The organism is Exiguobacterium sp. s21 (genome assembly GCF_018617975.1).
Taxonomy (GTDB): Bacteria; Bacillota; Bacilli; order Exiguobacteriales; family Exiguobacteriaceae; genus Exiguobacterium; species Exiguobacterium mexicanum_A.
The window spans coordinates 57672-113122 of the sequence record NZ_JACSLF010000009.1 but is presented as its reverse complement, the minus strand read 5'-3'; the positions used below and the strand labels follow the sequence as shown (position 1 = coordinate 113122).

Annotated in this window: 64 protein-coding genes and 2 pseudogenes (1 of these 66 only partly in view); 18 read left to right on the top strand and 48 right to left on the bottom strand. The window is 49.2% G+C overall.

The annotated features are described in order from the left end of the window. Nucleotides 1-33: 33 nt before the first annotated feature. From KNP06_RS11245 to KNP06_RS11230, 4 genes are all read right to left on the bottom strand, one after another. Nucleotides 34-2130, bottom strand: coding sequence for a transglutaminase domain-containing protein (locus KNP06_RS11245; protein ID WP_214712917.1), 2097 nt, complete (start codon nucleotides 2128-2130; stop codon nucleotides 34-36). Next, nucleotides 2127-3194 carry a DUF58 domain-containing protein gene (locus KNP06_RS11240; RefSeq protein ID WP_214789074.1) on the bottom strand — a complete coding sequence of 356 codons (1068 nt, stop codon included), beginning with the start codon at nucleotides 3192-3194 and terminating at the stop codon, nucleotides 2127-2129. The genes KNP06_RS11245 and KNP06_RS11240 overlap by 4 nt, the downstream gene beginning before the upstream one ends. Continuing rightward, the gene (locus KNP06_RS11235) at nucleotides 3191-4144 is read right to left on the bottom strand and encodes an AAA family ATPase (protein ID WP_214764512.1); all 954 of its coding nucleotides are present in this window, start codon (nucleotides 4142-4144) and stop codon (nucleotides 3191-3193) included. The genes KNP06_RS11240 and KNP06_RS11235 overlap by 4 nt, the downstream gene beginning before the upstream one ends. A 172-nt stretch (nucleotides 4145-4316) precedes the next feature. Then, complete coding sequence (locus KNP06_RS11230) at nucleotides 4317-4922, bottom strand: flavin reductase family protein (protein ID WP_214789071.1); 606 nt, start codon at nucleotides 4920-4922, stop codon at nucleotides 4317-4319. A 258-nt stretch (nucleotides 4923-5180) separates the two neighbouring features. On the opposite strand from KNP06_RS11230, the gene KNP06_RS11225 reads away from it, so the two are divergent. Continuing rightward, nucleotides 5181-7019, top strand: coding sequence for an ATP-binding protein (locus KNP06_RS11225; protein WP_251131585.1), 1839 nt, complete (start codon nucleotides 5181-5183; stop codon nucleotides 7017-7019). Between the two features lie 202 nt (nucleotides 7020-7221). After that, complete coding sequence (locus tag KNP06_RS11220) at nucleotides 7222-7539, top strand: hypothetical protein (protein ID WP_131490827.1); 318 nt, start codon at nucleotides 7222-7224, stop codon at nucleotides 7537-7539. Nucleotides 7540-7601: 62 nt separating this feature from the next. Here KNP06_RS11220 and KNP06_RS11215 read toward each other — a convergent pair whose 3' ends face one another. Then, nucleotides 7602-8864, bottom strand: coding sequence for a tetratricopeptide repeat protein (locus KNP06_RS11215; protein ID WP_214764514.1), 1263 nt, complete (start codon nucleotides 8862-8864; stop codon nucleotides 7602-7604). 273 nt (nucleotides 8865-9137) lie between these two features. Between KNP06_RS11215 and KNP06_RS11210 the strand changes: the two genes are divergently transcribed. From KNP06_RS11210 to KNP06_RS11200, 3 genes are all read left to right on the top strand, one after another. After that, nucleotides 9138-9812, top strand: coding sequence for a hypothetical protein (locus tag KNP06_RS11210; RefSeq protein WP_214709517.1), 675 nt, complete (start codon nucleotides 9138-9140; stop codon nucleotides 9810-9812). 57 nt (nucleotides 9813-9869) lie between these two features. Next, nucleotides 9870-10070: a hypothetical protein gene (locus tag KNP06_RS11205; RefSeq protein ID WP_214789068.1), complete on the top strand. Its 201-nt coding sequence runs from the start codon at nucleotides 9870-9872 to the stop codon at nucleotides 10068-10070. Nucleotides 10071-10265: 195 nt separating this feature from the next. Beyond that, nucleotides 10266-11597, top strand: a complete 1332-nt coding sequence (locus KNP06_RS11200; protein WP_214789065.1) for an N-acetylmuramoyl-L-alanine amidase family protein — start codon at nucleotides 10266-10268, stop codon at nucleotides 11595-11597. Nucleotides 11598-11621: 24 nt separating this feature from the next. On the opposite strand, the gene KNP06_RS11195 is transcribed toward KNP06_RS11200, so the two are convergent. Both KNP06_RS11195 and KNP06_RS11190 read right to left on the bottom strand, forming a co-directional pair. After that, complete coding sequence (locus KNP06_RS11195; protein WP_214789062.1) at nucleotides 11622-12146, bottom strand: GNAT family N-acetyltransferase; 525 nt, start codon at nucleotides 12144-12146, stop codon at nucleotides 11622-11624. A 35-nt stretch (nucleotides 12147-12181) separates the two neighbouring features. Next, a complete protein-coding gene (locus tag KNP06_RS11190) occupies nucleotides 12182-13024 on the bottom strand; it encodes a CPBP family intramembrane glutamic endopeptidase (protein WP_214789058.1) in 843 nt (280 codons plus the stop codon). A gap of 161 nt (nucleotides 13025-13185) precedes the next feature. Here KNP06_RS11190 and KNP06_RS11185 point away from each other — a divergent pair, with 161 nt between their 5' ends. After that, nucleotides 13186-15543 carry a bifunctional diguanylate cyclase/phosphodiesterase gene (locus tag KNP06_RS11185; RefSeq protein WP_251131584.1) on the top strand — a complete coding sequence of 786 codons (2358 nt, stop codon included), beginning with the start codon at nucleotides 13186-13188 and terminating at the stop codon, nucleotides 15541-15543. Nucleotides 15544-15620: 77 nt separating this feature from the next. Here KNP06_RS11185 and KNP06_RS11180 read toward each other — a convergent pair whose 3' ends face one another. The 8 genes from KNP06_RS11180 to KNP06_RS11145 form a co-directional block, all read right to left on the bottom strand. Further along, on the bottom strand, nucleotides 15621-16010 hold the full coding sequence (locus tag KNP06_RS11180) for a mannitol dehydrogenase family protein (RefSeq protein WP_251128760.1): 390 nt from the start codon (nucleotides 16008-16010) through the stop codon (nucleotides 15621-15623). Between the two features lie 266 nt (nucleotides 16011-16276). Next, complete coding sequence (locus KNP06_RS11175) at nucleotides 16277-17035, bottom strand: endonuclease/exonuclease/phosphatase family protein (protein ID WP_214789055.1); 759 nt, start codon at nucleotides 17033-17035, stop codon at nucleotides 16277-16279. After that, entirely contained in the window at nucleotides 17032-17577 is a 546-nt protein-coding gene (locus KNP06_RS11170) for an AAA family ATPase (RefSeq protein ID WP_214789053.1), read from the bottom strand. The genes KNP06_RS11175 and KNP06_RS11170 overlap by 4 nt, the downstream gene beginning before the upstream one ends. Nucleotides 17578-17612: 35 nt before the next feature. Beyond that, nucleotides 17613-18083: a hypothetical protein gene (locus KNP06_RS11165; protein ID WP_214789050.1), complete on the bottom strand. Its 471-nt coding sequence runs from the start codon at nucleotides 18081-18083 to the stop codon at nucleotides 17613-17615. Further along, nucleotides 18076-18585 (bottom strand): hypothetical protein, encoded by a 510-nt coding sequence (locus KNP06_RS11160; protein WP_214789046.1) that lies wholly within the window; start codon nucleotides 18583-18585, stop codon nucleotides 18076-18078. The genes KNP06_RS11165 and KNP06_RS11160 overlap by 8 nt, the downstream gene beginning before the upstream one ends. Then, nucleotides 18586-19029 (bottom strand): hypothetical protein, encoded by a 444-nt coding sequence (locus KNP06_RS11155; RefSeq protein ID WP_131472859.1) that lies wholly within the window; start codon nucleotides 19027-19029, stop codon nucleotides 18586-18588. A 4-nt stretch (nucleotides 19030-19033) separates the two neighbouring features. Then, a complete protein-coding gene (locus tag KNP06_RS11150) occupies nucleotides 19034-19465 on the bottom strand; it encodes a hypothetical protein (RefSeq protein WP_214712173.1) in 432 nt (143 codons plus the stop codon). Continuing rightward, nucleotides 19462-19905 (bottom strand): hypothetical protein, encoded by a 444-nt coding sequence (locus KNP06_RS11145; protein ID WP_214712172.1) that lies wholly within the window; start codon nucleotides 19903-19905, stop codon nucleotides 19462-19464. Before KNP06_RS11145 ends, KNP06_RS11150 begins: the two co-directional genes overlap by 4 nt. Nucleotides 19906-20104: 199 nt before the next feature. On the opposite strand from KNP06_RS11145, the gene KNP06_RS11140 reads away from it, so the two are divergent. The 4 genes from KNP06_RS11140 (at nucleotide 20105) to KNP06_RS11125 (ending at nucleotide 22618) form a co-directional block, all read left to right on the top strand. After that, nucleotides 20105-20815, top strand: a complete 711-nt coding sequence (locus KNP06_RS11140; protein WP_214789043.1) for a GntR family transcriptional regulator — start codon at nucleotides 20105-20107, stop codon at nucleotides 20813-20815. Between the two features lie 151 nt (nucleotides 20816-20966). Next, nucleotides 20967-21314, top strand: a complete 348-nt coding sequence (locus tag KNP06_RS11135; RefSeq protein WP_214709491.1) for a PTS lactose/cellobiose transporter subunit IIA — start codon at nucleotides 20967-20969, stop codon at nucleotides 21312-21314. Next, a complete protein-coding gene (locus tag KNP06_RS11130; protein ID WP_214789040.1) occupies nucleotides 21311-22099 on the top strand; it encodes a PTS transporter subunit EIIC in 789 nt (262 codons plus the stop codon). Before KNP06_RS11135 ends, KNP06_RS11130 begins: the two co-directional genes overlap by 4 nt. Before the next feature lie 336 nt (nucleotides 22100-22435). Then, the gene (locus tag KNP06_RS11125; protein ID WP_211779991.1) at nucleotides 22436-22618 is read left to right on the top strand and encodes a hypothetical protein; all 183 of its coding nucleotides are present in this window, start codon (nucleotides 22436-22438) and stop codon (nucleotides 22616-22618) included. Between the two features lie 48 nt (nucleotides 22619-22666). On the opposite strand, the gene KNP06_RS11120 is transcribed toward KNP06_RS11125, so the two are convergent. From KNP06_RS11120 to KNP06_RS11100, 5 genes and pseudogenes are all read right to left on the bottom strand, one after another. After that, nucleotides 22667-23128: a WapI family immunity protein gene (locus KNP06_RS11120; RefSeq protein ID WP_214789037.1), complete on the bottom strand. Its 462-nt coding sequence runs from the start codon at nucleotides 23126-23128 to the stop codon at nucleotides 22667-22669. Nucleotides 23129-23130: 2 nt separating this feature from the next. Then, entirely contained in the window at nucleotides 23131-23625 is a 495-nt protein-coding gene (locus tag KNP06_RS11115) for a hypothetical protein (protein WP_214789034.1), read from the bottom strand. 92 nt (nucleotides 23626-23717) lie between these two features. After that, the gene (locus KNP06_RS11110) at nucleotides 23718-24500 is read right to left on the bottom strand and encodes an ABC transporter substrate-binding protein (RefSeq protein WP_483299235.1); all 783 of its coding nucleotides are present in this window, start codon (nucleotides 24498-24500) and stop codon (nucleotides 23718-23720) included. Nucleotides 24501-24851: 351 nt separating this feature from the next. Further along, nucleotides 24852-25866 (bottom strand): annotated as a pseudogene (locus tag KNP06_RS11105) (LacI family DNA-binding transcriptional regulator). 146 nt (nucleotides 25867-26012) lie between these two features. Further along, complete coding sequence (locus KNP06_RS11100; RefSeq protein WP_131472853.1) at nucleotides 26013-26885, bottom strand: TetR/AcrR family transcriptional regulator; 873 nt, start codon at nucleotides 26883-26885, stop codon at nucleotides 26013-26015. 154 nt (nucleotides 26886-27039) lie between these two features. On the opposite strand from KNP06_RS11100, the gene KNP06_RS11095 reads away from it, so the two are divergent. Next, nucleotides 27040-28533, top strand: a complete 1494-nt coding sequence (locus KNP06_RS11095; protein WP_214789031.1) for a DHA2 family efflux MFS transporter permease subunit — start codon at nucleotides 27040-27042, stop codon at nucleotides 28531-28533. Between the two features lie 43 nt (nucleotides 28534-28576). Here the strand turns inward: KNP06_RS11095 and KNP06_RS11090 are convergent, their stop codons facing one another. Then, entirely contained in the window at nucleotides 28577-29221 is a 645-nt protein-coding gene (locus tag KNP06_RS11090; protein ID WP_214789028.1) for a plasmid pRiA4b ORF-3 family protein, read from the bottom strand. 293 nt (nucleotides 29222-29514) lie between these two features. On the opposite strand from KNP06_RS11090, the gene KNP06_RS11085 reads away from it, so the two are divergent. Next, a complete protein-coding gene (locus tag KNP06_RS11085) occupies nucleotides 29515-30036 on the top strand; it encodes a glucosaminidase domain-containing protein (RefSeq protein ID WP_251131583.1) in 522 nt (173 codons plus the stop codon). A gap of 138 nt (nucleotides 30037-30174) precedes the next feature. On the opposite strand, the gene KNP06_RS11080 is transcribed toward KNP06_RS11085, so the two are convergent. Both KNP06_RS11080 and KNP06_RS11075 read right to left on the bottom strand, forming a co-directional pair. After that, the gene (locus tag KNP06_RS11080) at nucleotides 30175-31245 is read right to left on the bottom strand and encodes a HAMP domain-containing sensor histidine kinase (RefSeq protein ID WP_214789022.1); all 1071 of its coding nucleotides are present in this window, start codon (nucleotides 31243-31245) and stop codon (nucleotides 30175-30177) included. Then, complete coding sequence (locus KNP06_RS11075) at nucleotides 31242-31934, bottom strand: response regulator transcription factor (protein WP_214789017.1); 693 nt, start codon at nucleotides 31932-31934, stop codon at nucleotides 31242-31244. Before KNP06_RS11075 ends, KNP06_RS11080 begins: the two co-directional genes overlap by 4 nt. A 369-nt stretch (nucleotides 31935-32303) precedes the next feature. On the opposite strand from KNP06_RS11075, the pseudogene KNP06_RS11070 reads away from it, so the two are divergent. Further along, a pseudogene (locus KNP06_RS11070) lies at nucleotides 32304-32642 on the top strand (DedA family protein); the annotation flags it as partial. Between the two features lies 1 nt (nucleotide 32643). On the opposite strand, the gene KNP06_RS11065 reads toward KNP06_RS11070, so the two are convergent. Both KNP06_RS11065 and KNP06_RS11060 read right to left on the bottom strand, forming a co-directional pair. Next, on the bottom strand, nucleotides 32644-33657 hold the full coding sequence (locus tag KNP06_RS11065) for an ABC transporter permease (protein WP_214789014.1): 1014 nt from the start codon (nucleotides 33655-33657) through the stop codon (nucleotides 32644-32646). Beyond that, a complete protein-coding gene (locus KNP06_RS11060; protein ID WP_214789011.1) occupies nucleotides 33650-34378 on the bottom strand; it encodes an ABC transporter ATP-binding protein in 729 nt (242 codons plus the stop codon). Before KNP06_RS11060 ends, KNP06_RS11065 begins: the two co-directional genes overlap by 8 nt. Before the next feature lie 172 nt (nucleotides 34379-34550). On the opposite strand from KNP06_RS11060, the gene KNP06_RS15335 reads away from it, so the two are divergent. Together KNP06_RS15335 and KNP06_RS11050 are read left to right on the top strand one after the other, a co-directional pair. Further along, a complete protein-coding gene (locus tag KNP06_RS15335) occupies nucleotides 34551-34784 on the top strand; it encodes a TetR-like C-terminal domain-containing protein (protein WP_251131582.1) in 234 nt (77 codons plus the stop codon). A gap of 123 nt (nucleotides 34785-34907) precedes the next feature. Beyond that, nucleotides 34908-36410 carry a phytoene desaturase family protein gene (locus KNP06_RS11050; RefSeq protein WP_214789008.1) on the top strand — a complete coding sequence of 501 codons (1503 nt, stop codon included), beginning with the start codon at nucleotides 34908-34910 and terminating at the stop codon, nucleotides 36408-36410. 243 nt (nucleotides 36411-36653) lie between these two features. Here KNP06_RS11050 and KNP06_RS11045 read toward each other — a convergent pair whose 3' ends face one another. From KNP06_RS11045 to KNP06_RS10980, 14 genes are all read right to left on the bottom strand, one after another. Beyond that, nucleotides 36654-37139 (bottom strand): hypothetical protein, encoded by a 486-nt coding sequence (locus KNP06_RS11045; protein WP_214789005.1) that lies wholly within the window; start codon nucleotides 37137-37139, stop codon nucleotides 36654-36656. A 15-nt stretch (nucleotides 37140-37154) separates the two neighbouring features. Then, the gene (locus KNP06_RS11040) at nucleotides 37155-37634 is read right to left on the bottom strand and encodes a hypothetical protein (RefSeq protein WP_034781511.1); all 480 of its coding nucleotides are present in this window, start codon (nucleotides 37632-37634) and stop codon (nucleotides 37155-37157) included. 58 nt (nucleotides 37635-37692) lie between these two features. Then, nucleotides 37693-38511: an SMI1/KNR4 family protein gene (locus tag KNP06_RS11035; RefSeq protein ID WP_214789002.1), complete on the bottom strand. Its 819-nt coding sequence runs from the start codon at nucleotides 38509-38511 to the stop codon at nucleotides 37693-37695. Beyond that, nucleotides 38511-38990 (bottom strand): hypothetical protein, encoded by a 480-nt coding sequence (locus KNP06_RS11030; RefSeq protein ID WP_214788999.1) that lies wholly within the window; start codon nucleotides 38988-38990, stop codon nucleotides 38511-38513. The genes KNP06_RS11035 and KNP06_RS11030 overlap by 1 nt, the downstream gene beginning before the upstream one ends. Further along, nucleotides 38990-39481, bottom strand: a complete 492-nt coding sequence (locus KNP06_RS11025) for a hypothetical protein (RefSeq protein ID WP_214788996.1) — start codon at nucleotides 39479-39481, stop codon at nucleotides 38990-38992. The genes KNP06_RS11030 and KNP06_RS11025 overlap by 1 nt, the downstream gene beginning before the upstream one ends. Before the next feature lie 278 nt (nucleotides 39482-39759). After that, nucleotides 39760-40233, bottom strand: coding sequence for a DMT family transporter (locus tag KNP06_RS11020; RefSeq protein WP_214788993.1), 474 nt, complete (start codon nucleotides 40231-40233; stop codon nucleotides 39760-39762). A 12-nt stretch (nucleotides 40234-40245) separates the two neighbouring features. Then, nucleotides 40246-40914, bottom strand: coding sequence for a Crp/Fnr family transcriptional regulator (locus KNP06_RS11015; RefSeq protein WP_214788990.1), 669 nt, complete (start codon nucleotides 40912-40914; stop codon nucleotides 40246-40248). 6 nt (nucleotides 40915-40920) lie between these two features. Then, a complete protein-coding gene (locus tag KNP06_RS11010) occupies nucleotides 40921-41346 on the bottom strand; it encodes a DMT family transporter (RefSeq protein WP_211780011.1) in 426 nt (141 codons plus the stop codon). A 15-nt stretch (nucleotides 41347-41361) separates the two neighbouring features. Continuing rightward, on the bottom strand, nucleotides 41362-42300 hold the full coding sequence (locus KNP06_RS11005; protein ID WP_214788987.1) for a DMT family transporter: 939 nt from the start codon (nucleotides 42298-42300) through the stop codon (nucleotides 41362-41364). A 111-nt stretch (nucleotides 42301-42411) separates the two neighbouring features. Continuing rightward, the gene (locus KNP06_RS11000; RefSeq protein ID WP_214788983.1) at nucleotides 42412-42894 is read right to left on the bottom strand and encodes a hypothetical protein; all 483 of its coding nucleotides are present in this window, start codon (nucleotides 42892-42894) and stop codon (nucleotides 42412-42414) included. A gap of 2 nt (nucleotides 42895-42896) precedes the next feature. Continuing rightward, entirely contained in the window at nucleotides 42897-43352 is a 456-nt protein-coding gene (locus KNP06_RS10995) for an urea transporter (protein WP_214788980.1), read from the bottom strand. Nucleotides 43353-43369: 17 nt separating this feature from the next. Next, the gene (locus KNP06_RS10990; protein WP_128123908.1) at nucleotides 43370-43852 is read right to left on the bottom strand and encodes a hypothetical protein; all 483 of its coding nucleotides are present in this window, start codon (nucleotides 43850-43852) and stop codon (nucleotides 43370-43372) included. Between the two features lie 11 nt (nucleotides 43853-43863). Next, nucleotides 43864-44325, bottom strand: a complete 462-nt coding sequence (locus KNP06_RS10985) for a hypothetical protein (RefSeq protein WP_214788977.1) — start codon at nucleotides 44323-44325, stop codon at nucleotides 43864-43866. Nucleotides 44326-44336: 11 nt separating this feature from the next. After that, nucleotides 44337-44792: a hypothetical protein gene (locus tag KNP06_RS10980; RefSeq protein ID WP_214788974.1), complete on the bottom strand. Its 456-nt coding sequence runs from the start codon at nucleotides 44790-44792 to the stop codon at nucleotides 44337-44339. Nucleotides 44793-44953: 161 nt separating this feature from the next. On the opposite strand from KNP06_RS10980, the gene KNP06_RS10975 reads away from it, so the two are divergent. Continuing rightward, entirely contained in the window at nucleotides 44954-46159 is a 1206-nt protein-coding gene (locus KNP06_RS10975) for an MFS transporter (protein WP_214788971.1), read from the top strand. 14 nt (nucleotides 46160-46173) lie between these two features. After that, the gene (locus KNP06_RS10970) at nucleotides 46174-46605 is read left to right on the top strand and encodes a MarR family winged helix-turn-helix transcriptional regulator (RefSeq protein WP_251131581.1); all 432 of its coding nucleotides are present in this window, start codon (nucleotides 46174-46176) and stop codon (nucleotides 46603-46605) included. A 43-nt stretch (nucleotides 46606-46648) separates the two neighbouring features. On the opposite strand, the gene KNP06_RS10965 is transcribed toward KNP06_RS10970, so the two are convergent. Next, nucleotides 46649-47683, bottom strand: a complete 1035-nt coding sequence (locus tag KNP06_RS10965; protein WP_214788965.1) for a flavin monoamine oxidase family protein — start codon at nucleotides 47681-47683, stop codon at nucleotides 46649-46651. Beyond that, a complete protein-coding gene (locus KNP06_RS10960) occupies nucleotides 47680-48219 on the bottom strand; it encodes a DUF3841 domain-containing protein (protein WP_214788962.1) in 540 nt (179 codons plus the stop codon). Before KNP06_RS10960 ends, KNP06_RS10965 begins: the two co-directional genes overlap by 4 nt. A 133-nt stretch (nucleotides 48220-48352) precedes the next feature. On the opposite strand from KNP06_RS10960, the gene KNP06_RS10955 reads away from it, so the two are divergent. After that, complete coding sequence (locus tag KNP06_RS10955) at nucleotides 48353-48580, top strand: hypothetical protein (protein ID WP_214788960.1); 228 nt, start codon at nucleotides 48353-48355, stop codon at nucleotides 48578-48580. 115 nt (nucleotides 48581-48695) lie between these two features. Here the strand turns inward: KNP06_RS10955 and KNP06_RS10950 are convergent, their stop codons facing one another. The 7 genes from KNP06_RS10950 to KNP06_RS10920 all read right to left on the bottom strand — a co-directional run. Then, nucleotides 48696-49166 (bottom strand): hypothetical protein, encoded by a 471-nt coding sequence (locus KNP06_RS10950; RefSeq protein ID WP_214788957.1) that lies wholly within the window; start codon nucleotides 49164-49166, stop codon nucleotides 48696-48698. Nucleotides 49167-49185: 19 nt separating this feature from the next. Continuing rightward, nucleotides 49186-49668 (bottom strand): hypothetical protein, encoded by a 483-nt coding sequence (locus KNP06_RS10945; protein ID WP_214788955.1) that lies wholly within the window; start codon nucleotides 49666-49668, stop codon nucleotides 49186-49188. Beyond that, a complete protein-coding gene (locus KNP06_RS10940) occupies nucleotides 49631-49864 on the bottom strand; it encodes a DUF3841 domain-containing protein (RefSeq protein WP_214788953.1) in 234 nt (77 codons plus the stop codon). Before KNP06_RS10940 ends, KNP06_RS10945 begins: the two co-directional genes overlap by 38 nt. A 79-nt stretch (nucleotides 49865-49943) precedes the next feature. After that, nucleotides 49944-50252 carry a nucleotide pyrophosphohydrolase gene (locus tag KNP06_RS10935; protein WP_131505195.1) on the bottom strand — a complete coding sequence of 103 codons (309 nt, stop codon included), beginning with the start codon at nucleotides 50250-50252 and terminating at the stop codon, nucleotides 49944-49946. A gap of 25 nt (nucleotides 50253-50277) precedes the next feature. Further along, nucleotides 50278-52386 (bottom strand): Piwi domain-containing protein, encoded by a 2109-nt coding sequence (locus tag KNP06_RS10930; protein WP_214788950.1) that lies wholly within the window; start codon nucleotides 52384-52386, stop codon nucleotides 50278-50280. A gap of 148 nt (nucleotides 52387-52534) precedes the next feature. Continuing rightward, the gene (locus KNP06_RS10925) at nucleotides 52535-53434 is read right to left on the bottom strand and encodes a DUF5655 domain-containing protein (protein ID WP_214788947.1); all 900 of its coding nucleotides are present in this window, start codon (nucleotides 53432-53434) and stop codon (nucleotides 52535-52537) included. Nucleotides 53435-53446: 12 nt separating this feature from the next. Continuing rightward, nucleotides 53447-55451 carry the 3' portion of an ATP-binding domain-containing protein gene (locus tag KNP06_RS10920; RefSeq protein WP_214788945.1) on the bottom strand. Its footprint extends 35 nt past the window's final position, so the window shows 2005 of its 2040 coding nt (coding positions 36-2040); the start codon falls outside the window, past its right edge; its stop codon occupies nucleotides 53447-53449.

Genomic DNA, 55451 nt, shown 5'->3' with positions numbered 1-55451 from the left:
ATGCGTCTATCTTACTGTATGCATCCGCCTACTTCAACTCATAATTCGACGAATCATGATTTTCCAATATTCTTTATATTTTGAATTCGGTGTTTGGTCGGCATAGATACTTTGCTCGAACAGACGGGTCAATCTCGTCATTTCGGTCGACTCATAATAGGCATCGACCTCTGCAGCGAGTTCGGACGGCGTACGCCCGTCGACTTTGAAGCCTGCTCCGCGGAGTCGTTTCACTAGATATCGATGCATGGCGACGAGCCGATTTTCATTCAATGGACGCCGTGTCCACCAAAGCATCATGACGAGGCGTTCGATCGATTTTCGGTTCCATACGAGAACGGCGACCGTGAAGACAATCAACACCCAACCCCAGACCGGCATATTCCAATTCTCCGTTGCCGCCTCACCTGATGTGACATCATCGAGTGCCAATTCTTCCTGTGGACGGTTCGTCTGCTCATTGTCTTGCGATGCTTGTGGATCGTTGGCTGCCGGGTCTTCTGAATTCGTTTCGTCCTCTGTCTCGATTTGAAGTAAGCTGGCGTCCGAGAAACTGATCGTCGCCTCGAGCGGGACCCAGCCTGCGCCTTCCACGAAATATTCTACCCATGAGTGGGCATGACGGTTCCGGACCGTGTATTCTTCTTCCCCTTGGATAATCCCGCGCGCATCACCCATCGTGAAACCTTTGACCCAACGCGTCGGTACCCCGCTCGCCCGTAGAAGGACAGCGGCCGAGGTCGAGAAGTTGTCGCAGTACCCGATCAACGTATCAAACAAAAATTGATCGACGTAATCGGTATCCCCTTCCGGGACGGCGACGTCTTCCGTATTGTATTGGAAATCTCCAGATTGGAAGTAGGCTTGAACCGCTTGGGCTTGGTCGTAAGGTGTCTCACTGTCGCCCGTAATATCGGCCGATAAGTCGCGGACCCGATCCGGAAGCGAGTCCGGCAGTTGCAAGTACGCCTGCCGTTCTTCTTCCGTCAACGTCGTAACCGGTTCGTTCAATGCCAGTTGCTCTTCAGTAAAGGAAGGGACGCTGTAGCGAAGTTGAATCGTCTGCGGCGTCGTTTGGCCATCATTGTCGAAGACAATCTTTCCGGACGGACGGATGTGAATCGTCTCGTTCGGGAACGGCTCCTCGATACTGCCGACCCTGAATTCGGTCCCGTTTTCCGTCTCGGTCGCTTGTGGATACTCCCCGCCATACGGGACGAAGGTTTGACGCCGGTCGAATCGGAGCAGCGCCTGTTCAGGCGTCGTATCGACGTCCGGGTCGACGAGCTGGCCGCGGTTGTAGTCCGAGTTGAGGACCGGGGACTCGACCCAACCTTTACCGGTGTAAATCTCTTTTGATTCGATGCGCCAGTAGCGTGCCGGTACACCACGGGCGATGAAGACGATCCCGTCATCCTGTTCGAACGGTCCACCGAGTTGCTCATCGTTCACCCCGTAGCCGACTCGACCGCTGCCTGACCCTTCATCGTTCCCAGCGTTTTGGAAACTCTTCGTCAACCGATCGGACCAGTCCCCTTCAATCGTCGGCGACACGCTCGCGAGCGCCAACACGACCGAAGCGAGGAGAGCGATACTGACATAGCGGACGAGCGACTTGCTCGGCCGTTTCGCCAAATCGGTCACGAAGAGTAATAAGAGTGACGCTAAAATCGCAAGTAGTATTTTTCCTTCTCCGTCATAAAGCGTCCATGTGTCAAAGTACGCCATCAATCCGAGCGTCGAGACGATCATCCCGAGGACGAAACCATAGCTTGGATACGTCCGTCCGACCAAGATGGCGAATAGGACACCGATGAGCGCCATCGCCGAGAAGAAAATTGCTTCTTCTGGTAAAGCCCCGCTCAGCACGCCACTCAAATCTTCTAGCCAGAGCCCAAACCAATCTAAGATACTGCCGTGATACACGTACAATATGGTAAAGAAGTTGAGGACAACCACAGCGATGAACCCATACCAAGGCAACAAGCTCGCAAACATCGGTACGAGGAGTAAAAACAGGAACGGCCAATTGACGTCGAACGTCGTGCTTCCGACAATCGGCTCGACCCAAAACGACAACAAGTAAGCGGCAAGTGCCGTATAGACAATCCGTTTCACCCACATCGTCATGTCGTCACCTCATTCGCCGTGTACAAGTGATAGCTGCCTTGGGTCTCATTCATGATTTCGCGTACCCATTTCGTTTCGAGCGGGCTGATTAAAATCAAGTTTCCGACCTCTTGCGGCAAGTTACGCTTCACTCGTTCAACGAGACGTCCTTCCGGTTCCGGCGTCGCCGTCAGCAAGTAATGCCCGACCTCGGCGCTTTGGTCCGGCAAATGGAAAAGGCGGACCTGTTCTTCGATGACATACAGTTCAAACGGCAAGTTTTTCCGTTCAAGTTGCCGAATCGCGCCGACGAGTAACGACAGCGATCGTTCGAACGCTTCTTCGTGTCCGGCAGATGTGGACGGGACGAAGACGAGCGAGAGTTTTTTCTCCTGCTCTTGATCGAACGTTTTCGTCATCAAGTTATCTCGACGAGCCGAGGCCTTCCAGTCAATCCGGCCGATGCGGTCACCGGCCGCGTATTCCCGGACACCGCTCGTCGTGTTCGCCACTTCCGTATATGTCCGCGTGTGCCGGTACTGTTCGCCACGCCCACCGACCTGCTCATCACGCGGCAAATCGAACGGAAGTTCAGCCGGCGACACTTCGACGACCGTCTCAAGCCGCAACGTCCGTTTACGATCGAACAGCCCGAACACGTCACGTACGTGCAGGACCGTCCGATCGAACACGTGGATCCCCCGGCGGATCTGCTCAATCTCATAATGCACCGTCTCTGTTCGCCGAAAAAAGCGGTCGACCGGGGTAACAATTACGTCCGTCGATGTAGCGAGACGAGGCGGTGGTGTCTCTTCTAACGTGACGACCCCGACAAGAAACGGATACTTCCGCTCCACTTGCAGTTCTACGTCCATCGTTTGGCCCGAGACGAGTCGTTTCGTCGTGATTCGCCGCGAGATGTTGGCTGCCGTGACCGGGTAAATCATAAAGATTGTCCAATACGCCGCCAAAACGAAAAATGACCACCAAAGTGTCGAGGCGACGATACTTCCTTCAATCCGGGCGAACGCATAAAGTCCGAATGCCGCCGCCCACACAAGGAACAGCTTCATCCAATTTTTCATACTTCTTTGACCTCACGATCCATCGGTACAGGAAGCGAGTCGAGCCAACCTTTGACGAGATGTTCGGCCGTCTTTCCTTTATAACGTGCCTCCGCCGTCAACAAGATACGGTGACCGAGCACACTACCCGCGAGCGCCTTCACGTCATCTGGCAAGACGAAATCACGGTTATGGATATACGCCCACGCTTGAGATGCTTTCATCAAAGCGAGGGTCGCACGCGGGCTCCCCCCAAGGTATGTGTTCGGGTCGTTGCGCGTCTCATGGATCAAGCGGACGATATACTGTTTGACTGCACTCGAGACGTGAACCTCCCGCACTTCGCGTTGCATCTGTTCGACTTCGTGCTTTGTGATAACGCTTTGTAACGCTTCGAGCGGCTCCGCCTTTTCGAAGCGAGTCAACAAGGAAATCTCTTCATTGAACGTCGGGTATCCCATCTCGATTTTAAGAAGGAATCGGTCGAGCTGGGCTTCCGGGAGCGGGTATGTCCCTTCATGTTCAATCGGGTTTTGTGTCGCCATGACGAAGAACGGGGAAGGTAAGATTTTGACTTCCCCATCGACGGTCACACTGCGCTCCGCCATCGCCTCGAGTAACGCCGACTGCGTTTTCGGAGAGGTCCGGTTGATTTCATCAGCCAAGACGATGTTCCCCATCAAAGGTCCCGGACGGTACTCGAACTCTTTTGTCTTTTGATTGTACATCGAGATCCCCGTCAAGTCGGACGGCAACATGTCCGGAGTGAACTGAACGCGTTTAAAATCCAAATCAATGGCACGACTGAACGTACGAACGAGCATCGTCTTCCCGACCCCGGGCACGTCTTCTAACAACACGTGACCTCCGGCAAGCAACGCAGTCAAACTTTTTGCGATGACATCTTCTTTCCCGACGATCACCGTTTCAATGGCATTGATGATCGATTGAATGGCTGGACGATAGGACATAGCCGACTCCCCTTTTTTCTCTAATCGCTGATGCGTTCGAAAATTGAATGTTCTGACTTTATTGTGACATATTCAAGCGCTCGTGTGAAAGAAAACCATCATGCCAATCGATTTTCCATTCTTTACCCGAAAAAAGGCGCCTTGTCTCGGATTTGAGCAGGCGCCATGACGTTTATTTTGGTCGTTCGATTTCAAAAGTGTCCCCGAGGGTCGCATAAAAGTTGCCGGCGAGACGACTGACCGGCGCCAGTTGTTCCGCATCGATGCGTCCAGCATGATAAAGCGCTGGCTCGATGTGAAATCGGACGACGCGAGCGATCAACAAGTCCGCCGTCACGACGCCATCGTGTTCGATTGGAACGTGATGGTGAAGTTTACACTCCATCCGGATTTTGGCTTCTTTCACACCCGGTGTCTCCACGACGTCACTAGGCACGATGGTGAAGGCCGTCCGCTCGAGTTCGCTTTCCTCGGGTCCTAGATTGGCTGCCGTCTGATTAACGAGGGTCACATTCGTTTCGTCTACGATATGGATGACGAGTTCTTCGGTCGCGACAGCGTTACGAGCCGTGTCTTTCATGACACCGTCCTTCCGTTGAACCGACACCGAGAGAAGTGGTGGTTCGGAAGCAACGATATTGAAATAACTGAACGGAGCGGCGTTAATCGTCTCTCCGTTTCGCGTCGTCACAAATGCGATTGGGCGCGGTACGACACTTCCAATCAAAAATTTATACGCGTCACGTTCGGTTAAAGCTGAAGGTTCAATCGATAGCATACGATAGCACTCCTTTGGATTCGACTATAGGTTCAAACTATCCCGTTCACAGCGGACGTGTCAAACGTGAGCACATCGGAATGTGTAGGATGATGAAATACGGGGTATATCCGTCTAGATATGACAATTAAACAGACAATCATCTGATGGCACATCGCTTGAGCAGTTCGGTGTTCATCTGATTTTTCTTTTTGTATATTTCGGTTATGACGATTGAATTGAAGATGGTTTTAGTTAAGGAAGGAAGTAGAGCGTATTATGGGCAAGTGGATTGAACAATTGAACAGTCGTCAAATACTCGGCATCCTCTACGGAGTCTGTGCTATGAGTCTTGTCTTAACGGCAATTGGCGCTTGGGTCGTTCGAGACGGAGCGGTATCACCCACTGAATTGTTGTCGTTGCGTTGGATTTGGATGATCGGCCTCATCATGTTTATCGGTGCCATCTTATTGATTGGTCGACCGCTCATCAAACGGATATCGACTCAAAATGAAAAGATGCATGCGAAGCAACAAGAGATGCAGTCGGTGCTCGAAGCATCTAAACAAAACGAAACAAAACTGCAGTACCGTAACGAACTGATTGAAGTGCTCGCCTCGAAAGAGTCACTCTTTGATTATTCATCGGTCATCGAAAAAATCGTCTTGTTGACTGAAGCAGAGTTCGGGGCTCTACTTCTCATCAAGGACGGCGAAATTGTTTCAGTCGTACCAAAAGGCATGACGGAAGATCAACAAGAAGATTTAAAGACCAAGTCTCTTCTGTTGAAACGCGTCATGATCTCTAAATCGTTAGAAGCGACATCTAAAAAGATTGCCGACGAAATTCATGAATACCCGTATTACATTCATGAAACGGTCATCCCCGTTAAAGACCCGTCAGACGGCAACATGATCGGATGTCTTTATTTAACGTGCTACGACGAACAGTTCGACGCGAGCGAAACTTCGGAATTAAACGCGTTTGCAAACCAGTTGGCGATTTCTCTCTTGCGGACCCAACTTTATCGCCAAATGCAACAAGACCGGAAAGAGACGGCTCAGCTCATCAATTCAGTACGTGAAGCCATCTTATACCTCAACTACGAGGAGAACAGCGTTGTCGGAAACCGCGCATTCATCCGTATGTTCGACGAGTTGCAATTCGAGTATCAAGGCTACGAGCAACTGACTACCGTCTCGATCGATATCGAACAGTGGGCGGAACGCGTCGATCAACGGGATCGTTTTATTAGCTACATCGAGCGCGTGTTCGACCAAGACCCGCCAGAAGATGGCCTGTCCGTCTCGCTCGATCAAGGCGATTGCTTCCTTCAAGTATATGCCGAGAGCATTTACCGGGATGGGAAGATTCACGGCACGATGCTCGTGTTGCGTGATGTGACGGCCGAGACCGAGATTGACCGGATGAAGTCAGAGCTCGTCTCAACAGTCTCACACGAACTGAGAACCCCTTTGTCATCGATTTATGGGTTCACGGAACTGATGCTCGAGCGTGACTTAAAAGAAAAACGTCGCGAATTGTATTTGAAGACTATCCATGACGAAGCGAAGCGTCTCTCCTACTTGGTAAACGACTTCCTCGACCTGCAAAAGATGGAGGCCGGGAAACAGACGTTCGAATGGAAAACGGTCGACCTTCTCGACCTTGCCCGTGACAGCATCAGCTTCTATCAAGAAACGACCGACTCGCATCATTTACATCTCGATGCCGACGTCGGACAAGACTTCAAAATCGAAGCTGACTTAGAAGGAATGCGGCAGTTGCTCGGTAACTTGCTCAGTAACGCCATCAAGTATTCACCTGAAGGCGGCAACGTGCTCGTCTCGTTGGAACGACTCGAAGGACAAGTCGTCATGAAAGTCCGGGATAACGGGATGGGGATCCCTTCTTCCGCCTTGCCGAACTTGTTCGGGAAGTTTTACCGAGTCGACAACTCGGACCGCCGGAAAATCGGCGGAACGGGCCTCGGTCTCGCCATCTGTAAAGAGATCGCCAAAGCGCACGACGGACATTTACATGTCGAATCGATCTACGGTGAAGGTAGCACCTTTATTTGTGAGCTTCCGACGTCAAAAGAGGCGATTCATCAATGAGCGCGGCCGGATTCATTCCGGTCGTGTTTTTTATATTATTGCTTCTCTTTTTTGCAGGAATGTTTTGGCATAATCTAGAAAAAGAGTAACACCGAGAACCTGAGGCGACGTCACTACACCCTTCCCATTATTCTCGCAGGTAAAATTTAAAAAAAGAGCTATACTAGTAAGGAAGAGACAGACAAGATTGGAGGTCATGGAGTTGGATCATCGCGACCCACCGTTTTCAGAAGTAGGCGACTTTAAACAATGGGGCCGTTTTGATATAAACGTGCCACTGCAGGGCGGGCAAGCTGAACTTCAGACTGCCGTGTCGATTGTAAGAAATCATATTCCGTTGCGATTGGGTGGATTTTATATCATCGCGAGTGAAGATGGAATTTTGACGAGCGGCTCACACGACGCCAATTTACAAAAGCACATCATTCACTTGCTCCAACAAGTGCAAATGGGCCATGTGGAAGATGAGGCGTTGATGAACGAACCGATTTGGACGATTCATTATTTCACCACTCCATAAAACGACAAGAGACGATTCGGGCGTCTCTTTTTTTATGCAAAAAAAGAACGCCTCGAGAGGCGTTAATCCCATCGAGACATAATCGCAATGGATTTTTCATAGTATTCAGTGGATAGTTTATACTTCCCATTTTCACGTAGCTCACGTGCTAACCAAAGTGCGTATTTGTTTGTGTATAGATAGTCATCGAATGACTCAAAATATTGAACAGCTTTTTTTAAACTACTAATTAATTTTAATTTATCGTGTTCTTGATAACAATTTTTATAAACTTCAAAATGATGGTGAAATTCTTCTAGACCTTCATGATCCCCTATAATCTCATATCCATTACCGAGCCATGTTATAACCCCATCTGAGTCTTCTTGTTCAGCATAAACTTCGATTAAGGAAAGAACGCTGTAGAGTTTGCTTTTGGGATCAGACTTGTAAGATAGACTTTCAAGAAAATACTCCAACGCCTTTTCTTGGTTACCTAATAAAGAATAAATTTCCCCCATATTGTTATACAACATGCCATTATAATATTTTAAGTCAGTTGCACTAGTGACTTTAGTAGCTCGTTCGTAATGAGACAATGATTCTGAATAGCGTTTTCTTCTTTTGTAAGAAAGCCCGATGATTAAATGACACTCAATGATTCTTTCTACATAAAAATTATCTTTAAAATATCCAAGTGCAAATTTAACGTTCTCAATAGCTTGTAAATAATCCGTCGATTTATAATACAATCCCCCCATGATATATCGCATATCTGCAATCTCCCAATCAGGAATATTCGATGTAGGCAATTGTTCATTTAGTTGCTCTAAAAGCTGCAATGATGATTCCTTATCGTTTGATTGAAAATGGGTCAAACTTTGCATGAGCAAATATCTGATTTTATTGTCTCGATCTAATTGGTCTTCAAGCCACCCAAGTTCGTTTAAATAACGCCCTTTTCCTCCAGGCATCAAATCGAATCTTGCCAATGTAATCAGTAACATAATATATAATTCTTTCGATTGATTAACTACTGGATTAGAAATGTATTTTTCAATCTGCTTTCTTCTATCTTCATCTCTTCTCGTTAGAACTGCTTCTTTTAAAATACTTTGAATTTCTTCTCTGACTTTATCAACTTGTTGACTAAAATCAAAATAAACAGGAACATTTATATTCAACTTTTCAAAAATCAATTCTAGTACTTCTTCACTAGGTGTCGTTTGATTATTCTCAATCTTACTTAAATACGATATGGAACAAATACCTCTCGCTAAGACAGATTGCTTCATGTTCTTACGCATACGCTCTACTTTAATAAGGTTACCGTAGTTATATTCCATCTTAAGTAGTAGCTCCTTCGTCCCAAATATGATTAGTTTTTATATTAATTATTCGCTATTTCCTGCTGTTTAGGAAAATGGAAGCTAAAAACCTCAAAAAATCCGATGCTTTTTGCACTAATTTTCCCAACCGACTACTAAACGAATGACCTAATATACATGTTAAGATTTAAATAAGAACTAATATATTAGTTCTCAATTTAGGTCCATTGGTTTATTAACAATCTACCATCAGAAAATATGGACATTTAATAATGGAGGTGAATATAGCATATGGGAAAGTTAAACTTCTTGCTTGCTGAAGACTACATTAAACCAAAAATCTATTTTCAATCAAAACAACAAAACATCTTTGATGCATCATACTCTTCGTCTGATCGAAGTCAATTTGAAGGATTAGAACATTTAACCCAATTGTTACGTTCATCAACAGGTTTTATAGTTAACGCTTTCCAAGTTGATTACTATCAAACTTTACCACGACTCATAGCTAAAACATTGAAAGAAAACAAAATGTACAAGCGCGTTTATGTTTTAGGTCCTGAACTATCTCTTTCCATTCTAAAGCGCAGTTCTAAAACCGTCTATGAGAAACATTTCCAAGAATTCGGATATATAAATATAGAACAAGCATATGATAGTGTTCTTAAACAGTGTTTAGCACTATTAAAAGAAGGTCATATCTTATATGTTCTTCCTGAAGCCTCTATTTGTTGGAATCCAGAACCACTTACACAATTTAAAAATAGATTTACTCCTTTGTGCAGCACCTTACTTAGTCAAGAAGCAAACGTTCCGATTTTGTCATCAAGCACAAAAGAAAATAATGACAAATTTATTTTACACGAACCAAACATGCCTCAACAGTACATTGGTGACTTAGAAACTCGCATTGAACAACAATCTGATGCGATTTATTCATTGCTAGAATCACCATTTTCTGAGTAAAATCATACTAGGGATCGCAGCTTACAAAATACACCACCCTACATTGGAGGAATTATCATGAAAAAATTAACTGGAATTTTCTTTATTGCCACAGCACTCTTTTTACTCGGAACTTCTTTCAAACCATTAGCAGACGATTTTCCACGTTTGACAAAAATCGATATGATTGTAAAACCTGCGGCAGATGATTTTCCACGCCTTACGAAAATCGAAGAGCCTATCAAAACATTCGCTGATGATTTCCCACGCCTTACTTGATCTACACAAGAGACGCCCTTGCGCGTCTCTTTTTTATTTCCGAATCTCTGGAAATAAACTTTTAGAAAAAAAGTAAAACAATTTACATATTAACCTCCATTTTTTTCTTGTTTCCTTATATAATAACGGAGACATGATGACGATTTCATTTCACAGCTATTTCATATGAACGACGAACAAAGGAGCGGATCTCGATTGAACCGAACGAAACCATCTTGGAACTTGAAACTGTTGCTTAGCTCTTCCCTTGTCATTAGTGGCATGGCCATCGCCCCATTCGACTTGACGCCGACCGGTTTCGAATCGAGCCGTGTCGAAGCTGCCTCGACCTACACGACGACAGCTAACTTGAACCTTCGTTTGAGTGCCGCCACTTGGAGTCCGATTCTTCTAACGATTCCATCCGGGGCGTCCGTCAAATATGTCAGCACGTACGGGTCTTGGTACAAAGTCAGTTACGGCGGAAAGACCGGCTACGTCGCTTCGCAGTACGTAAAAGTATCGAGCGCGTCGACAATCACGCCGAGTTCAGCCTCGTACTACAAAACGACAGTCAATTTGAACATGCGATTGACGGCAGCCTCATGGAGCACGGTCTTGATGACCATCCCGAACGGTGCCACTGTCAAGTACGTCAGCCGCTACGGCTCTTGGTATAAGGTCAGCTACAATGGGAAAACGGGCTATGTGGCTTCCCAGTACTTATCAGCCACAGGAGCCCCGACCACGACGACATCGACAACCTCTTACCAAACGACGGTCAACTTGAACATGCGTTTGACGGCTGCCTCGTGGAGCAAGGTATTGATGACCATCCCGAACGGCTCGACCGTCAAGTATGTCAGCAAGTACGGCTCTTGGTATAAGGTCAGTTACGGTGGGAAGACGGGCTACGTCGCTTCACAGTATTTGAAACCAACCACGACGACGACGACACCGACGACGTCCACGGGTACGGGACGTACGATTGTGATCGATGCCGGACACGGTGGAAACGACCCTGGAGCTGTCTACGGCTCATCTTACGAAAAAGTGATTGCGTTCGACATTGCCGCACGTCTCGCGAGTACGCTCTCGAATACATATGGCTATAACGCACGGATGACACGCACGAACGATGTCTACTTGTCGCTCGCACAACGCGTCGAATTGACGAAGTCGTATAAAGGCAGCGCCTTTGTCAGCATTCACAACAACTCTTCGACGAGTACGTCTTACCACGGTCATGAAGTACTCGTGCCGACCGGAGAAAGCTATACAACGAACCCATACATCTCGGCTAGCCGGAGTCTAGGAGCGGCCATCAACCGTGAACTCGGTGCCCGTATCCCGACAATCCGTAACCGTGGCGTGAAGTATCAAAACGTTTACGTCGTCGGAAAGAACAGCGTCCCTTCGACACTCGTCGAATACGGGTTCATCAGCAACGCGAACGACCGCTCGCATTTGACGAGCACCACCTACCGGCAACGGATGGCAGACGCCACCGCTTCTGGGATTCATCAATTCATGAGCACTTATAAATAAGCAAGAGACTTGATCGCGTCGCGGTCAAGTCTCTTTTTCAATGGCGGGACAACGCCAAATTTTATGATGCGCCCCCGGTCCCCAATAGTGCTCAATCGTCGCGAGCGGCGGACCGAGTTGCTTCTCCCAATAGGCTTGTGACGTCGGAAAGCCTGCATCTAAATAGAATGCTGTTTGTTGATTCGCCACGAGTTGACGTCTCATGTTGTGAATCAAGAAACGACCGACACCTTGGCGTTGGGCACCAGGTGCGACGTACATGCATCCGATTTCAGGAACGTTTGGCTCGATGTCGACGTGTGCGGCAATGATGTCATTCGGAGGCAACATCGCGGCCGCCCCTACGATGACGTCGCCTTGGAGCACCACAAAAATTTGAACGGTCTCGTCCTCGAAACTGTCTTGAACGGTCGTATTCAACCGTTCGACTTCTTCATCCAGCAAGTCGGCATCCTCAAACTGTTCTCGGCGAATCAAGTCACTCAGACTCTCCATGAACAGTCGTTGGAGCGGCTTGACGTCTTCGCGGTCAAGCGGGCGAAAGTTCAATGTCTCCACTTCCCTCTAGTCCTGAATTGTACGTGCTAGTCTTTACCCGCGTCCCGATTGGGTGTAACGTTCGCTTGATGCGATCCTTCGACCGCTTCGAGTTGCTCGAGGTGATCATAACCGAGATGGCCGTGCGTCTGCCAGACGAGGATGATCGCGGTCGTAAGGAGTAACAGCGTCAAGTGAAGAAATCCAATCGGGAACGCGCCCGGCTCAATTAACGGAACGAGCGTGAACGAGACGTTGAACATCGTGTGCAATAAGAACACGGACCATAAGTTCATCGTCGTGACATTATAGAGCCACGAAATGATAAACGTGAACGCCAGAATTGCCGAGCCATACGCCCAAAACGGGATCAATGACTGCCCCGACCCCTCCATGAAGAAGAGCGGAATATGCCAGCCAGCCCAGATGACGCCGACGAACAGGCTCGCCTTGACGGGCGTGACTTTCAGTTGAAACGCATCGAGCAAATATCCGCGCCACCCGTACTCTTCTTGGATTGTTCCTCCAAGAAACAACATGTAGAGGAAATAGGGAACAACGAGCCATGGACGTTCCAGTAACGACGCGCCATCGGCATCGGACCACCAATAGGCAATCAAAAACAACACAGGCAGGAACAAGAGCCCGAACGCGTAATAGCGAACGGACATCTTCCACTCGAACCCTCGCTTCCAAAGCGTCTTCACTCCTAACCAGCCATTCTCTCGGAACGCCATATAGCTCCCTGCCAGACTTGGACCAAACGCCCCAATCACGATAATCACCTGGATCGGTAATCCGGTCCACATATACAGCCCCCACCACGTCAGCCATGAGAACCCGAACGCGATGAGGAGAAATAAGGTGACTTCTTTCTTTGTCGGAATCACTCGTCTCCCCTCCTTCTATCCGTAGTTTACCCGCTTTCCGTACGACTTCCCTATTTCACGCAAAAAATATTTTCATTATAAAAAGCAAAATGATAGATGGACTTTTGTTTTCCAAGGTATAATGAAAATTACAACAAAATTACATTCATAGTGAGGTATATATGGAACCAGTCGTTGAACACTCGATGAGTCACAACCTGTTTCTTGTGATTCTATCCTATCTGATTGCCGCCGTTTCCGCTTACGCCGCCATCGAACTGGCGCGACGTGTCAATTCAGCGAACCGTTCCGTCCAAAACGTGTGGATCTTAGCTGGAGGTGCGACGCTCGGTCTCGGGATCTGGTCGATGCATTTTATCGCCATGCTCGCGCATGAGGCGTTGCGACCGGTCACGTATTCGATCCCGCTCGTCCTATTTTCCGTCATCATCGCCATGGTCGGCTGTATTTTCGGCTTCTTGATCGTCTCGCGTCGCACGACCCGCCCTGCTTTGATCGGTGCCGGGGTTGTGATGGGCGGCAGTATCGCGATCATGCATTATGTCGGCATGGCCGCCTTGCAAGGTGTAGTGACTTCGTATAATCCATGGCTTGCGGCGTTATCGATTCTGATTGCGATTGGCGCCTCGCTCGTCGCCCTCTGGATTGGTTTCTTCTCGAAGTACGCCAAGCAAAAGATCGATCTCGAATTGAAAGTATTCTTCTCGTTGCTGATGGGCATCGCCATCTTCGGCATGCACTTCGTCGGGATGCTAGCCGCTTCGTTCACGTTCATCGAGACGGATCGTCCGTTCGCCAATGCGATCGGGCCATCGTTACTCGCATGGCTCGTCACGGCGATCACGATTCTCTTGTTCGCGATTTTCTTTCTGTCGCTCACGCTCGATCGTCACCTTCGTAAACGAGAGTTCATTCAAGCGACGATTCTTGAGTCGACGACGGATGCCATCGTCACGACGACGAAAGATGGAATGATCCAATATGCGAACATGGCGTTCTATCGCTTGTTTGACGAAATCGAAGAAGATGCTTTTTTCCAAGACTATCATCCGTCGCTCACGATCAATCAACCGTTTTATGAACCACGGCGCATTGACATCGATGACCGAACAATCGAAGTGACGAGTTACCCACTCAAAGGCGAAACGATGGACCAGATGCTTTGGTTCCTCCGTGACGTCTCAGAAACGATCGCCTCACAGCGTCTCGTCGAACATATGGCGTACCACGACACGCTCACGGATTTGCCGAACCGGCACAAGCTCGAACGTATTCTCGCCGAACATATTCAAATCGAGGACCCGGTCGCTTGTCTCTACATCGACATCGATCGTTGGCGGTTCTTGAGCGACATGCTCGGTCATCATGGTTCGGACGAATTGACGATGCAAATCGCCGAACGCCTGCAAGTGACCATTCACCCGGATGACATTTTGACGCGCGTCGGTTCATCCGAATTCATCATCTTGTTGTTCGACAAGCGGAGCACGCTCGCCAAACAGAAAGCCGAGAAGTGTATCAAGGCGATCTCGCAACCGTTCGATATCGACGGGACGACCGTCGAACTGACGATGAGCGCCGGCATCAGTCATTATCCGAAAGATACGAAGTCGGCCGAGGAGCTCGTGCAATACGCACGCCTCGCCGTCCACGAGTCGAAACGGACCGGTAAGAATCAAATTAAAGAATTCGAAGACGAGTCGAAGCATCAAATCCTTCGTACCGTCGAAATCGAAAAGGCGCTCGCGCAGGCGCTCGACCGAAATGAGTTTTCACTCGTGTACCAGCCGAAAGTGTCACTTACGCAAAATCGACTCGAAGGCGTTGAGGCGCTTCTGCGTTGGAACAACCGCGAGCTCGGTCACGTGTCACCGACAGACTTCATTCCAATCGCGGAGAACACCGGCCTGATTCACTCAATCGGCAGTTGGGTCATGCGTGAGTCTTGCCGAGCCTGGGTCCGTTGGAAGAAATCCGGCGTGAAACCGTTCACGCTTTCGGTCAACGTCTCGCCGCTCCAGTTCGCGCGTGAGGATTTCGTCGAGTCGCTCCAGGCCATCTTGGATGAGACCGGGATGGACCCGATGTTCCTCGAGCTCGAGGTGACGGAGTCGTCGATGCTGTCATATGAAGAATCGACGCGAGAGAAACTCACCCAGCTCCATCAGTTCGGGATTTTAATCTCACTCGACGATTTCGGGACGGGCTACTCGTCGTTCCGTCAATTGCGTGAGCTACCGGTCCAAGTATTGAAAATCGACCGGTCGTTCATCGTCAACTTGTTCACCGATCGGAACCAGGAAGCCATCGTTCGCTCGATGATTCAACTCGGTCATAACTTGGGCATGAAAGTGCTCATGGAAGGCGTCGAGACGTCGGATCAGCTCGAATGGTTACTGAACGAACAGTGTGATTACGTCCAAGGATATTACTTCAGTCGTCCACTTCTTGAAAAGGACGTCGTGAAACATGTAAAATCAGTCACGACGTACATCGAGTTTGGAAAGACACGCGCTTAATCAGACTGCAGCCCTTACGCTGCAGTCTTTTTTGTATGCAAAAATTCTCCCATGCCACCAGGCACAGGAGAATCGTTTTACGAGACTTGCGCTTTTTCTTGCTCGCGAATCAAGTGATATTGCTCGAGGATCAGCTTCGTCAGCGTATCGTCCTCATGCAGTTGGAGATATTTTTCTACCGTCGAGACGATGCCGTCTTCTTCGATGGAAAGATTAAGTTCAGAAGATTCTGAATCCTCAGGGTTGTAATAGGTCAAGGCAGCCGCGATTCCGTAGGCCAGTTCATTCGGTTCGATGCCGTTATCAATGAGTTCGCGGGCCGGTTTGACGAGCCGGTCACTCGGTCCGAGCTTACGGATTGGTGAGCGGGCGACGCGTGAGACTTCATCTTTCAACTTCGGATTCTCGAATCGTTTGATGATCTTTTGAATGTATTGGCTATGTTCTTTCGCCTCTCGTGTTTCCAGCCGCTTTTTTCTTGGCGCTCGCGCTCTTGTTCAGCTTCCCGTTCTTTAAAGAATGGTGGGATGACCCGTCGCTTCGCCCGTAAGCGTATCGCTTTGCCGGACGTGTTGCCGGCGGCGTCTTGTCATTCCAGCTCTTCGCCTGGCTCCTATTCGGTCAAGGCGAGTGGATCGGAAGTATGTTCTTGATCCCGTTCCTCATTTGTCTCTACCTCGTCATCCGCACGTTCAAATGAAAAAGGGGGAAGCGACTAAGCGTTCCCCCTTTTTTAAGAGATGTCGAGATCGAGTAAGACTCCATAGTGATCACTCGGCAGCATGTCGGTGATTGAATCGGACGTCTTCCCAAACACGTCCACGCTCGAGATGAGCGGGACGTTTCCTTCGTCGTGACGCAATAACATCCAATCATAACGCGACGGTCGTTTCAGCAAGGCATCCTGTTTCAAATACGGATTGTGTCTATAATCCAACGTCGGCTCATCCCCTCCACGATGACATGTGGCGACATCAATCCAACGATGTGCGGTCAAATCACGATAAATCTCCGACTGCGGATTGTCATTGAAGTCACCACATAGCAGCTCGTAACGTTCTCCCTCACCAATCCACTCGCGGACGGCCCGCACTTGCGTTTCCCGAATGTCCGGCGACCGCCAATTCAAATGGACGTTCGTCAACCCGAACGTGTGACCTGCTGCCTGGAACGTCACCCGCATCGCACAGTAGTTCGCTTCTTCGACATCGTGGTGCCAAATCGCATCATGCGTATCGAGCGGAATGTTGCTTAAGATTGCGAGTCCTTCATCGGGTGAGTCCGGATAAGCGAGAAACACGCAATTTCGATAACCCGTCTCGTTGGCGATTTGCTCGGCTACACTGATGCCTCGCTCCCCTTCCACATGCGTTTTGACTTCTTGAAACGCCAGCACATTGGCGTCAATCATCTTCACTGTGGCACAGATGGACTCGATCCGCTCCGACCAACATGTTGGATTGTTCCAGAGGTTGAACGTCGCAATCCTCATGTACTGGCTCCACTTTGTTGCAAATCTGTCAGCACGAATTGTTCGCTTTCTTGAAGCTGTTGAATCGTTTCGCTCAACTCACCGACCGTGTTGTCTAAATAGTAACAGTCCGGTGCACCGGAACTTAAAAACTCGTTCCGCAATATGATAACCCGCTCCCCCATCTGCGCATCGCTCGGCCGGTGTTGATCACGTTGGACGTGAACGTCTTGCTCCGCCCATAAGATGACGTAGCGCACTTCAATACCTTGTTCAATCCAGTGCGCCGTGTAGCGCTTCACGTCCTTCCAAAGTGCGACCCAGTCGACGACGACATCATATCCCGCTTCAAGAAAATTATCGGTTAAAGATACGATGTTCTTCCATACCAGGTCGTTCGCCCGCTCCGATTCCCATGGCCTTTCACGACCGGACACCGTCATATGACTGATATCGTCACCAGACACATATGCACTCTTCTCCATGTCTTGAGCGAGCCGTCTCGCCGTCGTCGACTTTCCGACGCCAGCCGGTCCCGAGATAATCCATACCTTCCACTTCATCAATTGTTCCCCCTTCAACATGTAAAAGGAAGCGCCTAAGCGCTCCCCCACTTTTGCTCTTCTCTCAATTCGGCTTCCGTGACGTAGTGATCGTCGAGCTGAGCCATGTGACGCTCGTACAGACGATGCTCAAGAATAGCGAGCCCATATGCTCCTAGCCCAATCAAAGCGAACGTTTGGAGTGTAATCAAATCCGTGAACAATGCATAAACCCACACTAGGAAGAATGGTAGCGTCACGAGCCCGAAGATGGAGTTAAGATGGATGAGGCGCTTTGCTGCATCCGACTTCAAAAACTGCTTTTTGATGTTCTCGCGTTGCCACATCTTACGAAAATCAGGAAGACCCGCTGCGACACTGAGAAATATGACTGTCATTGGTGAGAGCCAATTATACTCTAATGAGAAAAATAGAAGCGCGGCCAACACCGCTGACAAAAACACTTGCGTGGAATGCTTTCTCTGATCGAACGCCGTCAATTCACGCATTTGGCTACGCTTATCCATGCTCTCGCTCCTGCTCCATCTCACGGGCTTCCCGAATCAACTTTAAGTCCTCTCCCGTCAAATAATGACCGTCATGCTTTTGGATGATACGATCGAGCCATCTGCCGAAAAAGGCAGCTCCCCAGAAAAAGGCTTGCGACAACAAGAACGCCTGGAACGTCTGCGGTTGTGGCGTCTCATAAAATACGACGACCCCGTAGTATCCGATCGCGCTAAACCCAATCAAATAAATCGTGTACCGCAGCGTGAGCAGCTTTCGTGCTTTTTCGTTTTTCACGAACCGGAGCCACATGAGGAATCGAGTCGTTTCAATGCTAATCAACATAGCGAAAATCGCTACTAAGAACACTAGAAAAAACGAGTCAGGCATCTCCCAGTACGATGCGTAAACGAGCATCCCAACGATTGCAGAAACAGCCAGGATGCCAAAACCCCAACCGGTCCACTTTTCAAATCGAAGAATCGTATCAATTTGTTGTTTTGATTGTGGTGACAGTTCCATTCAACTCATCCTTTCGATGACTTCATCATATGTCGGTATATCGGGATCATACTGTTTCAATTGACGCGCAATGATGCGGGAACGATATTTTTCAGTCAAACCCCAAATCCCAAATAGAAATCCAATTCCAAATCCAAGCGACTCCGTTGTGAGTAAGGTCGTCATGAACGTACCCATCAGTATTGCGCTAATCCACGTGTCCGCGTATTCGACTTGCAACCACCGTAAGCTTTTCGGATGCGTCGAGAAGTGCCGAAGGAGGCGGTATTGTGTATGCCCCATGAAAATTAGAAACAGCGCCACGGACCACATTAAAGGAATCAACAACATCTTTTCGAATAGAAGGGCCACAATCATAGATAGGATATAGAGGACTAGTACTGGTACACCGATTCGTCGGATTCGCTTCACCCATCGGACTTCTTGTTGAATCTGATTCTCCATCCGCTCACCCCCTCAGTTGTTCATATGTAGGACGCCACACATCCTCTTCTTTCATCCGCTTCTCGATTCGCATCGTCACCCATCCGGCCACGCCCACAATCAGAACTCCACCGATATATGCTGTATTCGACTCTAGCAGCTTCCCCCCATTGATGGCGATAAAAAAGGCGACCGTATTCAGGCAGTCACTTCCGATTTGTCGGCGATAGAGATGCGACAATTGCGGATTCAACGTCCGCCGCATCCGGTAACGCTTGACGTACATCACATTGATGGGGACGAGCATAAGCCCCGTATAAACGATGCCCCAATCCAAACTGTCCGTCCATATCGTGGCGGGGATCACGATGACGAGAAACACGCCTAAAATCCCAAAAATCAGTTGGTGGAATGCGCGAAACCAGGCGCGCTCCGCCTCTACTCGACGATTCTTCATTTCACTTCCTCCAACTCGAGGGCGCGTAAGATTGGGTCATATTCTTGTAGTGTCCGGTTCAAACGGCGCGACACGATCTCGGCCATGATTCCCCAGATGACGACAGCGAACGCCCAATAGAGGTTGTCTCGACTAAAGATCAATAGCCCACCGACCATGATGACAAGCACACTCGTATTTACGAGGTCGTATCCTAATTGCCAGCGGAGCATCTTTTTGGCGACAGGATTGACCAGAAACGACCGTCTCATCCGATATTTCGCCACGTCCGAGACGAGCAGGGCGATTCCGACGAGACCGAGCGGGACAGTCATCCACGTCGTCTGTCCAACGAACATCAACGCGAACGTCAGGATGACCACCACCAATAAGACGTACCCGATGCGTGTATGCCGTTGCTTCCATTCTCGTTCCCGTTCCATTCGAACTGATTGTGCCATATCCTTCTCCTCCTCAACTCTTCTCCTTTTCTATACGAAACCCTTTCAAATTCGTTTCGCCATTTTCAAGGATTCTCTTCACAATCGTTCGACGTTTTTCAACAAATGCCGAAGGATTGTCGTCCATCAATCTATAATTTCCGATATACTGATAGCGTATTCATACCTACAAATTTTGTTGCGAAAGGTGCAGAAAGTCATGGGTCCAAAGTATAAGCAAGTCGCTGAACAGATTGAGACGGATATTATGAATCACGTCTATCAACATACGAACAAGCTCCTCACCGAGGAAGAATACGCCACGAAATACGGCGTCAGTCGCAACACGATCCGAAAAGCGATCGAGATTCTCGTCAATAAAGGCTACGTCTATCAAGTCCAAGGGAGCGGCGTCTTCGTCCGTGACCATTATATGAGCGATTACGTGAACCTCGAGAAGTTGCAAGGTCTCACGAGCGACTTCAGTGGACGGAAAGTCGAGACGCGCGTCCTTGATTTCGAATTGACGACAGCGAACGATGAAGTGGCCGAACGGATGAAGTGCAACGTCGGGACGCCCGTCTACTACGTCAAACGTCTCCGGCTCGTCGATGACCATCCGTTCTCGGTCGAGGATTCGTATTTCCGGAAAGACCTTGTCGTCTATCTCGACCGGAACATCACCGAGAAGTCGATTTACAACTACTTCCGCAACGACCAAAAACTCGCCATTGGTTTCGCCGATCGTGTCATTTACGCCGACTTTTTGAACGCAGAAGATGCCAAACTACTCGGGTTGAACGAAAACGATCCGGCCCTCCTCGTTGACAACACCGTCTATTTGACAAACGGTCAAATCTTCGACGTATCGCGCTCGACACATCATTTCCGTCATGTGAAGATGCTCAAAGTCTCAAACATCAAGTCCTAAACGCGCTCGAGAGATTGTTCTCGTGTGCGTTTTTTTATGTTCGCATTTCGGGCAAAAGAAAGGGTTTACATGTAAGCGGCATCGTTCACTATCATCTTTTTATAATTTGTAACTATGAATTTTGGTTATCCATACAAAAAGGAGAGATACTATGGTTTCTGAAACAATTGAAATTACTCCCAAAGATATCTTCGGTTTAATCGCCCTTTCAGGCGACGCGAAAGCAAGCTACCATCATGCGATGCTGTTGATGCAAGAAGGCAAAGCAGAAGAAGCGGCTGAAGCGGTCAAAGCTGGTGACGCGACATTAAAAGAAGCACACGCCATCCAGACGAAATTCGTCACACTCGAGGCACAAGGGAAAACGGCTACGGTCGGAGTCCTCATGGTGCACGCGCAAGACCACTTAATGAACACGATCCTCGTAAAAGAGATGCTCGGCTATATGATGAACATGCAAAACGAAATCAACCAATTGAAAGGAATGGATCAAAAATGATGAAAATCGGACTCTTCTGTGCAGCAGGTATGTCAACAAGTATGTTAGTCGAAAAGATGAAAGCGGTTGCCGAGCATACGTTCACAGAAGTCGTCTATGACGTGCTTCAAGCACCACTTCAAAACTTGACAGACACACTTGCCGGAGTCGTCATCATCGTGGTGCTCATGTCAGTCATGTGGTGGTGTGGAATTCACGGTGCTGCCATCCTCATGGGGATTAAGGGACCACTCCTTACAGCTAACACGCTTCAAAACCAAGCACTCCTCGATGCGGGTGAAACACTCCTTGCCGGTGAGAACGCGAAAATCGTTACAATCCAGTTCCTCGACGTGTTCACGAAGCTCGGTGGATCAGGCATCACAATCGGGTTCATTATCGCAACACTCATCGTCGCCCGCTCGGCTCACTTGAAGCAACTCGGTAAGCTCTCGCTTGCACCAAGTCTCTTCAACATCAACGAGCCGGTCATCTTCGGGATGCCGATTGTGTTCAACCCGATCATGTTCGTACCGTTCGTCATCGTTCCTGCCATCGCATCGTTCATGGTGTACTTCTCAATCCTTTGGGGCTGGGTCGACCCGTTCAACTCGCTTCAAGTGCCATGGACGACACCACCAGTAATCTCCGGTTTCTTAATCGGCGGATGGCGTGCAGCGCTCTTGCAGATTGCAACGATTGCCATGGCCGTAGCCGTCTACCTCCCGTTCGTCCGCATGCAAGACCGCGTGTCGTACGGTGAAGAGTTGAAAGCACAAGAAGACGCAGACAAAGCGTCAGCCTAAGCCCAAGACAGCCCTTTTCAGCGATGAGAAGGGCTGTTATATTTAGGGAAACAAGTAATAATGTGGATGGTCCTCAAACATTGTCCGCTCAGTCGCCACGACTTAGAAATGAGGAAAGATCTCTATGACAAGAAAAAATATGCAATGGATCGCGTTTGCTATCGCTATTTTGCCTACGTTCGCTCTAGCGATGGCTATGATTGTCGGATTTCAGTTATCAAGAGAAGACACGAGAACTATCTTGTCTATAGCTTACGGGCTATCGGTGGCCCTACTCTTGATTTCTCTTCTTCTACCTAAGATAGTTACTAACAAATAGATAAGGAGTAACTGGATATGAAAAACTACACCCCTAGCTTCATGATCTTATCGAGTGCAGCGCTCACCTTCGGGCTTGGGTTCAAATCCATCGTCCCGTATGCGATGTTGATCGGCATCGGGCTACATATGATTTTTCTTCTATGTGCCGCCTACTCGTTAGGCAAGTACCGGGCCAATAAATCACAACTCGATTCGTAACGCCATGACACTTACTGTCACGGCGTTTTTTTCATCTGTTTCATCTTATTACAAATCACTCTCACGTTCCCGGATCGGAAATTCAGCTGCGATGTCCCGCAAGCCTTTTAGGAAGCGTTCCACGTTCGCTACAGAGGTTTCAAAGTTAATATCAAGTTCTTCCACCTCGTCCCCGAGCGGGTGCTCCAGATGGCCTCGCACGTCCACTTCGTCCCCATCCGCGTCCCGTCTCGTCACCGTCAAGCGGATATACGGTTCTGTCGGTTCGAACTCAACTTGTTGCATGTCACCGGCAACGAACGACTCGAATACCGGTATGTAGTGTGCGACGAGCAAACTGTCGAGCATAATGTCATCGAACGTGATGCGATGGTCCGGCGTATGAAGCCCGACCCAGTTGCGATGCCAGGCCGCGTCATGGATGTTGTCGGCGTCCGGATAGGCATAGGCGTAGCTTTCAATCGTTACATCACATGACTCATCTCGTGACATCAGTTTGGCGATGGGCATCGTTATCCGTCCTTCCTGAGCGAATAGCCGTCAATCTCCTGTAGACGCATCCGTTTCTGATCGACGGCCGCATGGATGATAACCGTCACGCCTGGATTGAGTTCCATCATCTTCTTGATTTTCGTCAAGTCGTCGCCTTTGATCTCGACCGGCAAGACGAACTCGCCTTCCTTCAAATGAATGAACTTGATTTTTCCTTTGTCGTCATAGCCTGTCACTTCGTACGTCGCATATTCACGTTTCATCAACATCTCCCCTTCTTCCGAATCAATCTCCACACCGAGATCACTAATTTCCCGTTCAATCCGTTTGTCCCGTTCCATCAGTCCTCTCACGCCTAAAAAAGAAGAGAACAACACAATAAAGATCATGAGGACATTCGAATAGACAAACCCATAGAGCAAACCGTACATGAACCAGCACAGCATCGACATCATCATAAGCGTGGTCGTCTTACCCTGTTCCCGCTCTTGATTCGTTCTATGGTGTGACGCCATCATCCGTCCTCCTCTCCATACTTCATACGTTCCCCGCTTGAATCGGTTCCACACAAAAAATCCACCCCTGTAGCGGCAGGGATGGATCCAGCTTACGCCTCGACGCTATCCGCGTGTTTGGCTTTCTGGTCCGCGATGACGCCTGCGTACCATTTCGCGCTGTCTTTCAAGACGCTGTGGAGACCCCATGTCGGAAGGACGTAAGAGAAGACTTGTGTCTCCACTTCTTTGCCGTCTTCTTTCACTTTGATCGGCTTCGACATCCCTTCGAACCAAGATGGTGACCATTCTGGAGCGAGTGCCGTGTATTGTTTCTCACGAAGTTCTTTCGCGTAGTCCATGTAGTTGATCTTGTCTTCTGTCAAGACGAGTTCGTTCTTGTCGTTTACCCATGCTTCTGGGTTCGCGCCTTGTGAGAACCAACGGATCGCGCCTTCGTCCGGGAACATCTTGTAGCCTTTTTGCTTCATCTTCTCAGCAACTTCGAAGACGCCGTCCATCGAGCTCATCATGTTGCCGATTTCAGCCGGATCGTCCGTACCGAGGACTTCTTTCGCTAAGCTACGTTTGTAGTAGACGCCACCTGGTGTCGTTTGCCAAGAAAGCGCGCGCACGTTGCCATCTTTATCTTTCCCGAGGTCGAAGACGTAAGGGATGTAATCGTCTGAGATATCGTCGACGTTATAAGGCTCGTCTGAAAGGTTTTCCCAGTATCCTGCGTCAACCCATTGCTTGAGGAACGCGATTTCTCCTGTGAAGACGTCCGGTGCCCCAACGCCGCTTTCAAGTGCCGGCTTAAGTTTTGTCGGATAGTTCGCGATTGGAACGATTGTCAATTCAACCTTAACGCCGTTCTTCTCTTCGTATGTTTTGATTGGCTCTTTAAGTTCGTCCCTGAACGACCAAACTTTAAGTACGTCGTCTTTGCCGCCTGTCGCTTCTGAAGATCCTTCGTCGTTTGAGCACGCGCCTAAGACGCCGACTGATAGTGCTCCGATCGAGAGTAAGCTAACTAATTTTTTCGCATGTGTGAACCCGTCCTTTATAAGTAGTTTTTAGAAAGCGTTTTCAAGAAGAGGTAATAATTCATCGAAAGCGCTTTCTAAAATAACTAAATAAAATATCGAAAGCGGTTTCGATTCGAGGTAAATGATTTTCGAAATCGCTCTCTCCTCTCCATTCCGCTGAAGCGAACAAAGCGACTTCGAAACATCATCGTGACTTCTTTACTTTATAATCGGTGCGCATGACGCCCGTTCAATCAAGCGGACTGGGATGACGCGTCGTTCCGTGCGTCGTTCTTTGGCCGTCATCTGTTCAATCAACAGCTCGGCCGCCGCTTCCCCGATTTCGTCCGTATCTTGACGAATCGTTGTCAGCTTCGGAGTGATGTACTTGATCATCTCGATATCGTCGTAACCGATGATCGAGATGTCTTCTGGCACCCGGAGGCCATGTTTATGAACGGCTTCGATCGCGCCGATGGCCATTTGGTCACCTGCGACGAAGACGGCAGTCGGCGGAGATGGGAGTTGCAATAGCTGCTCCATCGCTTGTTTGCCTTCCTCGACCGAGAAGAACCCGGCGTTCACCAAGTATCCTGGTTGAATCGGTAAATCGAGCGCGTGCATGGCAAGCTCATACCCCTTGACCCGGGCCGCCCCAGCGTCAATCGACGAATCGCCGGCGATATGTGCGATGGCGCGATGGCCTAACTTATACAAGTAGTTCACAGCCATGCGGGCCCCTTCCGAGTTGTCGGAATAGACGACGCTACAGTTAGCGCTGTCCATATCGATCACGACGATCGGGATATCGCTTTGCATGAGCTCTTGGACTTGTTCGTCCATCCGGTCCGAACAGATGACGACGATGCCGTCGACTGCTCGATGTTTGAAGTGTTCGAGGTAACTCATGTCGCGGTTGCGGAGGTTACGAGAGGCGAAGATTAAATCGTAGCCGTGTTCCTCGGTCGCGTGACGGAAACTTTCAATGATGCCGTTAAAAAATGGATGTTTCATTCCGACTTCGTTCGCTTCTGAGAACGTGACTCCGATCGCCCACGATTTTTTCGTTGATAACGACTGGGCGTGTGCGTTCGGCAGATAGTCCATCTCAGCCGCTGCTTGTAATATTTTGGCTCTCGTCTTTTCGCTGACGTCCTTATAGTTGTTCAACGCTTTGGAGACCGTCGTAATCGAAAAGCCGTTTTTTTTTAGCTAAATCATAAATCGTGCCCATGTCATTCTCCTCTTACCGAAAGCGCTTTCGGTAATTTGATTGTAGGGCATGAATTTGTAGGAATCAATTCTTTTTCGTGGCATATTTTGAGATTTATTTTCGTACCGTGTTTCTTCTATATTAAGGGATAAAATCATTTTTTGTCGTTAGTGTGTCCGCGTGTATAACCAAACGAGATTCGTGAACTTTTGAACTTCCGTCTCTCCCGTCTCACCTTTGAACAAACGTTGGAACGGTTTCAGCAACTGTTCAAGGACGATTTTACGGAGCCGGTCTTGATGGAGCTCGTACGTGATTGCTTCGAATAAATCGGCTTGTTCCTCGGTCATCTTCACGTGCTCATGGATGCGCGCTGCCATCCCAATCAACTCATCTTTCGTGACGAGGTTCTTATCCGTCGTCCCCCGCATTTGATCGACAGTGACCGGGTTCAAGATATGTTCTCCGGTGTCGACCATACGCGCCGCCATCAACTCGACGTAGGCGTACAAATTACGAATCAATCGCTGAATCGAGTAGGCTGTGTTCGTGATGCGGAGTGTGAACAGGATATGTTGCAACATCCCGTTGAAGAGCACTGTCAACTCGACCGAATACGGGCGAATCTCTTCCCCGATAATTTCCGTCAGACGCATGGCGAGCCATTCGATCTCATAGACGCGGTGTTGTAGGACGAGCTTTTTTAATTCAGGTTCATTCGCTGACATAATCGACTCGAACAAGGCGTGGAGGTTCCGCTCCTCGTTCAATTGAATGAGAATCGAAATCTGCTCGATAAAGACGTCCTTGTCGCGCTTGTCACGTCCCATCTGCATCTCAATCCGGCGTTGTCCAGCGTCATAGCGCAAGTTCTCGAGAATGTTGGCGACACAGTCCGTCTTCGAGGCGAAGTAGTTATAGAACGTGCCTTTTGAGATGTTGGCCCGTTCGATGATTTCTTGGACCGACGTCTGCTGCACTCCGTTCTCAATGAACAAAGCCATGGCGACGTCAGCAACTTTTCGTTTCTTATCCTTCATATACTGATTGCTCCGTTCTGTCTGGTTTCTGCCTTAAGTATACCATTTTGAACCGACAGTACAAAATGGTTGATTTATTTGTACGGCGGGTATAAAATCACTACATCGACACTTACTAGTATATAACTATTCAGAACATAAAGGAGCAACTCGTATGAAACCAGAATTCCAAAAGAAACCGCCGTATCTCATGCTCGCGGTCCTCTTTGTCGGGGCGTTCATCGCCTTTCTCAACAACTCTTTACTTAACGTCGCGCTCCCATCGATCATGGTCGATTTGGAGATTGCTGACTACTCGACCGTCCAATGGCTCGCGACAGGATTTATGCTCGTCACAGGCGTGCTCGTCCCGGCATCGGCCTACTTGATCACCCGGTTCTCGAACCGTGGTCTCTTCATCACGTCGATGGCGATTTTCGCGCTCGGGACGGCCATCGCCGCTTTCTCTCCGAACTTCGGTGCCTTACTCGCCGGCCGGATGATTCAAGCGGTCGGGGCGTCTACGATGGGACCGCTCTTGATGAACGTCATGCTCGTCAGTTTCCCGCGTGAAAAACGCGGAACGGCGATGGGCATTTTCGGTCTCGTCATGATTTCAGCACCAGCAATCGGTCCGACACTCTCGGGCTACATCGTCGAGTACTACGACTGGCGCGTCTTGTTCGAGATGATTCTCCCGCTCGCCATCATCGGTCTCGGTCTCGCCATCTGGAAAGCCGAGAACGTCATGGTCCAAAATAAAGACCAATCGCTCGATTACTTGTCACTCGTCTTATCAACGCTCGGGTTCGGTGGCGTCTTGTACGGTGTCAGCTCAGCGAGTTCAGACGGCTGGGATAACCCAATCGTCTTGACGACGATGATCGTCGGGTTCGTCGCGTTGATCGCCTTCGTCATCCGTCAGCTCAACATGGAGAAACCGCTCCTCGACTTACGGGCATACAAATACCCGATGTTCGCGCTCGCTTCAATCATCGCGATTGTCAACGCCGTCGCCATGTTCTCCGGAATGATTTTGACACCGGCCTACGTACAGAGTGTCCGTGGCATCTCGCCGCTCGACTCTGGGCTCATGTTGTTACCGGGTGCGATCATCATGGGGATCATGTCCCCGATTACAGGGAAACTGTTCGATAAGTTCGGACCGAAGTTACTCTCGATCACAGGTCTCACGATTACCGCGATCTCGACATACATGCTCGCCAACGTCCAACTCGATTCGACGTACACGTACATCGTGACGACGTACACGCTTCGCATGTTCGGGATGTCGATGGTCATGATGCCGATTTTAACTAACGGTCTTAATCAGTTGCCAACGCATCTCAACCCGCACGGGACTGCCATCAACAACACTGCCCAACAAGTGTCGGGTGCGATCGGTACGGCCATCCTTATCACCGTCATGAACTCGGTGACACGGACCGAAGCCGAATCGCTCATGACCGGCGTCGACCCAGCGACACTTACCGAAAGTGCGATGGGCGCATTGACGCAACAAGCGTTGCTCTCAGGGATTCAGTATTCGTTCTATGTCGCCCTCGGGATGAATATTTTGGCGCTCATCTTAGCGTTCTTTGTGAAACGGGTCGATGTTAAGAAATTCGACTTTAAAGAAGATGCAGAAGAGCTCAAAAAAGCGAATTAACACAACAAGCCGTCCTATTTGATTAGGACGGCTTGTTTCTGTCTTATTTCATTCGCTTCACTGTCACATACTCTTGTAACAGGAAATTGATTTTATTGACTTGATACGGTTGTACATCCTTTGACGCTTCCACATACTCCTCGTGTTGCGGATGAGCCGGGTCGTTCAAGATGTCTTGAATCATCTGATTCCCAGCCATTCCTCCGACATCTTCAAACGGCGTCTCCCCTTCCCACTCTGTCACCATCGGATATGGATACGGGTAGTTGTCGACGACTTTTTCAAGCGTTAGTTGATGTTGCCACTCCTCGCCATAGTCGTACGTATAGTAGAGTGTTTGATGAGACTCGATAACATTCGGAAGCTTCACGTTTTTCATATCCCGAACCGTCACTTGTTTGAAGCGTTCTAATAGGCCCTTTTCAAAATCACTCAGTTTTGACTTTTCCTTTAAATGTGCGAGGCGACTTTTGTGTTCATACACTTCCTCAGGGTTTAACACGAACCGGAACGTCGGCTTTCGTAAATCATCTTCAAACTTCGCCAAGTGGGAGTCGTCCCACCACATCACGATTTGAATGGCATCATGAAGTCGTTTGAAGTTCGTCTCGGCCGGGATGATAAAGCGGCGCCATACGGGGGTCGGGCTGTCCAATAGTTTTATTTGAAATTGATATGCTTTAAACATAGATTATGATCCTCCTAGTTTCGTTTTGGCCGTTTCACTTGAACGTGACAAGCCGACAACCGATTCGCCCATTCTTTGTTCATGTAAATTGGATTTTATTCCCTCTTCCTGAAAATGAAGCAACCAATCTGGTTATTATATGGTATTATTTGTATAGTTTGTTGAATCGAATCGGAGGCCTCTTGATGAAAAACATACTTGTCTGCTGCATCACCTGTCTCATGATTATAACTTCGTCCTTCACCTTTACAATATCAGTTGAAGCCGCAACAAAGAAAGAGAATCGTGCTATTATGGGAACGTCGGCATTAAAACCGCAACAAATGGCAGATTACGTGAAAACGAAAAACCCTAAGAATGTGCGTCTTCATGGCACGACGGTTGAAGAACTCGCCAAACTGTTCATCATTCTAGGTGCCAAAGAAGGCGTCCGCGGAGACGTCGCGTTTGCACAAGCTTTGAAAGAAACTGGCTACTTTCGCTACGGCGGAGACGTGCTTCCGAAGCAGCATAACTATTCAGGGATCGGCACGACCGGTAAAGGTGTCAAAGGTCATTTCTTCCGTTCCCCGCATCAAGGAGTGCTGGCTCAGATTCAACACCTGAAAGCCTATGCCTCAAAAGATAACTTGAATTCGACGCGCGTCGACCCGCGTTTTCATTACGTAAAACGGGGATCGGCGACGACATGGCCTGCCCTTCATCGCAAATGGGCGATGCAACCTTCAGGCAATTACGGCAACGAGATTCTCTTTATTTATAAAGAGATGGGACAGACAAAACTTCGCGTCGCCAAAAAAATGAACGAACTATAATGACTTACAGGGGTGAAAGATAGTGACTTGCCATCAAGTACGGATGTATAGCGGGCTCGCGCTTCTCGTTGCGGGCATCGCTTTACTCCTTAAACGCTAATAAGCATCCGAGCAAATGCTCGGATGCTTATTTTAGTCTCACTTGATGAAAAAACATGCTTCAAAACAAATCCGGTCTTCTCCTGAAGCATACGCTGTCAACGTGCCGTCGTGTAAAATCATGATTTGACGGGCAATCGACAGCCCGAGCCCGTCCCCTGGTGTCTCGCCACGTGATGCGTCCACCCGATACGTCCGGTCAAACAAATGGTCAATCGATGCAATCGTCCGGGGTGTCGTCTCATTACACAGTCGCCATAAGACATGTTCGTCTCGTTCAACGAGTGTCAGTTCAATCAGTCCATCCGGTGCCGCATATTTCAATGCGTTCGACATCAAGTTCTGAAAGACCCGAATCAGTTGGTCTTGATCAGCTTCGACGTATAAGTCAGGCTGCACATTGACCGACACACGATAGCCCGCCTCTTCAAACAATGGACCCATCTCGTGGACGAGCTGTGTCGTCAACAGACTGATGTTCATTCGCTGTTTCGAGAGCGTCACTTGTGACGAATACAACCGGTTCACGTCCATCAACTGATCGAGCAATCGTTCGAGTTGTGCCGTTTTCTCATTCAACACATTGAAATGACTCCGTTCGACGTCCGTCATGACGCGTTCGCTTTCAAGCAATTGCAGATAGCCGCGAATACTCGTCAGCGGTGTCCGTAAGTCGTGGGACAGGTTCGAGAACAGCTGGTTTCGTTCCTCTTCATGGGCCCGTTCCCGCTCAAACAATTCTTTTAACTGAGCGGACATTTGCGTGACATTCTTCGCGAGGGATGCAAGTTCGTCCTGGCCTTTCAAGTCCACGGTTCGATCAAGATCCCCGTTCGCAATCCGTTTAATCTCATCTGATAAATATGTGATTTTTCGTAGCGTGGTTCGCATCATCAATGAAAAACCGATCACAAAAATGATAATCGTAATAAACGTCACGCTTAAAAACGCCAGATTGGACGTCAATGGTTCCGGCGTGGTTTCATTTTGAATATAATACATACTGATCGAGTAGCCCATAATTAAAAACGCGATCGTCGCGATGAGTGCATTGATTAAGATGATTCCAATCAACTTGACGAGTAATCGGTCCCACTGTCGCTGTCTCATAACCGGTAACCCGCGCCCCAAACCGTCTTGATATACGAGGGTTTTCGTGGTGTGTCTTCAATCTTTTCTCGAATTTTAGTGATATGCACCATCACCGTATTATCGACCTCGAACGCATCTTCGCCCCACACGGCCTCATAAATCTGTTCGACCGTCAGCACTTGATTCGGATGTCGCATGAAATAGGCAAGAATATCAAATTCTTTCGGCGTGAGACGAATCAGCGTCTCGCCTTTTTGACATTGTCTCGTTTGCACATCGAGCGTCAACTCTTGAAACATGAGTTTTCCAGACTGGGTCGCTTGATGTGCCCCATAGTCACGGTAGCGTCGGAGCAACGACTTAACCCGAAGCGTCACTTCGAGCGGATTGAACGGCTTTTTCATATAATCATCCGCTCCGACAGAAATCCCTTGCATCAAATCCAAGTCACTCGTTTTAGCCGTTAGCATCAAAATCGGCATAAACTGTGTCTTCCGAATTTCGATACATGCGGAAATGCCGTCCATGATGGGCATCATCCAGTCTAAAACGAGCAAGTCAATCGGTTCATGCGCGACGACGTCGAGCACTTCTTGGCCCGTCTTCGCAAACCGAAGTACATATCCTTCATTTTTTAAATAAATTACGAGCAGCTCGCGAATGGCCTCGTCGTCATCCGCAATCAAAATGGTTGGTTGTGACCGCATGTTCTTCCTCCTTGCCTGAATACGCGTTACACGTATGTTTATGAACGACCTCATCAGTCGTCTCGGTCAAACCTAGCGTAGCATCTTTTTTCTACTCCTGTTTAGTCAACCTGTCTATTGATAATGAGTATAGCGCGGGGATGACAACGATTTCTGTGGGACTTCTTAAGATTTCTTAAGATGACGCTAAAAACTCCTTACGTTTGTCAGGGGATACTAGACAAAGGTAAGGAGTGAACGAATATGGAATTATTGACGCAATACGTGATGCTCGCCGTCGGCATCATGTTTACCCCACTATCAGACGACGTATTAATGATTACCCATCTGACTGTCGCACCTTCTGGTTGAGCGCTCTTCTTCACGACGTGGGTCGTCTTCACGCTCGCGTTCAGCTGGTTTTATCTTGTCGGTCGCGGCCTGCATCACGTGATTCCATCTTCTACGCGTGATTCCCGTTATTTGAATCGGGCGCAGTCACTCTATGAGAAATATGGGTCACGGATTGTCCTCATCTCTTATTTCATTCCCGGCTTGCGCCATCCCCTCCATTACGTGGCCGGTTTCACATCGCTCAAGTTTCGGACGTATGCGCTCTATAACGCCATCTCGGCTTTTCTTTACACCGGGGCCTGGTTCATCGTGATTCGCTTGGCCGGACAGATACCAGCATTTCAACAGTTCCAAGATTGGGTGCTCGCTTTATGACTCAATGCCCCCGATACTTCCCGAGCGCTCGCATGTTGAGCAAGTAGAGTATCCCGGCATAGACAACCAAACCGAGAACGTAGACCCAGATGCCAGAGAAGCCGCTGCCGTACACCATCACTTCTTTAATCGCGGTCGCCCCGTAAAAGATCGGCATGATATAGCTCAAGTTGCCAAGTCCGTATGGAATCAAGTCGAGCGGGATTAACCCTGAAAAAAACACTTGCGGAATGATCGTGAACGGGATCATCTGGACGACTTGGAGCTCAGAACGAGCGAACACTGAAATCGTCGCACCGAACAAGACAGCCGTCCCCGCCATTAAAATCATCACGAGAAATACCCAGCCGATATTGCCGAGCGAGGTCAGACCGAGCACGTAAATCGTATACAGAACGATGAGGACGGACTGAACGACCGCAAATACGCCGTAGCCGAGCGTATACCCTAAGATGACCTGTCCACGTTTGATCGGTGTCATCAGGAGACGTTCGAGCGTGCCACCGCTCCGCTCTTTGACGAGCGCCATCGCGGACAGGATGAAGACGAAGAAGAACGAGAACAGTGACAAGAACACATAGCCGAACGAGTCGAACGTCGATTGTCCTTCTTCCCCATATACATAGTTCATCTCGATATCAGCCGCCGGATTCAATGCCGACAACGCCGCTTGAATCTCCCGTACCGCCTTCGAAGATTTCGTCGACGGTTCCCGGAGTGTGATCGTCGTTCCTTCCTGCGTCGCTTCAAAAATCGCATCGACGTCTTTATTGTCTTCCAAATAATCGAACGGGCCGTCGACCGTGTCCAACCGGACATCGAGCGTCTCGGCTTCAAACGCTTCGACGAGTTGCGTTTGTGCGTTGTCATCGAGCACGACGACCGGCACGTAATCCGAGTCCCCGAGGAGAAAGTAAACGAGTGTCAAAATGAGGAGCGGTGCGATCAAAATCAAGGCGACACTCCGTTTATCGTTGAGCGTCTGAAAGATGACGCGCTTCGCCAAGTTACGCATGATCCGTCCCTCCTTCACGACCAGCGATGAGGAACAGTTCCTCGACGCGACCGTTCTCCGTTTGGTCTAACAGATGCGGCACGGTGTCGTAAGCGATCAAGCGTCCGTTATAGATGAGCGCGGCCCGGTCACACTCGAGCACCTCATCCATGACGTGCGTCGAGACGATGATGGTCGTCCCGCTCTCACGAATCATCTGGAACTGACTCCAAATCTGACGGCGTAAAATCGGATCGATCCCGACCGTCGGCTCGTCTAAAAACAAGACGTCCGGTTGATGGAGGATGGCGATCGCGAGCGACAGCCGTTTTTTCATCCCGCCCGAGAAATTTCGGACGAGTTTTTTGCGGTCGTCCGTCAAATCGACGAGCGTGAGCACTTCCTTGATGCGTTGCTGCAATGTCGTCTTGCCGAGCTTATAAATCGAGCCAAAAAACTCCAAGTTCGCCTCGGCCGATAAGTCATCGTACAGCCCGTCGTTTTGCGGCATGAAGCCGATGTTGTGGAGCATGTGCATGTTCGGCATGATCGTCTCCCCGATTCGAACCGAACCTTTATCTGCGGCTAAAGCGCCGATCATCAGCCGGATGAGCGTCGTCTTCCCCGAACCGGACGGACCGAGCAGGCAACAGATGTCCCCTGAGTTGATGGTAAAGCCGACGTGGTCGATGGCCAATTGGTCACCGAACGATTTACTGATGTCGTTCAGTTGAATATCCATAACGATTCTCCTTTTCGATGCTCGATTCATGTACACTTGACTAATAGACACCGTGTTGGTTTATAGACTCAGTATAGGCCCCCGTCGACAGCCCAACAATCGGCAAGATCGGCCAGCGTGTCGGTTATCAGACAGTTTCCAATCATGTGTTGGATAAAGGAGAAAATTTCAGATGGGACATGTTGATTTGCGCATCATACGAACGAAACAATTGATCAAGACGGCTTTTTTAGACTTGATTGACGAGCATGGGTTCGAGGTGTCTTACATCTCGTCGGCCCATATGGGTGTCATTTACGAATGGCTCTATAGCGACCGTCCCGACACGGCCGAGGACATTGCCCGCATCATCTATACGATCACGTTCGAAGGACCGCTCGTCGCAGGTGGCCTCCGTGCACATTGAAACTTTTATCGTTCCCTCCTGTACGTTAATATTTGGATAAAATACTTCTCAAATGGGTATGTATACGGAGAAGAATGTCTTTGGTTCATAAAAATTAACTGGCGAAAGAAGGGCGGCTCGTCTATGCAAAACGTGAACAAGTCTGTGATTGTGATTGGTGGAGGGCTCGGGGGAATTTCAGCAGCCATCTCACTCGCGCAAAAAGGATACGACGTCTCCTTATACGAAAAGAACGACCACATCGGCGGGAAAGTGAACCGGCTCGAACAGGATGGGTTCGGCTTCGATCTCGGTCCCTCGATTTTAACGATGCCGCAGATTTTCGAGAAACTGTTCGCAGGTAGCGGCAAGCAGATGGAAGACTACGTACCGATTAAACGGCTCGATCTCGAGTGGCGCTCGTTCTTCCCGGACGGCACCGTGCTCGATCTCTATCACGACTTAGACGTGATGGAGCGCGCTAACCCGACGCTGTCACGAAAAGATATGCATGAGTATCGCGAGCTGTTAAGATATGCCGAGCGGATTTACAACACGACGGAGAAGGCATACTTGAAAGAAGGGTTCGAATCGCCGCGCGAAGCGGTCGCCAAGAACGGTCTTTTCTCGACGTTGTTCGGCTTCGATTTGACGTCGACGATGTACGACGGGATTGCCAAACGAATCAGCAACCCGCATTTGCGGACGATGCTGTCGTATTACGTGAAATATGTCGGCTCATCCCCGTACAGCGCGCCGGCCGTCCTCAACATGATGATTTACATGCAGCACGCGCAAGGCTGCTGGTACGTCGAAGGCGGCACGCATAAACTCGCGGAAGGATTGACGAAACTCGCTGAAGAAATTGGTGTGAAGCTCCATACCGGTCAAGGCGTCGTTCGGGCGCATACGTTGAACGGTCAACTGACGGCCATTGAGCTCGAGGACGGACGGCTCCGTTCGGCCGACTATTTCGTCTCCAACATGGAAGTCATCCCGTTCTATCAAAAGATGGTCGATGCGGATGAACAGTTCGTCGACAAGCTCGTTGAAAAATATGAGCCGGCCAGTTCCGGCTTCGTGCTCCACCTCGGGGTGAACAAAGAGTACCCGGCGCTCGGCCACCACAACTTCTTCTTCTCGGAGAACTTGCATGAACAGATGGACAAAATCTTCGAGCAGCACGAGTTGCCGGACGACCCGACGATTTACTTGGTGAACGTCAATAAGACCGACCCGACGCAGGCGCCGCCTGGGCACGAGAACATCAAAATTTTGCCGCACATCCCGTACATCCAAGATAACCCGTTCACGCCAGAGGACTACGCAGCGTTCGAAGAGCGTGTCCTCGATAAGCTCGAGCGGATGGGCTTGGACGGCTTACGCGAACATACGGTGACGCGCGATGTTTGGACGCCGCATGACATCGAGCGTACGTACGGCTCGGACCGGGGCGCGATTTATGGGACCGTCGCCGATAAGAAGCAGAACGGCGGCTTCAAGCACAAAAAACAGAGCGAGCTGTACGACAACCTCTACTTCGTCGGCGGCACGGTCAATCCCGGCGGGGGCATGCCGATGGTGACGTTGAGTGGTCAGCAAGTGAGCGATAAGATTGCGAAGCGTGACGGAGTCACAAATCGATGACCGACTCGTTTCGGGAACGACATCGTTTCAAATTCTATACGATTGGCATGGTCATCTGCGGAATTTTGGTGGCATGTTTTCTTAAAAATAAGCATCTGACGCCATGTCAGATGCTTATTTAGTTACGTGTATTCGATTTTCCAACAATCAATTTCAATACAACAATAATTCCGCCTAACATGACAGCAAAGGTTCCAAGCGACCAGAGCATGTCAAACACTCGTAGATCCATCGTCTTCCTCCTTATTTGAGCTGACGTTTCGCTTCATCGCGATGCGCCGTCCGCAGCTCATGATTCGTCACGTGCTCCGGGTCAATCAACTCGATTTTCCGGTTCACCCATACCGATAAGAAGATGAATGGGATAAACAAGGCGAGCAGCATAATGGCGAAGATGACGAGTGACCCTTCAATCGCCCAAGCGATGGCGATGAAGACCCCAAGCAAGATGACGTTCGCGAGCACGATGCCGAACTCGAGTCGCACGAACTTTTGATAGCGCGCGTCGTCATTGAATGTGAGCAGCAACTTCATGCGGTGCCACGCCCGATAGAGGCTCGGCAATTGCGTCGCCATGATGATGATGGCGAATGTCGCGAGGGTGATGTCTTGCGTAAAGATGAAGTAAAAGGCGATCCCTAAAATTGCCAACGTGAGCAAGAGCGCCGTCCGGTTCACCTTTCGGTCGTTCTCGACCATTTGTTTCAGCCGTTCATTTTTATTAACCATAGTTAGGTACTCCCATCATGATGACTTTCGTTTTTCGCGCTCGAGTTGCGCCTTGCCGAGCTCCGTCGCGGTCACATGCTCCGGGTCAATCGTTTTCAACTCACGGTCGATGCGAATCCCAAGCGCCAAGAACGTGATCAGACCGACGATAACGACGATGACGAGCGTGAGTAGCGTGATCCACCCGAGCATCGAGCTAGCGATCAACAATAAAAGAAACACGATGTTCCCGACGGCCAAGCCGAACTCGGACCGTACTTTCTGTTGGTAGCGAGCGTCGTCGTTGAAGGTGAGCAGCAACTTCATCCGATGCCACCCTTTATACAGCACGGGCAGCTGTCCGACCAAGATGATCGGCAACAGTAAGAGGACGTCCGTCGCCCAAAAATAGATGATGAACAGTGCGATGATTCCTATCGTCGGGTACAACATTTGTTTTTGTCGCTTTCGATCGTTCTCCATCATGCGTTCAAGTCTTATGTTATGGTCAACCATCCAATCCCCCTAATCAAATCTCGTTACCTTCTTTTACGAAAAGAAACGGCAAATCGTTTCACTCGACTCGAATATCGTTATCGAGAATGTACATCGTCTCTTCGTAGCGTTGTTTACTATAGGCGTCGTCTTGCCTGTGGAGCGTCTCAAAAAATGCTTCGAACAGTTGTTGATTTAAAGGCTTCCGTCGAATGATGACTTCTTGAATGACGCTTGTCGCCGTCTCTCGCAACGTCTTGTCATCCATCCAGGTCAACAGCTCACGAACGAGTTCGTCCGCTTCAAGTAAATCCAAGCTATTGAACCAAATAATCGCACCAATCCTTTTGTCTTCTAGATGATCGCTATAGAGTAGGCGTCGCGCATCTTTCAGGAGCGTCTCCCCTTGTTTCATTTCAGTACCTGATTCTGGAGTCATTTCTTCATATACTCCCATATCCACCGTCGTGAGCGCTTCACTAAATTGACGGAACGAGTCGAACAAGACATCAATCTCTTCCGTATCCGTATCGATATAGGCAATCTTCGGCGTCGCGCCTTCACGGTAGTCGAATACGAGGAAGAAGTGACCGTCACCGGCGAACACAATCAATCGTTCATCCACGACACCCCATTCCGTCAACAATGCCTTCGATTCAATCAGCCCTTTATTCAAACCAACTCCAGCAATTGAATCAACGAGGGCAATGTCATCTTGTCCATTCCATGTAATCGGTAAGTCGCGATTTTCGACATATCCCCCGTTCTGGATACGAATCGCCTCGAGATAATCAATAGGCAGTTTCACCCCGAGTCGCGTCTCCACTTCAGTCAACACGTCGTCTGTTAATGTGGGCAACCGGTTCGGGTCGTCCGGTATATCGTTCCAAATGATCATTAGTTCCCTGCTTTCTTCAATCGTCTGTATTGGCGAATGTCTTGATTCGTCACATGCGCTGGGTCAATCTTTTTGAGTCGCTCATTCACCCACCATTCAAAATAAAGACATGGCAAGACGATTAGCGTACCAAGCAATGGATACGTGACGTGTTGAAAATTTTGAATGACTGTACCCCAAATAAATATAGCGAGCCCGATGACCGTCATGAAAATGATTAGAAAGTTGATTCGAACATATCGGCGATACAGCTCATCCGAACTAAAGCGAAGCAGTAGCTTCATCCGCAACCAATCCCATAAAATCAGTGATGCGTAAATGACCAAAAAGGCTGCGAACACTTGCATGTTCGTTAAAGTGTAACGACTATGGAGATAAAACGAGATCAAGATGATGATGGCGACCAGGAGACCGAATAAACGAATCGAGACTTGTTCAAACCGCATCAATTGAAGCAAGCGATCTTTATGCTCGACCATCATTCATTCTCCCATTTCTGCTTCAAGCGCTCCCGTTTCGTAAAGCCAAGCAAGCTATCCGCGACATGCTCATGATCGATCCGAAGCAAGCGGGTATCAAGCCATGTCTCAACCACTAACATGCCTGCAATCAACATCGCCGACAGTCCACTGAATACCGGCAATGCGAAGTATCCGGATACATACCCAAACATCAGACCAAGCATACCCCATAACATCGCAATCGCGATGACGCCTTTCGCCCGGATCAATCGTTGGTAGGAGCGATGCTCATTGAATGTCAAAAGTGTACGTGTCTTCTGCCACGTGACAAAACTGAGCGGGACAGCCGTCATCATCAAAAAGGAGAAGGCTGCAAGCATTGGCAATGATGCATTGGTATAAATCCACCACCCCAGTCCTAGTCCAGCCGTGGTGGCCCATAACAAATTAAATACACCTTTTTTCGGGCGCTTCTGTAACTGCTCGACTCTTTCTTCTCGTGTCATCATCATTTGTTCCTCCTTGAAACCAATTCGGACCGTTTACCGTACATAGGAGTAGCATACCAATAATTAGGAGGTATTTCGATGGATATTCTCATTTTAGCTATCCTACTCGGCATCGTCGGCTGCATTGTGACCCGTTCTTATACCATCTACCCATCATCGTTTAGGGACCGCTCCCCCGTTCAGGCCCAGACCTCGCTCACAATAAAATGCCCGCATTGCCAAACCGTCGTCAAACGGCAGGAACACGGGCAAACTTGTTCAACTTGTCGAAAATCCTTTTAGACGACTTGCTTTGCTTTTTGGTGGGCCGTCTCTTTCTTCCCACTCAACTGAAACAACAGTACCCCGCCGACGATCAACACGATGCCAAGCGCTGTCTTCCACGTGAGCGGGATCGCTTCGAGACCGAACCAGCCGAGCGTGTCCCATATGAGCGCGAACAGGATTTGCGACACCATGACGATCGAGATGGCATGGCTCGGTCCGAGCTGTTGGACGCCTTGCGTCACGCTCATGACGACACCGACCCCGATGATGCCGCTGAACCAGTACCACGTCTCCATCCCCGTGACGGCGAACAGACCAAATCCTTCACTGACCAGCCCGACGAGTAGCGATGCCAGGAAACCGAGGGCGAGCACGAGCGTCGTCGTCGCCCACGCCCCGACCCGTTCTTTCACTTTGGCGTTGAACGTATTCTGCACACAGACGAGCATGCCGCCCATGACCGCGAGCATCATTCCTAGTGCCATGACGTGTCCTCCTCATTCATAAATACTCTCCCCAGCAACAGCAATCAACCCGGCGCGATCCATGATTGCAATCGATCGACGATCCCATTCAATCAATCCCTGCTCGACGAACCGCTTGAGCGTCCGGTTGACGTGGCGATAGCTCGTCCCAATCAAATCGGCGATATCGGTCAACTCATCAACGGTCGACCCGAGCGTCGTCTCTTCCGGTGTCATCGACAACAGATAGCTCGCGAGCCGCACATCGACCGGGTAAAACAAGTTAAAACTCATCGACTGCGACTTCATCTCAAACTTCTTCGTGATGCCTTCGAGCAAATAGTGGAGCCACGTGACGTCCTCCTTGGCATGACGCGCGAGGTCGTCGAAGCGGACGACGAGCATCTCGACCGATGTGACTGCCTCGACCGTGTTCAAGAACGGCGTGCGGCGGACGTACTCGATGTCCCCAATTAAGTCGAGCGGATGTTTGAACGACAAGACGAGCCGCTTCCCGGCCGCTGACGTGTGGGCCACCCGAATCTTTCCACTGACGAGAAAGTGGAGCTGCTCGGCCTTAGCTCCTTGGGTGCAAATCGCCTCCCCCGTCACGTAACGGACGAGCTTAAGTTGAGGTCGGACCGCTGATGGGAGCACCTCATCCAACCCATACCGCTTCATGTAACGGTCAATCTGTTCCATCACGCGTCATCCTTTCAATACGAGAATCCCGACAATCATCATGACGACCCCGAGCAGTTGCGTTCGATTCAAGTCACGGCGCAACATCCCGAACCAGCCGCGCCAGTCGATGACGAGCGCGAGGGCAAGCTGGGCAATCAAGAACAATGAGATGGTGAGGGTAACGCCGAGCTCATGCACGGCCGTCATATTGCTGAACAAGATGAACGCAGCGAACGCGCCCCCTGACAAATAAAGCGGCTCGACGCGGCGCATGTGGACGTACGTCCGGTCGCGGACGAGAAGCATGATCATGAGCGCGACAAGGAAACCTGTCAATTGCGTCAACGTCGCAGCTTGCCACGTCCCGATACTCGAACTGATGCGAGCGTTGGCGACGCTCTGCAGCGTCAAAAAGAAGCCGCCACTGATAGCGAACAGTACTCCGCGCATGTTGTCTTTCCTCCCTTATGACAAACGAATCAACATGATCCCGATGACCATGACGAGCAAACTGACGAGTTGAATCCCGGTGACCGGGTTCTTTGCGGCCCCGAACCAGCCGAAGCGGTCGATGAGCAGACTCCCGCATAACAAGCCGACAATGACGATGACGACGGCGATGCCGGTGCCGACCATCGGTACGATCAAGACGTTCCCACCGATGAACAGCGCCCCGATGATGCCGCCGAGCCAAATCCACCACGGTTGCCCGCGTAGTCCACGCCATTCGACGTTCGGCCGCAAGACGACCAAGATGAGCAGTAACATGACGATTCCGACGACGAACGAGACGAGCGTCCCTTTCAAAGCCGATTCGAGCACCGTTCCCACATAGCCGTTGATGGCCGTCTGCGTCGCGCTCATCATCCCGGTCGCAATCCCGACGAGGCGCCAAGCGTTCAAATTTTTGCTTCCTGTCTGTGACGAGACGACGAGTTTGCCGCGACGACGATTGATCCAGTCCGTGAGCGCGACCGTCCCGACGACCCCAAGCAACACGAACAAAGCCCCGAGTACACGCCACGGCGTGAGGACGTTGACGGTTGAATTGAACCAGCCGAAGTGGTCAATCAAGAGTCCCATCAAAATCTGTCCGAAAATCGGCATGATGACGGTCTGGACGCTGCCGAGCCTCGGGAACAAGAGGATGTTCCCCGTTAAAAAGATGACCCCAAACAAACCGCCCGACCAGATCCAGAGCGGTTCGGTACGAAAAAGCGATGAGTCGATACCGAATGACTGACCGGTGAGGAGTAACGTAATTGATAAAAACGTTAGCCCCACGGCGAACGACAGAAACGATGCGACGAACGGTGACCCGAGAATCGAACGCAGCCGGGAGTTCGCGCTCGTCTGTACCGGCAACAAAATGCCGATGACGAGTCCAATCACAATGGCTAGCATAGTCTCTTCCTCGATTCTTTCTATATACTGTGTACGTGTTAAGCTTACTCCGCAAGCGGTGGAGGATAAAGGACCGATGTCCTGAAATGTGAAAAAGACGAGTTCCGACTATCAGGAACTCGTCTTTTGGTGTGTTCGGCGCTCCGTTTTCGCTTCGTTGAACATCCGATTCGTGACGTGATGTTGATCAAATCTCAAAACGATTCGGTTGGCCATGTAGGAAAACAGTAACCCGCCAATCGTCCCAGTCCCCAACATAGCCAGGAGTGGCCAAACCGTGAGAAAGCCGGTATGATGAGCAGCGAGCAGACAGATAAACAGCAAAAACATGAACCATTCGACGATAAAATCACTGTAAATCCAGCGCTGATAGCGAGGATTTGGGTTAAATGTCAGCAACACTTTCGTCTTGCACCACGCGACACATAATTGCGGCAAATACACTGCAAATAGGATGAGCGGTAAGTAAATCGATGTCTGATACGAGATGAACGCGACAGCGATTAAGCTGAAGAAAAGTCCCCAGTAGCGCCAGTGCCACGTCGCATCCTCATGCGCGAATAATCGCTCGATTCGTTCTTGTTTCGTCAGCATGTTCATTTCAACCCATTCGCCGTTGCCAATTCAGAGCGGACCGGTTGAGCTGTATCCGCGCTTTGGACAGTTTCATTGAAGCGTTTATTCAGAAACGGCAACAGCACCGCCATTCCTAGGACGAACACCCATGTCCACCAAGGGACCGCCAGTTTATAACTTGCCACGCTACCGACGATCAAGACGTACCACCCGCTTAAAATCCGATAGATGTTCCGCGTCGCCATTCGAGCCCCTCTTTCATCCGATAGATGAGCGAACGCCTCTCCTTCTTTCAGCAAATACACGATTGAACCGCTGGCGAACAACCCCATCAACCCTAAGCCAGCCCACCAAATATGATCCGCGAGCAACGTGACAAATAATAGTCCAGGTACGGGCGCGAACATCACGTCTCGTCGCCGCTTTTTTTGTTCACGGTATCGGTTCATTTCGTCAATCCGTTGTTGTTTCGTCATACGATTCCATTCCTTTTCTAATCATTGATTCCGTCAAGACGACGTTTTAACTTCTCGCGATTGGCTTTAGCCAGCATGTTCGACGTGACGTGTTCCGGGTCGAGTTTGAGCAGTTTTCGATCGATCCACAGCGGTAACAAGACTGAAGGTGGTGCCCCGATGACCACCGCCCACATCAACACGTCCGGATGGATCTGTCCCGTTAAAAACAGGGCAATCAGACTGAACAATAAGATGAACGTGAAAACGAGTGAGGAAAACTGTAGTTTAATGAGACGTCGATACGTCCAGTCGTCATTGAACTGCAAATAGAGCGTCGTCTGTTTCCATTCAAAAAACAACGTCGGGATGAGACTGACCACCGCAATCACGCCAGAATAAGTCGTATGCATCATGAAATAGAGCGCACTCACAAAGATGACGACACTGCTTCCAATCATAAAACGACGATACCTCGTATTGATTTGTAACAATGCTTCAGTCCGGGTTTCCCTGTTCATCTCGTACCTCCTCAGTCTCTGACGTTGTCGAGTCGAATCTCACGCAGCATCGGATGCTCCGTGTCGATGTCGCTCAATCGCTCGTCTTGTTTTCGAATCAAGCGGTAGCCACCGTATAGTACAGCAACTGCCACAGCTAATATCCAGGCGTACATCCAACCAAAGTTAAGCGTCAGCGCAAACGATAAAATGAATACGACGAACAGCGCAAAGACAAATCCGTTCCGACGGGCGATGATGATTTTGGCATCTTCTCGCTCAGTCAACTCGGTCTCGACTCGGTTCGCCTTGAAGAAGATTCCTCCCAGCAGCAAAAGACAAACGAGTACGCCGGCCACGTACCAACCGTTCCATGAATTCGACTGAATCAATCCGACGAGACAAAACACCATCGGAAACGTGAGCAGACTTTGAAGAACGGCCGTCTTTACATTGGTTTTATAAATCAGATTGATGCGTTCTTGTTTGTTCATCGAATCTCTCCTTAAAAGCTCTCCCGTTTGACGTCTCGACGTGTCGGTTGCTCCGGATCAATCCGTTTTACTTTCTCATCGAGCAGGCGTTCGACGAGCAAGAAGCCAAGAGCCGTCAGGGAGAAGACTAAAAACGGAACCCAGCTGACGGATTCTAGCTTCATGAGCAATGGGAACACGAAACAGAGAAAAACAATCATCATATAGTCGAACGCATATTGGATGTGAATGATCTGCTTCGCTCGGACACGGTCCGTAAAATCGCTCATGAATCGACTTTCCCGCCCAATCATCACTCCGTATACTAACAATGACGTCACTAGCAAACTTCCGTATGCGATTGATCGTGTCTCAGTCTGTAAAAAGAAGAAAACGAGTACGGCAATCGGAATCGCGAAACCGAGCCTGACGAGAAGCCATTTCCGGTTTCCGGTAACCATTTGCTTCAAACGCTGATGTTTATTCATCTTCTTCACCTCTTATCTCACTATACGATTCTACCAGAAGAAAAGTTCCGTTTTTTTACAATTGTTTTGCAACAGCCTACTCGCTTGACGGGGAAGTTAATTCACCTTATAGTTTAGTTAACTTAACTATATTAAAAGGCAAAAAGACTGAGGTTTTCTTTATGAATTTGCTACAAAATCCACGATTCGTGTTCACATGGTTATCCGGCATGACGCTCACGCTTGGCTTCTCGATTTTCTTCTTGAGCGTGTCGTGGCTCACAATCGATGTGCTGAAGCAACCGGCCCTCCTCGGGATCATCATGACCGCCGTCTCGTTGCCGCGTGTCGTGATGATGATATTTGGTGGCGTGTTCGCTGACCGATTCCAAAAGAGTCGGCTCTTATTTTTGACGAACCTCGGGCAAGGTCTCCTCATGGTCGCGGTCGTTGCGCTCCATCTCGCGGACGCGTATTCGGTGTCCGCCTTGATCATGATCTCCATCGTGTTCGGTCTACTGGACGGCATGTCCTATCCAGCGTTGTCTTCTTTGATCCCGTCGCTCGTCAAACAAGAAGAGCTGCAACGTGCCAACTCGCTCTTCCAAGGGACGCTCGAGCTCATGTTCGTTTTCGGACCGTTCCTCGCCGGTGCGTTACTCACATGGGGCGGCTTCGGGCTCAGCTTCGGGACGGCGGCCGTCTTGATTACCATCGCCGCTATCTTGATTATGCCGCGTTTGATTCGCGACCCCATCCCCCTCGCCCGTGCCATGTCGCTCGGTCATGTCATCTTCGACTTGAAAGAAGGCATCCGTTACGTCTCGAGCACACCGATTTTACGGAGCGGAACGCTATCCATCGCCATCGTCAACTTGTTCGTCATGGGACCGCTCATCATGAGCATCCCGATTCTCGTCGGTGAACGGGGCGGCAATGCGTTTGACTTGAGTCTGATTGAAGGTGGACTTGCTGTCGGAACGTTCGCCGCGAGTTTTCTCGTTCTGTTGTTCCGCTCGGTCCACCGCGGTCGCTTCGTCTTCCGCGTCTTGTTTTTGACGATTGGGGCCTTCTTCCTCTATACGCAGGCGCAATCCATCACGCTTCTCGCTTTGGCTGCGGCCGCGAGCGGATTCATGTTGATGCTCGTCTACTTGCCGACGGTCACACTCATGCAAGAACATAGCGACCACGATAAGATCGGACGCGTCATGAGCATCATGGCGCTCGCCGCATCCGGGTTAGAACCGATTGCGTTTGCCGTCCTGTCGATTCTGGTCGCCTTGGCCGTACCGATTCAAACGTTACTCATCTCGTTTGGTATAATCGGATTAATATGCAGTATCGTGTTATACGTGCGGAGCCAGACGTTCCGTGACACGCGATGAAAGGAGAACGACGATTGAACGACACACGCAAACAGCAAGTCATCGAGATGTACCGTCAAATTGACGAGCTCGACTTGTTGTTCACCAAATATTTTACCGAGTTGAACGAATTCGAACTCAGTTACCAGCAAGAACAGATGTTACTCCTGTTCAAACGACAAGACACATGGACGACGACCGAGATTGCGACAAAGATGAATATCTCGAAGAGCGCGGTCAGCCAAGTGCTCAAAGTGCTCGAACAGCGTCGGTTCGTCCAGAAAGAGAAGAACCCGGACAACTTGCGCGAGAGCTTCATCCGTCTCGGTACAATCGGTTTAGAGTACTCGAAACAAATCGATGCGATCGAGGAACGGCTCGCTGAAGAGATGTTCTCCGTGCTCGAAGACGACGAGATGACGATGATCAATCGTTCGCTGGCGTTGATGATCAAAAAATTCAAATGAAAAATGCGTATCGTCCCTGGCTTGGGAGGATACGCATTTTTGGTTAGAGTTGATTGACGACACGTTCCGCTGCCCGGAGCGCGCCTTCAATGTGACCGCCGAACAAGGAGTCCGTCTCCGTCCCAGCGAGTGAAAGCCGTCCTTCCCAAGCTGGGTCGAACGCGATCGGCTGATAGACAGGGAAGTCGGTCAACGGCACCCCATTTTGAACAGTGGCCGTATGCCGGTCACTCGACCAATCGACGTATAACACGTCACGCGGTTGGCGGGCTTCTTCCCCGAACAGTCGCACGAGTTGATCGATGACGCGACGATTCAGCTCGTCCCGGTCGAGTACCGAGCGTTCGGCAGCAGACAACCGAAAGAAGCCGAATAACGCGGCTAGTCCGCCCGGCTGTGAGGCGTCATGAATTTCCTGCAACACGCCGGCCCAACTCATGCCTTGACCGGATAAGCCATTGTCTCGCCAAAACGGACGGTCGTAGACGGCAATCACTTTCGCCTGTCCAGCCATCCAGGTCGGCGTGTTTACTAGCTTTGACTTCGTCGTTTCAGACAGTTCCGGTTGAAACGAGATGCGTGAGACGAGTCGCGGCGGGATGGCTAGGATGACGTGATTGAACGTTTGGGGCGATCCTGTTTCGAGTTCGATGGAGACCGCGTCTTCAGTCTGTTGAATCGAGGTGACGGTCGACTCGAGTTGAAGCGTGCCGGCGGGCAAAGTTGCTGCCAGCGCCGTCGTCAAACTGGCCATGCCCCCGACGAATCGCCTCGATGGGACGATATGACCTGGAGGGAGTGTATGCCGTTCGATGACACCGAACTGCCGCTCGAGCATCAAGTCCCCGGTCGTGTGTTGAGAGAACGTCGGGAGACCGAGTCGTTCAATCAGTTGCGTAATCGTCGTCTCCGTCTCTGGCCAATACCAGGTCGGACCGAGGTCGAACCCGTCATGGCTCAACACACGTCCCCCGATACGGTCACGCGCCTCGAACACGGTGACGTCATAGCCTTTTTCAGTGAGGAGCGACGCGGCATACAAGCCGCTCACGCCGGCTCCGATAATGGCGATGTTCATAGTGCAGCTCCTTCCTCAACAAACGTCGTCACGTCGAGCACTTGTCCGAGATAAATCCGGTCGACGAGATAGTGATACTTCGTGTTCGTCTCCGGATACTCTTCGACAATCGCTTCGCACCAGTCACGGTCGAACATCTTCTCCCAAGATTCTTTCAGTTCTTTCTCGTCTTTCGCTTCCCGGTCTTCAAACGAGAGGAAATACCGATTCAATGCGAACATCCAGTAACCAGCCTCGACTTCGAGCACGCGTGAGTCCGGCAATTCGACCGTCAAGACGACACCCTTTTCTCCGGGTTCTAAGTAACCGCCCCGAGCGACGTCTGGTCGTGTTTTGCTCAACCAAACTGGATAGTTTCCATGAAGCGAGACCTCTGTCCGCTGCTCATATTGTCCCGCGAGCCAGTCATAGGCGGGCCGATGGTACGCATAGTCCTCATCTTGAAAAATGCCATAGGCCGGATCACCAAACAAGTAACCGCGTTCGTTTGCCGCTTCCCATGCGCCCGCATGTTGATATGTATAGTAAATTGCCATATGTATGCTCCTTCTTAAGTGGATGCCTCTAGCATAACTGACCTTCCCACTTTGCATCCATCACGGAATCGTTTGGGTTTGTCTGAATTTGGAAGTATACTAGCCGTATGGATTACATAAAGGAGGAAAGAGAATGAATGTTTTAATCACCTTACTATTTAGTTTATTAGCGATACTTGTCCCACTAGCGTTACTCATCGCGGTCATCGTAATGATTGTTCGATTTATCGATCGCTATGAGAAGCGGGCTGACGCGCGACTCGAATTGGAGCGTCAAACCGTGGCTCAGCAGCAACAGCAGTTCGACGTCTTAGTGGAGCGCCTTGAGCGAATCGAAGAAAAAATAGAGGTACGCCCTTAATGACGACATCATTCACGATATGGACGAAACGTCTCGTCCTCACAGCCATCACCGGTGGTCTGTTACTCGTTGCGAATGAAAAGGAGTAGCCCGCGCTACTCCTTTTTGACTGCCTTTATTTTGGAAAGCAACCGACTTTCCTTCGGGCATACACCTTGTGCGTCACGTGCTCCGGGTCAACTTGGCCAAGTCTTTGATCGAGCCGAGACGACGCAATGATTCCGATTCCATACATACCGGTCGCGACAACCGTCACACTGATTAGTTCCGGATTGAGCAGTAGCGTCAAAATCAATACAACATACGCTCCAATCAGTCCAAATGCTGTCCACCATTCGAGACGCACAAGCCGCTTATACTCGGCGGACTGGTTGAAGCGCAGCAATGTGTTCGTCCGAGCCCCTATTTTCACGAGACCGACTGATGGGAACACTAAAAGGAACCAAATGAATTCAGCGAGACGACGTTCGCCAATCATCATCAAGGTCACACTGATTCCTGTAATCAGTGCAAACAGTATGATTGCCTGACGGGTCGAGCGCTTGCCGCTCGCATACAAATGATGGAACCGTTCGTGCTGCGTCATAGAACCAGACTCCTTTTGTTCAACTAATGTCTTTCAACCCAGTTTGGTCTCGCCACTTGAACGGTATCGACTTCTTCAAACCAAGTCGATAACTGAGACGCCACACAGATCCTCGAATCCGGTCCACCCAACTGTCACTTAAGTCTTGAAATGGCATGACGGCTCGGACTTGATGGAGCTCGATGCGATGAATCACGTATTGATAGTCTGGTGCCTCGATTGACCGATTGACCGCCATCTCTTCGCACCATTTCTGGTCAAAAATTTTTTCCCAAGACTTTCGGGTATATACCGGGTCGATGTCTTCCCTGTGGTCAAATGCTTCGGCCGTATCGCAAAAAGTGGAGTGATACGGAACGAAGTCCCAAAATGAAATTTCCGAAGCCAACACTTGATCGTCCGGTAATTCAACCGTTAGCACGACACCTTTATTCCCCGATCCAATCCGTTTTCCGGTCCCGAGGTCAGGAAACTCGTCTCGACCAAACCGGATAGCTCCCATTCAACGGAATCCCAATTCGTTGCTCATATTGTTCGACCATCCAGTCATAGGCCGGTTTGAAAAAATCGAATCCTTCGTCATTGAACATGGCGTAGCGAGGGTCACCTTGTAGATATCCTCGCTCCAATGCCACTTTCCAAGCGTCTTCATGCTGATACGTGTAATAGATGCCCATATACATTAATCCTCTCCACATTTGCTCTTTCACCACTTTATCCGATTTCGCATCAAAACGTAGTGAAAATAATGGTCAGGGTCAATCGGTCGATTACAACTTAGGCGTTCGGACTCGGATACTTCACCGCGTTCTTCTCGAGCTTCTCTTCAATCGCCTGCGATACATCGATTCCTGCTGCATGAGCGAACGTGAGCGCGTAAATGAGGACATCCGCGAGTTCTTCTTTCATCTCGACGTGTTTCGTTTCAAGTGCCTCTTCACTCGATACCCATTGGAACAACTCCAACAACTCGCTCGCCTCGAGTGATAATGATAACGCCAAGTCTTTCGGGTTATGGTGGAACGCCCAATCGCGCTCGTCACGGAATTCAATCACTTTGTCCATCAGTCGTTGTATTTCGTTCATTGAATGTCCTTCTTTCATCGTTTAATTACACAAACGGCAAAGCCTCTTCATGTTGCGTATTCGCATTGATCAATCCCCGATTATGGAACGTCGAACTTAAGTCCGCATAGTGTGTCGTAATCGGCAGTCGTGTCTTTAAGAGCGAGTGGACATGCATGAACGATAAACGATACACATCGCTTAACACAGCCTCAAACGGTAAGACGTTTGTCTTTTGCACCACTTTGAGCGGTTTCGCCATCCCGACATGCTTGCTTGGATTGGTCGCAAGAAGATAGCCCATTCGCTCCTTTGTATAACTGAGTCCCTGTGATGTCTTCCATTCTTTCTCGTGAATCGCCATACGTCGATTGACGTTCTTCAAAATTTCCACGTAGTCGAAGCGAATCCCACGTGGAGAAAGAAGCGAGTCGATGAGAGCCAAATCTTCACGGCAGAATCCATCCCGGTGGAACGTGATATGCATTGGCGCATGACCGTACTGTTCTTCAAATGCATGAAGCGTGTCATAGACGATATCCCGCATCGTCTCAGCACTGATTTTCTCCCCCGCTTCACTTGTCGAGAGTGATTTCTGCTTAATCATCGCCCCATCTTTCCCAATGATTTGAATGATGCCCGACGCATGTTTTCCATTCTCATGGCTTACGTCTAACCCGACAAAACAATCCGAGTGGAGCGGTTCACCGAGAATCCAAGGTTGTAGGCCTGCCTTCACGTACACACCGAGTAGGATGTTGTACAGTGTATCTTCAGAGTTCAGCACGCGGTCATGCAGCTCCACACATTGAGTCACGACATCATGTTTCCCACCAAATTCCCGCTTAATGGCTTGATACGAATGATTGAGCGATGCTTCCTCGGCAATGACAACGACGACACCTTCAAAGTGTTTCGGGACGTTCTTCAATTGGAACATGACGTCTTCTGCCTGCAACAAATCGGTAGAGAGCGTTTGGCTCAGTCCTTTTGGTTTATTCGAGACGTTGAGTGTCACGCCAAAGCGTTCAGACGTGGTCTTAAGCTTTTTGATAAAATCGAGGACTTGTTGCAATTTTTGTCGATCACGTAATTTCGGGTCGACAAAGAAACTGACGGTCGCCTCCCCTGTTTCAAACACGCCGCCTTGATTCAAACCACCTTTGGCGTAGCTAGCCGTCTTTCCTTGACCAAAGCGAAGCCGCGGAGATTGTAACGTTTTGATGGTATAGCCGAGACGAGCCGCTCGTACATCTTGCCGTTCAAATTTCAGCATCGGCAGTCGACCGATCAAATCGAGTGCTTCCGGCATCAGTTTTGACATTCGCGCGTCAGGCGACAATTTGATGATTCGATTGACTGCGCCGAGCTGTTTCGCTGGAATCGTCTCGAATGAACAACTCTGTTTCAGTTGCTCAGGTAAGTATGGAAGAATATGATTGTTTCGATCTTTAACGTGTACGACGAGTGCGTCTGATGCGATGATTCGTTTCGGATCTTTCTTTGCGAAATAATCAATGATCGAACACTTTAGAATCGGACTCACTTCACTCGCTCGATAAGGCGCAACTTCTACAAATTCGTACTCATACGATTTCGGATGAGTCGAATCGATGACACGCATTCCCACAGATACGGATTTCGGCTCACGCTTGAGCTGTTGCAGTAGGTTTTCGCGGTATTCAAATTGATGGGTCAAATCGAATCCAAAGACAATTTCATCCGTCTTAGACACGTTCACGTTGAGATCGAGTGCCGGATAAATGAGTAGCCCGCTTGTCGACTGTGGGTGCGCCTGTTTCGAGCGGAACTTTCCCCGGTTCATCATGTACTGCGGATGTGCCAATCGCTCCAACTGCTTTTTTAACAGTCGTTCGAGTAACGTTCGCTCGACGTTACGTGAAAGATTGATCGGACGGGCTTCGTATTGTAGAAACGTCTCGTTTCCCCACTGTTTGATTTCCTCAAACGAAGCAATGTACTGATCAAAGAACACAATCGGTTGAAAGTTGTTCAATTTGTTTAATTGAAAAATCAACTTCCCCCCTTGCGTATGTCGTGACGATGGATCCTGGAGCGGTACGGTATAGAGATGGAGTGTCACGTCCGTTGCTTTCGTTAATGCTCGCCATTCTGTTAAATAATACTGGTTCATCTTTCCCTCATCCTTCCCCGTTGTTCAATCATTGCATCCACTATAACGGAATTCCTAATATTAGGTAGATAAAATAACGGATAGGGTTCAAATAAGAAGTGTACTTCTGAGACAAAAAAACTCCATCACAATGATGGAGTCCACATAATCAATTTGCTTCATAACTTTGATCGATGTAAGGCTTCGCTTTTTCAAAATCTGCGTGAGAATATAAGACAATTTCTAAATCTCCGGTTCCATAATGTCCAATCCCTCGCATATCTCGCGTAAAGCCAGGTTCGAGCGTTACAGTATCAGGATTTACTTTCACATACATCAAAATCTTTTGCGTGCTCGGATGAAATTCTACACAAGCGAAGTTTTTAATACGCTTATATGCAATATAGTGTTTCGTCACATTTTCCTGTACATCATCACCAAGTGCCATAAGATACGACACGAGACCATCAAATAAGTCCTTTGATTCTACCGTCGCTTGTTTCAAGTAGTCACTGACCGTCTTACTTGCTACGGAGAACTCCGATGAAGTCATGATAGGTTTCGCTGTCGTCGCATTGACGAGATCTAGTAGCAACAGGCCATTCTCGTAATATTTATACTGGTACAATTCAATATTGCGATTGATTTGTTTAACAGCGTGCTCATCATACTTCGTGAAGCCACCAGCGATACAGACGAGACGCGGATTACTCCAATCAATCGTATCGGACACTTCTTTCCCATACTGCTTCAAAATTGATAGTTCGAACTCTGCTTGGTGGTCGAGTAACCAGTCCAAATAGAACAATCCTTGGTTAATCACATTTTCGTTTGTCGACCGCTTGTATTCAATAATGACAGGCGAGTTATTTTCATCTAACCCAAGCGTATCAATCCGACCACCGTGTGTACGACCCGTGCTGTACTCCGAAGCAACAAAACGAATACCGAGCAACTGCTCTAAATTTTTCTCGAATAATTGTTGTAGAGATTTTTCAATCGCCATTGATTGACCGTATAATTCTTCCGTACCTTGTTCGCTTATTTGAAATAGTTTAAGATCTCCCATCGTACTCTCCTTTTACACTTCCACCAGCTGGTCAGCTAATAAAAGTGAGTATTCATTTGTAGTATGAAGAACAACTTCATGCAACGCCCTCGTTAAAGAGACGTATAACCGTCGGGCTTCCTGAGGCGTATCAAAATAGTTCATGTCATCCACGTCCATCATCAATACTGCATCAAATTCCATTCCACGCAAGTAATCGATTGTCGAGATGATAATCTCGTCACTCACTTTTGTAGTTTCCGATTGAATGAGTTGCGTCGGCAACTGTAATTTTGAATGTAAGAAAGACGCGCGCTCCATCGTTGGTGTGATGATACAAATCGAATATTCTTCTTTTCTCCATCGAGATAGTAACTCTTTTAATTCACGACTCTTTTTCGATCTTAGCAGTTCAACCGGCTTCCCGTTCCTTTCAAATGGATCAATCCAACTCGTCTCATGACCCGCATCAGCTAATAAAGCTTTAGCTAAATCAACAATCGGCTTCGCCGTACGGAACGTTTTCGTTAAATACTCAATCGTCCAGCTTGATTTTCCATGCATTTTAACCGGTTCCCAAGACGTCATTTCGAGCGAACGATAACTTTGGAACGTATCACCAAACACCGTCATCCCGTGACACAACTTCTCGAGTACGAAAATGTCGAGTGGTCGAAGCGTCTGTCCCTCATCGACAAAAAGATGACTCCACTTGTCCGGATATCCATTCGTCTCGTAATGAAGATACATCCAGAAGAAACGGTCGAGCTCAGTCGGACGTTTCAACTTGTGCCACATCTCTAACAGTTCTTCTGACTGCGTCTTTTTGAGATAAACTAGACGGCCTGGTTGCTTCATGATTGACCAAATCGTCGCGGCCTCAAGTTTGGTCGCTTTCTTCCAAAAATCGATTAACTGAAGGTGCTCTCGTTTTTCACGTGTAAGACGCTTCTCCATACTTTCATGCATCAACTTCTCTAAGTCTCGTGCCTTCACGGCATTCAATTCTGATGCCCAACGTTTTAAGCCCTCAATTAAGTCTTTTTGATATTGCTCTTTATTCAAGATGGATAAACGTTCCGACTCACTGCGCATCATCTGTAAAATGCGTTCTGTTTGTGCGGGACCTGGACGTTCTTGTCCAAACCAAATGGCTAACGCCCGCTCATGTAAATCCTCTAGCGCTTTAATCGGCTCATATCGTCGAAGCAACACAGCAACGTCGTCATACCACTCCTCAATTGCCGCATCCGCCCATTCGAATAGATCGTGCCCTTGATATAACGGAAGGAGTTCTTGAACGACACTCGCGGAGAAGTCTTTAGACGACCCTGTCTTTAACCACTCATCAAACGCCATTGTCGACACCGATTGAATTTGTAAATGCTCCGCGTCCTTCAACAGTTGATGAATCGTCGCCTCATTCGGAGCCAAATAAAGCATTTTCCGACGTTCGTCTTGATACTGTAAATAAGACATACGGTGCAGCGCCGTCAACGATTTTCCGGTCCCGGCCGCCCCTTGGACGATCATATATGTATTCACGGGTGCCTGGATGATGTGGTTCTGTTCAGCTTGCCGCGTTGCGATGAATCCGTCGATGGAGCGATCTTTTTGTTTCTTCGTCAACTCTTGCTCCATGAAACTATCTTGTGGGACGTCAGGAAACGTCGACGGCTTTTTGAATGTCGACTTAATTTGTTCGGTAAACCGTTTCGTCAATGAGCTCGATTGCTGTTTTGGAGCACGACGATGATTTGCCTGAATGACACGTCGTTGTCTTCGATCAAGCTCGAGCTGTGTCATTCCAACGATATCACCACCAGGCGTCTCAATCGTCTCTCCATTAAACATGGACGCACGCATCGCCACCTCACTCCGCCAGTCTAGAACGAGCGGAATCTCAGGTGAACGAGGGTGCGCCACTCCGAACTTCCCGACCGGATAAATCTCTTCTTCGCCTTCGTCCTCAATGACGAATGTGAATGAATACAACTCTTTCAGCGCGTCTTTGTACCGTTGTCGTTCCTGTGCACTT

Bases quoted from the DNA above. Each gene is read 5' to 3' on its own strand.
- KNP06_RS10945 (WP_214788955.1), bottom strand. From the start codon at position 49,668: ATGGGAGCTATCCGGTTTGGTCGAGACGAGTTTCCTGACCTCGGGACC.
- KNP06_RS11170 (WP_214789053.1), bottom strand. From the start codon at position 17,577: ATGAAGTGGAAGGTATGGATTATCTCGGGACCGGCTGGCGTCGGAAAG.
- KNP06_RS11215 (WP_214764514.1), bottom strand. From the start codon at position 8,864: ATGGAATATAACTACGGTAACCTTATTAAAGTAGAGCGTATGCGTAAG.
- KNP06_RS11095 (WP_214789031.1), top strand. From the start codon at position 27,040: ATGAAACCAGAATTCCAAAAGAAACCGCCGTATCTCATGCTCGCGGTC.
- KNP06_RS11155 (WP_131472859.1), bottom strand. From the start codon at position 19,029: ATGGAGAATCAGATTCAACAAGAAGTCCGATGGGTGAAGCGAATCCGA.
- KNP06_RS10975 (WP_214788971.1), top strand. From the start codon at position 44,954: ATGAATTTGCTACAAAATCCACGATTCGTGTTCACATGGTTATCCGGC.
- KNP06_RS11005 (WP_214788987.1), bottom strand. From the start codon at position 42,300: ATGCTAGCCATTGTGATTGGACTCGTCATCGGCATTTTGTTGCCGGTA.
- KNP06_RS10980 (WP_214788974.1), bottom strand. From the start codon at position 44,792: ATGAATAAACATCAGCGTTTGAAGCAAATGGTTACCGGAAACCGGAAA.
- KNP06_RS11020 (WP_214788993.1), bottom strand. From the start codon at position 40,233: ATGGCACTAGGAATGATGCTCGCGGTCATGGGCGGCATGCTCGTCTGT.
- KNP06_RS11185 (WP_251131584.1), top strand. From the start codon at position 13,186: ATGGAACCAGTCGTTGAACACTCGATGAGTCACAACCTGTTTCTTGTG.
- KNP06_RS11210 (WP_214709517.1), top strand. From the start codon at position 9,138: ATGGGAAAGTTAAACTTCTTGCTTGCTGAAGACTACATTAAACCAAAA.
- KNP06_RS10985 (WP_214788977.1), bottom strand. From the start codon at position 44,325: ATGAACAAACAAGAACGCATCAATCTGATTTATAAAACCAATGTAAAG.
- KNP06_RS11080 (WP_214789022.1), bottom strand. From the start codon at position 31,245: ATGAGACAGCGACAGTGGGACCGATTACTCGTCAAGTTGATTGGAATC.
- KNP06_RS11045 (WP_214789005.1), bottom strand. From the start codon at position 37,139: ATGGTTAATAAAAATGAACGGCTGAAACAAATGGTCGAGAACGACCGA.
- KNP06_RS11120 (WP_214789037.1), bottom strand. From the start codon at position 23,128: ATGCCCATCGCCAAACTGATGTCACGAGATGAGTCATGTGATGTAACG.
- KNP06_RS11100 (WP_131472853.1), bottom strand. From the start codon at position 26,885: ATGAAGGATAAGAAACGAAAAGTTGCTGACGTCGCCATGGCTTTGTTC.
- KNP06_RS10965 (WP_214788965.1), bottom strand. From the start codon at position 47,683: ATGAACATCGCCATTATCGGAGCCGGCGTGAGCGGCTTGTATGCCGCG.
- KNP06_RS11040 (WP_034781511.1), bottom strand. From the start codon at position 37,634: ATGGTTGACCATAACATAAGACTTGAACGCATGATGGAGAACGATCGA.
- KNP06_RS11135 (WP_214709491.1), top strand. From the start codon at position 20,967: ATGGTTTCTGAAACAATTGAAATTACTCCCAAAGATATCTTCGGTTTA.
- KNP06_RS11245 (WP_214712917.1), bottom strand. From the start codon at position 2,130: ATGACGATGTGGGTGAAACGGATTGTCTATACGGCACTTGCCGCTTAC.
- KNP06_RS10990 (WP_128123908.1), bottom strand. From the start codon at position 43,852: ATGAACAGGGAAACCCGGACTGAAGCATTGTTACAAATCAATACGAGG.
- KNP06_RS11235 (WP_214764512.1), bottom strand. From the start codon at position 4,144: ATGTCCTATCGTCCAGCCATTCAATCGATCATCAATGCCATTGAAACG.
- KNP06_RS10995 (WP_214788980.1), bottom strand. From the start codon at position 43,352: ATGACGAAACAACAACGGATTGACGAAATGAACCGATACCGTGAACAA.
- KNP06_RS11030 (WP_214788999.1), bottom strand. From the start codon at position 38,990: ATGGTCGAGCATAAAGATCGCTTGCTTCAATTGATGCGGTTTGAACAA.
- KNP06_RS11130 (WP_214789040.1), top strand. From the start codon at position 21,311: ATGATGAAAATCGGACTCTTCTGTGCAGCAGGTATGTCAACAAGTATG.
- KNP06_RS11230 (WP_214789071.1), bottom strand. From the start codon at position 4,922: ATGCTATCGATTGAACCTTCAGCTTTAACCGAACGTGACGCGTATAAA.
- KNP06_RS10935 (WP_131505195.1), bottom strand. From the start codon at position 50,252: ATGAACGAAATACAACGACTGATGGACAAAGTGATTGAATTCCGTGAC.
- KNP06_RS11140 (WP_214789043.1), top strand. From the start codon at position 20,105: ATGGGTCCAAAGTATAAGCAAGTCGCTGAACAGATTGAGACGGATATT.
- KNP06_RS11150 (WP_214712173.1), bottom strand. From the start codon at position 19,465: ATGAAGAATCGTCGAGTAGAGGCGGAGCGCGCCTGGTTTCGCGCATTC.
- KNP06_RS11125 (WP_211779991.1), top strand. From the start codon at position 22,436: ATGAAAAACTACACCCCTAGCTTCATGATCTTATCGAGTGCAGCGCTC.
- KNP06_RS11175 (WP_214789055.1), bottom strand. From the start codon at position 17,035: ATGAGGATTGCGACGTTCAACCTCTGGAACAATCCAACATGTTGGTCG.
- KNP06_RS10940 (WP_214788953.1), bottom strand. From the start codon at position 49,864: ATGTGGAGAGGATTAATGTATATGGGCATCTATTACACGTATCAGCAT.
- KNP06_RS11060 (WP_214789011.1), bottom strand. From the start codon at position 34,378: ATGGATATTCAACTGAACGACATCAGTAAATCGTTCGGTGACCAATTG.
- KNP06_RS10925 (WP_214788947.1), bottom strand. From the start codon at position 53,434: ATGGGAGATCTTAAACTATTTCAAATAAGCGAACAAGGTACGGAAGAA.
- KNP06_RS11015 (WP_214788990.1), bottom strand. From the start codon at position 40,914: ATGGAACAGATTGACCGTTACATGAAGCGGTATGGGTTGGATGAGGTG.
- KNP06_RS15335 (WP_251131582.1), top strand. From the start codon at position 34,551: ATGGGACATGTTGATTTGCGCATCATACGAACGAAACAATTGATCAAG.
- KNP06_RS10950 (WP_214788957.1), bottom strand. From the start codon at position 49,166: ATGACGCAGCACGAACGGTTCCATCATTTGTATGCGAGCGGCAAGCGC.
- KNP06_RS10930 (WP_214788950.1), bottom strand. From the start codon at position 52,386: ATGAACCAGTATTATTTAACAGAATGGCGAGCATTAACGAAAGCAACG.
- KNP06_RS11090 (WP_214789028.1), bottom strand. From the start codon at position 29,221: ATGTTTAAAGCATATCAATTTCAAATAAAACTATTGGACAGCCCGACC.
- KNP06_RS11145 (WP_214712172.1), bottom strand. From the start codon at position 19,905: ATGGCACAATCAGTTCGAATGGAACGGGAACGAGAATGGAAGCAACGG.
- KNP06_RS11160 (WP_214789046.1), bottom strand. From the start codon at position 18,585: ATGGAACTGTCACCACAATCAAAACAACAAATTGATACGATTCTTCGA.
- KNP06_RS11025 (WP_214788996.1), bottom strand. From the start codon at position 39,481: ATGATGACACGAGAAGAAAGAGTCGAGCAGTTACAGAAGCGCCCGAAA.
- KNP06_RS11065 (WP_214789014.1), bottom strand. From the start codon at position 33,657: ATGCGTAACTTGGCGAAGCGCGTCATCTTTCAGACGCTCAACGATAAA.
- KNP06_RS11075 (WP_214789017.1), bottom strand. From the start codon at position 31,934: ATGCGGTCACAACCAACCATTTTGATTGCGGATGACGACGAGGCCATT.
- KNP06_RS10955 (WP_214788960.1), top strand. From the start codon at position 48,353: ATGAATGTTTTAATCACCTTACTATTTAGTTTATTAGCGATACTTGTC.
- KNP06_RS11240 (WP_214789074.1), bottom strand. From the start codon at position 3,194: ATGAAAAATTGGATGAAGCTGTTCCTTGTGTGGGCGGCGGCATTCGGA.
- KNP06_RS11165 (WP_214789050.1), bottom strand. From the start codon at position 18,083: ATGGATAAGCGTAGCCAAATGCGTGAATTGACGGCGTTCGATCAGAGA.
- KNP06_RS11000 (WP_214788983.1), bottom strand. From the start codon at position 42,894: ATGCTGACGAAACAAGAACGAATCGAGCGATTATTCGCGCATGAGGAT.
- KNP06_RS11225 (WP_251131585.1), top strand. From the start codon at position 5,181: ATGGGCAAGTGGATTGAACAATTGAACAGTCGTCAAATACTCGGCATC.
- KNP06_RS11035 (WP_214789002.1), bottom strand. From the start codon at position 38,511: ATGATCATTTGGAACGATATACCGGACGACCCGAACCGGTTGCCCACA.
- KNP06_RS11115 (WP_214789034.1), bottom strand. From the start codon at position 23,625: ATGGCGTCACACCATAGAACGAATCAAGAGCGGGAACAGGGTAAGACG.
- KNP06_RS11010 (WP_211780011.1), bottom strand. From the start codon at position 41,346: ATGCGCGGAGTACTGTTCGCTATCAGTGGCGGCTTCTTTTTGACGCTG.
- KNP06_RS10960 (WP_214788962.1), bottom strand. From the start codon at position 48,219: ATGGCAATTTACTATACATATCAACATGCGGGCGCATGGGAAGCGGCA.
- KNP06_RS11050 (WP_214789008.1), top strand. From the start codon at position 34,908: ATGCAAAACGTGAACAAGTCTGTGATTGTGATTGGTGGAGGGCTCGGG.
- KNP06_RS11205 (WP_214789068.1), top strand. From the start codon at position 9,870: ATGAAAAAATTAACTGGAATTTTCTTTATTGCCACAGCACTCTTTTTA.
- KNP06_RS11085 (WP_251131583.1), top strand. From the start codon at position 29,515: ATGGGAACGTCGGCATTAAAACCGCAACAAATGGCAGATTACGTGAAA.